54 protein-coding genes and 3 pseudogenes are annotated in these 49311 nt (G+C 64.1%); 30 read left to right on the top strand and 27 right to left on the bottom strand.

The window, feature by feature from the left end:
• Nucleotides 1-343: 343 nt before the first annotated feature.
• Nucleotides 344-553 (bottom strand): annotated as a pseudogene (locus CHB90_RS17665) (glycine/betaine ABC transporter substrate-binding protein); the annotation flags it as partial.
• 239 nt (nt 554-792) lie between these two features.
• Here CHB90_RS17665 and ade point away from each other — a divergent pair.
• Nucleotides 793-2487, top strand: a complete 1695-nt coding sequence (gene ade, locus CHB90_RS17660) for an adenine deaminase (RefSeq protein ID WP_089279178.1) — start codon at nt 793-795, stop codon at nt 2485-2487.
• A gap of 73 nt (nt 2488-2560) precedes the next feature.
• Here the strand turns inward: ade and CHB90_RS17655 are convergent, their stop codons facing one another.
• On the bottom strand, nt 2561-3736 hold the full coding sequence (locus tag CHB90_RS17655; protein WP_089279177.1) for a lytic murein transglycosylase: 1176 nt from the start codon (nt 3734-3736) through the stop codon (nt 2561-2563).
• A gap of 233 nt (nt 3737-3969) precedes the next feature.
• Here CHB90_RS17655 and CHB90_RS17650 point away from each other — a divergent pair, with 233 nt between their 5' ends.
• Complete coding sequence (locus tag CHB90_RS17650) at nt 3970-4332, top strand: response regulator transcription factor (protein ID WP_089279180.1); 363 nt, start codon at nt 3970-3972, stop codon at nt 4330-4332.
• Nucleotides 4333-4346: 14 nt separating this feature from the next.
• Here the strand turns inward: CHB90_RS17650 and CHB90_RS17645 are convergent, their stop codons facing one another.
• The 7 genes from CHB90_RS17645 to def (CHB90_RS17615) all read right to left on the bottom strand — a co-directional run bounded on the left by CHB90_RS17645 (nt 4347) and on the right by def (CHB90_RS17615) (nt 8799).
• Complete coding sequence (locus CHB90_RS17645) at nt 4347-5336, bottom strand: glutathione S-transferase family protein (protein ID WP_089279176.1); 990 nt, start codon at nt 5334-5336, stop codon at nt 4347-4349.
• Between the two features lie 97 nt (nt 5337-5433).
• The gene (locus tag CHB90_RS17640; protein ID WP_089279175.1) at nt 5434-5667 is read right to left on the bottom strand and encodes a GlsB/YeaQ/YmgE family stress response membrane protein; all 234 of its coding nucleotides are present in this window, start codon (nt 5665-5667) and stop codon (nt 5434-5436) included.
• 252 nt (nt 5668-5919) lie between these two features.
• A complete protein-coding gene (locus CHB90_RS17635; protein ID WP_089279174.1) occupies nt 5920-6159 on the bottom strand; it encodes a hypothetical protein in 240 nt (79 codons plus the stop codon).
• 56 nt (nt 6160-6215) lie between these two features.
• Complete coding sequence (gene fmt, locus CHB90_RS17630) at nt 6216-7127, bottom strand: methionyl-tRNA formyltransferase (protein WP_089279173.1); 912 nt, start codon at nt 7125-7127, stop codon at nt 6216-6218.
• A gap of 153 nt (nt 7128-7280) precedes the next feature.
• Nucleotides 7281-7775: a peptide deformylase gene (def, locus tag CHB90_RS17625; RefSeq protein ID WP_089279172.1), complete on the bottom strand. Its 495-nt coding sequence runs from the start codon at nt 7773-7775 to the stop codon at nt 7281-7283.
• A complete protein-coding gene (gene def, locus CHB90_RS17620; protein ID WP_089279171.1) occupies nt 7772-8275 on the bottom strand; it encodes a peptide deformylase in 504 nt (167 codons plus the stop codon). Before def (CHB90_RS17620) ends, def (CHB90_RS17625) begins: the two co-directional genes overlap by 4 nt.
• Complete coding sequence (gene def / locus CHB90_RS17615) at nt 8272-8799, bottom strand: peptide deformylase (RefSeq protein WP_089279170.1); 528 nt, start codon at nt 8797-8799, stop codon at nt 8272-8274. The genes def (CHB90_RS17620) and def (CHB90_RS17615) overlap by 4 nt, the downstream gene beginning before the upstream one ends.
• Before the next feature lie 104 nt (nt 8800-8903).
• On the opposite strand from def (CHB90_RS17615), the gene CHB90_RS17610 reads away from it, so the two are divergent.
• Entirely contained in the window at nt 8904-10079 is a 1176-nt protein-coding gene (locus CHB90_RS17610) for a MalY/PatB family protein (protein WP_089279169.1), read from the top strand.
• A 95-nt stretch (nt 10080-10174) separates the two neighbouring features.
• Here the strand turns inward: CHB90_RS17610 and CHB90_RS17605 are convergent, their stop codons facing one another.
• The 6 genes from CHB90_RS17605 to CHB90_RS17580 form a co-directional block, all read right to left on the bottom strand.
• Nucleotides 10175-10795 carry a trimeric intracellular cation channel family protein gene (locus CHB90_RS17605; RefSeq protein ID WP_089279168.1) on the bottom strand — a complete coding sequence of 207 codons (621 nt, stop codon included), beginning with the start codon at nt 10793-10795 and terminating at the stop codon, nt 10175-10177.
• The gene (gene rnhA, locus CHB90_RS17600) at nt 10792-11244 is read right to left on the bottom strand and encodes a ribonuclease HI (protein ID WP_089279167.1); all 453 of its coding nucleotides are present in this window, start codon (nt 11242-11244) and stop codon (nt 10792-10794) included. The genes CHB90_RS17605 and rnhA overlap by 4 nt, the downstream gene beginning before the upstream one ends.
• On the bottom strand, nt 11237-11827 hold the full coding sequence (locus tag CHB90_RS17595; RefSeq protein WP_089279166.1) for a class I SAM-dependent methyltransferase: 591 nt from the start codon (nt 11825-11827) through the stop codon (nt 11237-11239). Before CHB90_RS17595 ends, rnhA begins: the two co-directional genes overlap by 8 nt.
• Nucleotides 11828-11877: 50 nt before the next feature.
• Complete coding sequence (locus CHB90_RS17590; protein WP_089279165.1) at nt 11878-12330, bottom strand: DUF3429 domain-containing protein; 453 nt, start codon at nt 12328-12330, stop codon at nt 11878-11880.
• Nucleotides 12331-12393: 63 nt separating this feature from the next.
• On the bottom strand, nt 12394-13350 hold the full coding sequence (ispH, locus tag CHB90_RS17585; protein WP_089279164.1) for a 4-hydroxy-3-methylbut-2-enyl diphosphate reductase: 957 nt from the start codon (nt 13348-13350) through the stop codon (nt 12394-12396).
• A 170-nt stretch (nt 13351-13520) separates the two neighbouring features.
• A complete protein-coding gene (locus tag CHB90_RS17580) occupies nt 13521-14096 on the bottom strand; it encodes a LabA-like NYN domain-containing protein (RefSeq protein ID WP_089279163.1) in 576 nt (191 codons plus the stop codon).
• Between the two features lie 136 nt (nt 14097-14232).
• On the opposite strand from CHB90_RS17580, the gene folK reads away from it, so the two are divergent.
• The 8 genes from folK (at nt 14233) to CHB90_RS17540 (ending at nt 21043) form a co-directional block, all read left to right on the top strand.
• Entirely contained in the window at nt 14233-14793 is a 561-nt protein-coding gene (gene folK, locus CHB90_RS17575) for a 2-amino-4-hydroxy-6-hydroxymethyldihydropteridine diphosphokinase (protein ID WP_089279162.1), read from the top strand.
• 94 nt (nt 14794-14887) lie between these two features.
• The gene (rpoZ, locus tag CHB90_RS17570) at nt 14888-15241 is read left to right on the top strand and encodes a DNA-directed RNA polymerase subunit omega (protein WP_089279161.1); all 354 of its coding nucleotides are present in this window, start codon (nt 14888-14890) and stop codon (nt 15239-15241) included.
• Nucleotides 15242-15267: 26 nt separating this feature from the next.
• Nucleotides 15268-17418 carry a RelA/SpoT family protein gene (locus tag CHB90_RS17565; RefSeq protein ID WP_089279160.1) on the top strand — a complete coding sequence of 717 codons (2151 nt, stop codon included), beginning with the start codon at nt 15268-15270 and terminating at the stop codon, nt 17416-17418.
• Between the two features lie 15 nt (nt 17419-17433).
• Complete coding sequence (locus tag CHB90_RS17560; RefSeq protein WP_089279159.1) at nt 17434-18075, top strand: DUF2062 domain-containing protein; 642 nt, start codon at nt 17434-17436, stop codon at nt 18073-18075.
• Nucleotides 18076-18308: 233 nt separating this feature from the next.
• Nucleotides 18309-18773 (top strand): RidA family protein, encoded by a 465-nt coding sequence (locus CHB90_RS17555; protein WP_089279158.1) that lies wholly within the window; start codon nt 18309-18311, stop codon nt 18771-18773.
• On the top strand, nt 18773-19522 hold the full coding sequence (locus CHB90_RS17550) for a glycerophosphodiester phosphodiesterase family protein (protein ID WP_089279157.1): 750 nt from the start codon (nt 18773-18775) through the stop codon (nt 19520-19522). Before CHB90_RS17555 ends, CHB90_RS17550 begins: the two co-directional genes overlap by 1 nt.
• A 34-nt stretch (nt 19523-19556) precedes the next feature.
• On the top strand, nt 19557-20756 hold the full coding sequence (locus CHB90_RS17545; RefSeq protein ID WP_089279156.1) for a GNAT family N-acetyltransferase: 1200 nt from the start codon (nt 19557-19559) through the stop codon (nt 20754-20756).
• Complete coding sequence (locus tag CHB90_RS17540) at nt 20753-21043, top strand: 4a-hydroxytetrahydrobiopterin dehydratase (protein WP_089279155.1); 291 nt, start codon at nt 20753-20755, stop codon at nt 21041-21043. The genes CHB90_RS17545 and CHB90_RS17540 overlap by 4 nt, the downstream gene beginning before the upstream one ends.
• Before the next feature lie 124 nt (nt 21044-21167).
• Here the strand turns inward: CHB90_RS17540 and CHB90_RS17535 are convergent, their stop codons facing one another.
• Nucleotides 21168-21656, bottom strand: coding sequence for a peroxiredoxin (locus CHB90_RS17535; RefSeq protein WP_089279154.1), 489 nt, complete (start codon nt 21654-21656; stop codon nt 21168-21170).
• An 81-nt stretch (nt 21657-21737) separates the two neighbouring features.
• Here CHB90_RS17535 and CHB90_RS17530 point away from each other — a divergent pair, with 81 nt between their 5' ends.
• Together CHB90_RS17530 and rsmD are read left to right on the top strand one after the other, a co-directional pair.
• On the top strand, nt 21738-22943 hold the full coding sequence (locus CHB90_RS17530) for an NAD(P)/FAD-dependent oxidoreductase (protein WP_089279153.1): 1206 nt from the start codon (nt 21738-21740) through the stop codon (nt 22941-22943).
• Nucleotides 22940-23500 carry a 16S rRNA (guanine(966)-N(2))-methyltransferase RsmD gene (gene rsmD / locus CHB90_RS17525; protein WP_089279152.1) on the top strand — a complete coding sequence of 187 codons (561 nt, stop codon included), beginning with the start codon at nt 22940-22942 and terminating at the stop codon, nt 23498-23500. Before CHB90_RS17530 ends, rsmD begins: the two co-directional genes overlap by 4 nt.
• Before the next feature lie 40 nt (nt 23501-23540).
• On the opposite strand, the gene CHB90_RS17520 is transcribed toward rsmD, so the two are convergent.
• The gene (locus CHB90_RS17520) at nt 23541-24584 is read right to left on the bottom strand and encodes a TRAP transporter substrate-binding protein (RefSeq protein WP_089279151.1); all 1044 of its coding nucleotides are present in this window, start codon (nt 24582-24584) and stop codon (nt 23541-23543) included.
• A gap of 251 nt (nt 24585-24835) precedes the next feature.
• On the opposite strand from CHB90_RS17520, the gene CHB90_RS17515 reads away from it, so the two are divergent.
• Together CHB90_RS17515 and CHB90_RS17510 are read left to right on the top strand one after the other, a co-directional pair.
• Nucleotides 24836-25816: an MBL fold metallo-hydrolase gene (locus CHB90_RS17515; protein ID WP_089279150.1), complete on the top strand. Its 981-nt coding sequence runs from the start codon at nt 24836-24838 to the stop codon at nt 25814-25816.
• A gap of 156 nt (nt 25817-25972) precedes the next feature.
• Nucleotides 25973-27124 carry an HPP family protein gene (locus CHB90_RS17510; protein WP_245823286.1) on the top strand — a complete coding sequence of 384 codons (1152 nt, stop codon included), beginning with the start codon at nt 25973-25975 and terminating at the stop codon, nt 27122-27124.
• 51 nt (nt 27125-27175) lie between these two features.
• Here CHB90_RS17510 and map read toward each other — a convergent pair whose 3' ends face one another.
• Nucleotides 27176-27985, bottom strand: a complete 810-nt coding sequence (gene map, locus CHB90_RS17505; RefSeq protein WP_089279149.1) for a type I methionyl aminopeptidase — start codon at nt 27983-27985, stop codon at nt 27176-27178.
• A gap of 159 nt (nt 27986-28144) precedes the next feature.
• On the opposite strand from map, the gene CHB90_RS17500 reads away from it, so the two are divergent.
• The 5 genes from CHB90_RS17500 (at nt 28145) to CHB90_RS17480 (ending at nt 32259) form a co-directional block, all read left to right on the top strand.
• Complete coding sequence (locus CHB90_RS17500; protein ID WP_089279148.1) at nt 28145-28810, top strand: hypothetical protein; 666 nt, start codon at nt 28145-28147, stop codon at nt 28808-28810.
• Between the two features lie 58 nt (nt 28811-28868).
• A complete protein-coding gene (locus tag CHB90_RS17495) occupies nt 28869-29528 on the top strand; it encodes a histidine phosphatase family protein (protein WP_089279147.1) in 660 nt (219 codons plus the stop codon).
• A 105-nt stretch (nt 29529-29633) separates the two neighbouring features.
• Nucleotides 29634-30689, top strand: coding sequence for a saccharopine dehydrogenase (locus CHB90_RS17490; protein WP_089279146.1), 1056 nt, complete (start codon nt 29634-29636; stop codon nt 30687-30689).
• A complete protein-coding gene (locus CHB90_RS17485) occupies nt 30686-31816 on the top strand; it encodes a saccharopine dehydrogenase family protein (protein WP_089279145.1) in 1131 nt (376 codons plus the stop codon). Before CHB90_RS17490 ends, CHB90_RS17485 begins: the two co-directional genes overlap by 4 nt.
• Nucleotides 31813-32259 carry a hypothetical protein gene (locus tag CHB90_RS17480; protein ID WP_089279144.1) on the top strand — a complete coding sequence of 149 codons (447 nt, stop codon included), beginning with the start codon at nt 31813-31815 and terminating at the stop codon, nt 32257-32259. Before CHB90_RS17485 ends, CHB90_RS17480 begins: the two co-directional genes overlap by 4 nt.
• A gap of 153 nt (nt 32260-32412) precedes the next feature.
• Here the strand turns inward: CHB90_RS17480 and CHB90_RS17475 are convergent, their stop codons facing one another.
• From CHB90_RS17475 to CHB90_RS17465, 3 genes are read right to left on the bottom strand one after another with little or no spacing between them, the layout of a single operon-like run.
• Complete coding sequence (locus CHB90_RS17475) at nt 32413-33540, bottom strand: CaiB/BaiF CoA transferase family protein (RefSeq protein WP_089279143.1); 1128 nt, start codon at nt 33538-33540, stop codon at nt 32413-32415.
• Entirely contained in the window at nt 33540-34211 is a 672-nt protein-coding gene (locus CHB90_RS17470; protein ID WP_089279142.1) for a DsbA family protein, read from the bottom strand. Before CHB90_RS17470 ends, CHB90_RS17475 begins: the two co-directional genes overlap by 1 nt.
• Before the next feature lie 37 nt (nt 34212-34248).
• A complete protein-coding gene (locus CHB90_RS17465; protein WP_089279141.1) occupies nt 34249-34761 on the bottom strand; it encodes a DUF721 domain-containing protein in 513 nt (170 codons plus the stop codon).
• A gap of 79 nt (nt 34762-34840) precedes the next feature.
• Here CHB90_RS17465 and mutY point away from each other — a divergent pair, with 79 nt between their 5' ends.
• The 3 genes from mutY (at nt 34841) to CHB90_RS17450 (ending at nt 38298) form a co-directional block, all read left to right on the top strand.
• The gene (gene mutY / locus CHB90_RS17460) at nt 34841-35902 is read left to right on the top strand and encodes an A/G-specific adenine glycosylase (RefSeq protein WP_089279140.1); all 1062 of its coding nucleotides are present in this window, start codon (nt 34841-34843) and stop codon (nt 35900-35902) included.
• 63 nt (nt 35903-35965) lie between these two features.
• Nucleotides 35966-37099 (top strand): alkane 1-monooxygenase, encoded by a 1134-nt coding sequence (locus CHB90_RS17455; protein WP_089279139.1) that lies wholly within the window; start codon nt 35966-35968, stop codon nt 37097-37099.
• A gap of 278 nt (nt 37100-37377) precedes the next feature.
• Nucleotides 37378-38298 carry a manganese-dependent inorganic pyrophosphatase gene (locus CHB90_RS17450; protein WP_089279138.1) on the top strand — a complete coding sequence of 307 codons (921 nt, stop codon included), beginning with the start codon at nt 37378-37380 and terminating at the stop codon, nt 38296-38298.
• A 130-nt stretch (nt 38299-38428) separates the two neighbouring features.
• On the opposite strand, the gene sfsA is transcribed toward CHB90_RS17450, so the two are convergent.
• Nucleotides 38429-39136, bottom strand: coding sequence for a DNA/RNA nuclease SfsA (gene sfsA, locus CHB90_RS17445; protein ID WP_089279137.1), 708 nt, complete (start codon nt 39134-39136; stop codon nt 38429-38431).
• Nucleotides 39137-39185: 49 nt separating this feature from the next.
• On the opposite strand from sfsA, the gene CHB90_RS17440 reads away from it, so the two are divergent.
• From CHB90_RS17440 to CHB90_RS17425, 4 genes are all read left to right on the top strand, one after another.
• Complete coding sequence (locus CHB90_RS17440) at nt 39186-39920, top strand: competence/damage-inducible protein A (protein WP_089279136.1); 735 nt, start codon at nt 39186-39188, stop codon at nt 39918-39920.
• Between the two features lie 88 nt (nt 39921-40008).
• Nucleotides 40009-40746, top strand: coding sequence for a GNAT family N-acetyltransferase (locus CHB90_RS17435; protein ID WP_089279135.1), 738 nt, complete (start codon nt 40009-40011; stop codon nt 40744-40746).
• Nucleotides 40743-41312, top strand: a complete 570-nt coding sequence (locus tag CHB90_RS17430) for a peroxidase-related enzyme (protein WP_089279134.1) — start codon at nt 40743-40745, stop codon at nt 41310-41312. The genes CHB90_RS17435 and CHB90_RS17430 overlap by 4 nt, the downstream gene beginning before the upstream one ends.
• The gene (locus CHB90_RS17425; RefSeq protein WP_089279133.1) at nt 41284-42237 is read left to right on the top strand and encodes an OmpA family protein; all 954 of its coding nucleotides are present in this window, start codon (nt 41284-41286) and stop codon (nt 42235-42237) included. Before CHB90_RS17430 ends, CHB90_RS17425 begins: the two co-directional genes overlap by 29 nt.
• 20 nt (nt 42238-42257) lie before the next feature.
• Here the strand turns inward: CHB90_RS17425 and CHB90_RS17420 are convergent, their stop codons facing one another.
• Nucleotides 42258-43163 carry a LysR family transcriptional regulator gene (locus CHB90_RS17420; protein ID WP_089279132.1) on the bottom strand — a complete coding sequence of 302 codons (906 nt, stop codon included), beginning with the start codon at nt 43161-43163 and terminating at the stop codon, nt 42258-42260.
• Nucleotides 43164-43371: 208 nt separating this feature from the next.
• Here CHB90_RS17420 and CHB90_RS17415 point away from each other — a divergent pair, with 208 nt between their 5' ends.
• Nucleotides 43372-43815, top strand: a complete 444-nt coding sequence (locus CHB90_RS17415; RefSeq protein WP_089279131.1) for a DUF4399 domain-containing protein — start codon at nt 43372-43374, stop codon at nt 43813-43815.
• A gap of 83 nt (nt 43816-43898) precedes the next feature.
• Here CHB90_RS17415 and CHB90_RS17410 read toward each other — a convergent pair whose 3' ends face one another.
• Nucleotides 43899-44699 carry a c-type cytochrome gene (locus CHB90_RS17410; RefSeq protein WP_089279130.1) on the bottom strand — a complete coding sequence of 267 codons (801 nt, stop codon included), beginning with the start codon at nt 44697-44699 and terminating at the stop codon, nt 43899-43901.
• Nucleotides 44700-44866: 167 nt separating this feature from the next.
• On the opposite strand from CHB90_RS17410, the pseudogene CHB90_RS27580 reads away from it, so the two are divergent.
• Nucleotides 44867-45049 (top strand): annotated as a pseudogene (locus CHB90_RS27580) (DUF4399 domain-containing protein); the annotation flags it as partial.
• A 96-nt stretch (nt 45050-45145) separates the two neighbouring features.
• Here the strand turns inward: CHB90_RS27580 and CHB90_RS17405 are convergent.
• A complete protein-coding gene (locus CHB90_RS17405) occupies nt 45146-45706 on the bottom strand; it encodes a type 1 glutamine amidotransferase domain-containing protein (protein WP_089279129.1) in 561 nt (186 codons plus the stop codon).
• Nucleotides 45707-45811: 105 nt separating this feature from the next.
• Nucleotides 45812-47836, bottom strand: a complete 2025-nt coding sequence (locus CHB90_RS17400) for an NADPH-dependent 2,4-dienoyl-CoA reductase (protein ID WP_089279128.1) — start codon at nt 47834-47836, stop codon at nt 45812-45814.
• A gap of 157 nt (nt 47837-47993) precedes the next feature.
• Here CHB90_RS17400 and CHB90_RS17395 point away from each other — a divergent pair, with 157 nt between their 5' ends.
• A complete protein-coding gene (locus CHB90_RS17395) occupies nt 47994-49070 on the top strand; it encodes a hypothetical protein (RefSeq protein WP_089279127.1) in 1077 nt (358 codons plus the stop codon).
• Here CHB90_RS17395 and CHB90_RS17390 read toward each other — a convergent pair.
• A pseudogene (locus CHB90_RS17390) lies at nt 49028-49311 on the bottom strand (IS5/IS1182 family transposase); the annotation flags it as partial. The gene CHB90_RS17395 and the pseudogene CHB90_RS17390 sit on opposite strands and share 43 nt — an antisense overlap.

Raw genomic sequence — 49311 nt, 5'->3', positions numbered from 1 at the left:
TCCTCCGTGCCGGCGCCCGGATCATTCTCTCCGGCCGCCGGATGACGCTCGCGCTTGCAAGCAGCGCCGCGCCTTTCTGGTCTATGCTATGGCCGACAATCATCAGGATGCATTGGGCCGGCCCCTGATCCGAACCGCCTGTATGACCGCGCTTCCCGACCGTCGCCACCGATCCCGGTGGCGTTCAACGCCGTGTGCGGATGCATCACCGCGTTCGCCCGAAAGCGCCGCGAACACATCCACCCACACGTATGACGCGAACGTCGGCAGCGTGATCGCCCTTCCTGCCACACGCAAGGTCAAGAAACCCGACCGCGCCCCGAAATCACACCGCACACGGACCGCCGGTGAATATTGCGGGATAAGTCACCGGCACCGACAGCACTTTGATGTCGGTCTCATAGCCCAGCGCATCCAGTACAACGGTTGTGGCGGCAGTCGTGGCGGTAATGTCGGTCCAGCCCACATCCGAAAAGGTGACGCTGTCGCAATTGGCCAGCGCGGCCCCGGACACAAGGCTAAGCGCGAGGGCAGAGGTAAGGGTCTTTATCATGATCGTCTCCCTGGTTGATTTTGCGCAGAGTAGATCGTGCCCCGCGCGTCTTTGCAACCGGCCTGCCAAGGCGTTCGGGTCTTCGCGGTTTCTTCTGTCCAAAAATATCCCGGGGGAGTCGACCGCAGGGAGACGGGGGCAGCGCCCCCATTCCGCGTGCCGATGCGAGCGCTGCGCCATCTCGCACCCCGCGACCACCTGTGCCATCATCGCGCGCAAGTCCATTCGGAGGCAGCAACATGGCGGAACTGGAACAGCGGATCGCACAGGGGCGCGGCGATGAGGCCGCAGATCTCGTGCTGCGCGGCGGGCAGGTGTTTGACCTGATCACGGGCGCGCTTCTGACGGGCGACGTAGCGATTTGCGGCGACACGATCATCGGCGTCTTCGACCAGTATGAGGCGCGGCAGGTGATCGACGTCTCGGGCCTGACCCTGGTGCCCGGGTTCATCGACACGCATCTGCACATCGAATCCTCGCTGGTCACGCCGTTCGAATTTGACCGCTGCGTCGCCCCGCGCGGGGTGACGACGGCCATCTGCGATCCGCATGAGATTGCCAATGTGATCGGCGCCGCCGGTGTGCGCTATTTCCAGGAGGCGAGCCGCCACACGCTGATGGACATCAAGGTCCAACTCAGCTCCTGCGTGCCCTCAACCCACATGGAAACCGCGGGCGCGGATCTGGACGCAGAGGCGATTGCTGCGCTGATGGGCCACCCATCCGGCCTTGGACTGGCGGAGTTCATGAACTTTCCGGGTGTGATCCACCGCGATCCGGGCTGCATGGACAAACTGCGCCTGTTCGAGGACGGGCATGTGGACGGCCATTGCCCGCTCCTGTCGGGCAAGGATCTGAACGCCTATATCGCCGCTGGTATCCGCACCGAACATGAGGCGACAAATCCCGAAGAGGCGCTGGAAAAGCTGCGCAAGGGAATGCGGGTGCTGATCCGCGAAGGCTCTGTCTCCAAGGACTTGCACGCATTGCAGCCGCTGCTGAATGAGCGGACAGCGCCTTACATGTGCTTGTGTACCGACGACCGGAACCCGCTGGATATCGGCGAATACGGGCATCTGGACTACATGATCCGCGAGCTGATCCGTCTGGGCTGCCCGCCTCTGGCGGTTTACCGCGCCGCAACGTTGTCGGCAGCAGAGGCCTTTGGCCTCAAGGATCGCGGCATGATCGCGCCTGGAAAGCGCGCCGATATCGTGGCCGTCAGGTCGCTGGAACACTGCGAGGCGCAATTGGTGCTGGCCGGCGGCGTGGTGGTGGGCGACGACGGCTTTGCCGGACGCGGGACGGTGGACCCGGTGGGACGCGGCTCCGTCAAGGCACCAACCGTCAGTGCGCAGGATTTCCGTACCCGCGCCAACCGGGTGGAAACCGATGTAATCGGCATCCGCGAGGGCCAGATCCTGACCGACCACCTGCATGAGGACATCCCGATCACAAATGGCGACAAACGCCCCGACGTAGCGCGCGATCTGGTGCGCATCGCGGTGGTCGAACGGCACGGGAAAAACGGCAATATCGCCACCGGCTTTGTGCGCGGGTTCGGCTTGCGGGCGGGGGCGATTGCCTCAACCGTCTGCCACGACCACCACAACATCGCATGCGTCGGCGTGGACTATGCCGACATGGCCGTGGCGGCCAACCGGCTGGGCCAGATCGAGGGCGGCTTTGTCGTCGTGCGCGACGGACAGGTTCTGGCCGAACTGGCCCTGCCGGTCGCCGGGCTGATGTCGCTGGAGCCTTTTGAGTCCGTGCGCGCGAGGCTGGTGGACCTGCGCGCGGCGGCAAAATCGCTGGGCGTCGGGCTGGAAGAGCCCTTCCTGCAACTGGCCTTTCTGGCGCTACCGGTGATCCCCGCGCTGAAAATCACCGACCGGGGCATGGTCGATGTGAACAAGTTCGAAATCATCGGGTGAGCCATACAAACAGGGAATTGAAAAAGGGCGGGTGCCGCCGCACCCGCCCCGAATGTCTTCTGTCCCTGCCCTGTCAGAGCCGGTTCAGCAGTTCCCGCGTTGGCCATGCGTCCGCCGGCATCCCCAATTCGCGCTGCACGTTGCGCACCGCGTCGCGCGTGCCCGCGCCAAGGATGCCGTCAATCTTGCCCACGTCATAGCCACGCGCGGCCAGCTTGGCTTGCAGGCGCTTCATCTGCTCGCCCTCCAGCCCCGGGTCCGGGTTGCCCGCATCGTAAACCGGCGCGCCTTGCAGCCGGGTGCCAAAGTAGGCGGCGGTCAGAACGTAGGTAAAGCTCTGGTTCCATTCAAAATAGACGCTGAAGTTGGGATAGGCGATAAAGGCCGGCCCCTTGCGCCCCTGCGGGATGATGATCGACGCTGGCAAGCGCCCGTCATCCAGCGCGCCGTTGGCGCCGCGCACGCCCAGTTGCTCCCATTCGGCAACGGTCTTGGTGGCGTGCATCCCGGTGTCGTACCAGTCCAGATCGGACGGCAGCACCACCTCTTGCAGCCACGGCTCATTCGGACGCCAGCCCAGGTGCGACAGCATCTTGGCACCAGACATCAACGCATCAGGGGCCGAGGTCTTGGGGGTCACATGGCCATCACCATCGCCATCGACACCGTTGATCAGGATGTCCTTGGGCAGCATCTGCACCATGCCGATCTCACCGGCCCATGCGCCTGTCGTGGTGCGAGGGTCCAGATCCCCCTGTTCATACAGCGACAGCGCGGCAAAGATCTGCGGGCGGAAAATCTCGGGGCGGCGGCAGTCATGCGCCAGCGTCACCAACGCGTTCACCGTGTTGAAATCGCCCTGAAAGGCTCCGAAATCCGTCTCGAACGCCCAAAAGGCCAGTAGCACGCCACGCGACAGGCCGAATTCGCTTTCGATGCGGTCAAACACGCCGTCATAGCGGTCTGCCATCTGTCGCCCCTTGTCGAGGCGGCTTTGGCTAATCAGCTTTCGCGAGAAGGTGATGAAGGGATCCTGAAAGATTCCCTGCCGTCCGTCGGCCCGCAACACGGCAGCGCTTTGCTGGGCGCTGGCGAAAAACCGCCGAACCGTGTCGGCGTCATGCCCCAGCGTGACCGCCTCTTGACGGAGGCCATCCACAAAAGCGCCAAAGCCGCCGCCGCAGGGAACGTCCTGTGCCTGCGCCGCGCCTGCCAGCATCAGCGCGCCGATAATAGCTGAAAACCGCATGAATTCCCTCGTTTGCTGTTTGATGGCGCACAGTATCAACACCGGCGCGCGGAGCAAGCACGCTTCGGCAGAGACGCTGGGCAGGACGGCGGCGAACCGCCCGGCGGAAACTCTGCGTTCACGCAAATATCAAGGGTGGGTTAACTCTTTCTTCATTCCTGTGAAGGATTGATAAACCTATACGAAAGTTTAGTCTAAATCCCGTTTCGGGACTTGGATCTGTGGAGGTTCGCGTGAATGTGCTGATTGTGGAAAGCAGCAAGCCGCTTGCTCAGCTCTGGCAGCGCCATTTGCAACGCAGCGGCGCCAACGTCTGGACAGCCTATACCCAGGACGCGGCGTTTGAGCTGCTGGAAACCCGGTCGTTCCAGGTGATCATCCTTGATGTGGTGGTCGAAAACGACAGCGCGCTGGCGATTTCTGATATCGCCCAGTTTCGCCAACCCGAAGCGCGGATCATCTTTGTCACCAACACCAGCTTTTTCTCGGATGGGTCAATCTTCAACCTGTGCGCCAATGCCTGCGCCTACCTGCCCAGTTCGACACCGCCTGACGACCTGACAAACATGGTACACCACTACGCACGCGCACCCTGACTTGTTGACCGGGTTCAGGCCGCCCGCAAACGCTCGCGTCCATGCGGCGCATTCAGGTCGAGGTCCGGACCCACAGGCACGATGCGATGCGGGTTCACCGTGTCATGGCTGTAGTAGTAGTGCCGCGTGATATGTGCGAAGTTCACTGTCTCGGCGACACCGGGCCACTGGTACAGCTCGCGGGTGTAGGCCCAGAGGTTGGGATAATCCACGATCCGCGCGCGGTTGCATTTGAAGTGGCCGTGGTAAACCATGTCGAACCGGATCAACGTCGTGAACAGCCGCCAATCGGCCTCTGTGACGCGATCACCCATCAAATAGCGGTTGCCTGCCAGCCTCTCTTCGATCCAGTCGAGCGTCTCGAACAGTGGGGTGACGGCTGCGTCATAGGCCTCTTGCGAGGTGGCAAAACCGGATTTGTAGACACCGTTGTTGACCGTGTCGTAGATGCGCGCGTTGACCGGGTCGATGGCGTCCCGCAGGTCTTTGGGCCAGTAATCGTCCGTATTGCCCGTCAGTCCGTCAAAGGCGCTGTTGAACATGCGGATGATCTCGGCGGATTCGTTGGAAACGATGGTTTCGCGCTGTTTGTCCCACAGGATCGGCACCGTGACGCGGGTTGTCGCCTTGGGGTCTGCCTTGATGTAGACATCGCGCAGGTAGGGCAGCCCATACAGAGTGTCGCCCGTCGCGCCGTCGCTGTCGCTCTCAAAGGTCCAGCCGTCGCCCAGCATGTCAGGGTGGACGACGCTGACGGTGATCAGATCCTCCAGCCCCTTGAGCTTGCGGAAAACCAGCGCGCGGTGCGCCCAGGGACAGGCAAGACTGACGTAGAGGTGATAGCGGTCTCGTTCGGCCTTGAACCCGCCTTCGCCTGAGGGGCCAGCGTTGCCGTCGGCCGTGATCCAGTTGCGCGACGCCGAATCCGAGCGCACAAATTTTCCGCCCGATTTCTTTGTGTCGTACCAACCCTCATGCCAGATGCCGTCAACCAGTTGTCCCATGTCTTGCGCCTCCTGTTGCCTGCTGAACAGATAGAGGCCGGAACGTACTGGGCAAAGGGCGCGCGGCGCGCAGAGGCTTTGCGCTGCTGCACAGTGTTCAGCGCAGGTAGGTCTTATACACCCAAATCAGCACCAGCGCGCCCAGGACAGCCCCGACGAGCCCCGCCAGCAACCCGGTGACCGCCAGCAGAAAGCGGATGATCAAACCGCCAATGAGCGCGCCGCCGATGCCGATGGCGATGGTGGGCAAGATGCCGGTGTCCATTCTCATCATACGGGTGGCAAGGAAGCCGGCAGCGGCGCCGACGATGATAAGCCAGACGATGGGCATGAGGGTCTCCTGACGGGACGGGTTTCGGCCTCAGGATAGTCGAGCGCAATGGCGAGGCCTAGGGGGAAGGTTGCACCGACAGGGTTGACCGCGGGAAAGGTGCGATGCAAGCGCATCGGCTTGACGGACAAGGGGTCACTCCAAACCGTCCCCAGCCCGGCAACGGCATGAGGGGGCGCTGCCCCCGTCTCCCTGCGGTCGACTCCCCCGGGATATTTTTGGACAGAAGAAACAGGGGCAGTTTGCTGGGCTTCAGCGTTTGCGCCAGTGCGTGGGGACTATGACCAGCGCGCCGATGGAGGCGGCGATGGCGTTGAGGCCCGGCGCGCGAAAGCCGATGCCAAACATGATCGTCACGAAATAGAACAAAAACGCCCCGCCAATGCAGATGATGATACTGGGCAGGATGCCGTTATGTGTGAACCGGGACTTCTCGGAGGCGTATCCGACGATGCCCGCGATCACCACGGTGCCGATCAGGGTTGGGAACATGAGCGTCTCCTGTGTGTGTGGTCACTTCAGCGGCCTTGTCGCGCGCTGGCGGCGGGTCAGTCGCCCAGGCGGGTGCCGGGCGGCAGTGGAAAACCGTTTAGAAAGGTTGCGGCGTCCTGTGCACCTTTGCCCGCCCGCTGGGCGCGGGTGACGCGCAGGGCGTTCTTGCCGCAGGCGACGGTGAACTTGTCGTCCAGCAGCGTGCCGGGCGCACCCTGTCCTGTCGCCGCATCCGCGCCCAGCAGCTTGATGCGGTCGCCCGAGTGCGTGGTCCAGGCACCGGGGAAAGGCGACAGTCCGCGGATCTGGCGCGAGACATCTGCCGCGGGATGGGTCCAGTCGATTGCGGCCTCGGATTTGTCGATCTTGGCGGCGTAGGTGACGCCGTCCTTGGGTTGCGTTTCCGGTGTGAGCGTGTCGATCCTGTCCAGCGCCGTGACGATCAGCTGCGCCCCCAGCGCGCTGAGGCGGTCGTGCAGGTCGCCGGTGGTTTCGGTTGCACCGATCGGCGTGGCCTCGCGCAGCAGGACCGGGCCGGTATCCAGACCGGCCTCCATCCGCATGATGCAGATGCCGGTTTCCGCATCCCCCGCCATGATCGCGCGGTGGATCGGAGCCGCCCCGCGCCAGCGCGGCAGGAGAGAGGCGTGGATGTTGAGGCAGCCCCGGGAGGGGGCGTCGAGGATGGCCTGGGGCAGGATCAGCCCGTAGGCGACGACGACGGCGATGTCGGCATCGAGGTCTGCGAAAGCCTGTTGTTCGGCAGGGGATTTGAGGCTGGTCGGATGGCGGACCGGCAGGCCCAGTGCCTCGGCCCAGGCCTGGACCGGCGTGGCCCGGTCCTTTTTGCCCCGGCCTGCCGGGCGCGGCGGTTGGCAGTAGACACAGGCGATATCGTGCCCTGCCGCGACCAGCGCGTTCAGCACGGGGACAGAGAAGTCGGGGGTGCCCATGAAGATGACGCGCATGTGAAAACTCCCTTGTCCTGATTGCCGGGGTCTTACCGCAGGTCGCAGCCGGGCAGAAGAGGCTTTGACTGGAACTGACCGGATGCCAGAGGTCCCGGGCCAAACCCCGGATGGCAGGCGGCGGGTGTGCGGACATCAGCAGCCAAGCCTGACTCAGCCCAGTTTTCGGGCCTTTCTGAGCAGCATGTCGCGTTTGATCTTGCTGAGTCTGTCGAAATACATCCGCCCTTGGAGATGGTCGATCTGGTGCTGGACCGAGGTCGCCCAGAGGCCGACCAGATCCTTGCGCACCTTCACGCCCTGATGATCCAGGTACGTGACCGTCACCGCACGCGGGCGCGAAATCTTTGCATGAACACCAGGCAGATTCGGACTGGCTTCTTCGTGATCGCGAAACTCGACCGAAGCATGCAGGATGACCGGGTTGGCCATCAGGATTGCCTTGCCCCGTTCGTCAGAGGCATCGACGACTGCGAGGCGCAGCATTACGCCGATCTGCGGCGCGGCAAGGCCGACGCCGGGCATCGCCTCCATCGTGTCGACCATGTCCTGCCAGATGGTGTGGATGTCATCGGTGATCTCGGGGACCGGCGCGGCGGCGGTGCGCAGGCGTTTGTCCGGCCAAGGGACAAAGGGCCGTTTGGTCATACGCCCTGCCCCTTTGCGTAATCCGCCAGCAGGGTGTCCCGCGCCGCCGGGTCAATCCGGTCGAAATGCATGATGCCGTCCAGATGATCCAGCTCGTGCTGGGCGATGGTCGCCGCAGCGCCGGTCAGGGTCACCTCCTGCGCCGTGCCGGTCAGGTCGGTAAAGGTCAGCGTGATCTCGGCGGGGCGGGTCACATCGGCGGTGACGCCCGGCACGGACAGGCACCCTTCGGTCGCTGTCGCGGTGGCATCGGTGGTCAGGGTGATCCTTGGATCGAGGCAGGCAAGCGGGGTCATGTCACCCTCTTTCCAGCCCGCATCCATGACAAACAGACGCGCCATCACGCCGATCTGCGGCGCGGCAAGACCCCGGCCCGGCGCGGCATACATGGTCTCGAACATATCGGTGACCAGTTGCTCAACCGCTGCCGGGTCGACCACCGGAGTGCAGACCTGCGCCAGGCGCGGGTCGGGCCATTTCAGGATCGGCAGCAGGCTCATGCCCGTTCCCGCGCGCGTTCTTTTTTCAGTTTGACCATCTTGCGGGTGATCAACTGCCGCCGCAGCGGTTTGAGGTAGTCGATGAACAGCGTCCCTTCGAGGTGGTCGATCTCATGCTGCACACAGGTCGCCCAGAGACCGTCAAAGGTCTCTGACTGCAGCTTGCCGTCGCGGTCAATCCATTCCACGTCGACGATCTTGGGGCGTTCGACATCGGCGTATTGATCGGGGATCGACAGGCAGCCCTCTTCGTAGACGTTGCGTTCATCCGAACTGGCCAGAACCCTGGGGTTGAACATGACCAGCGGGCGCGACGCCTCTTCGCTGTCGGATTTCACGCAATCCAGCACGATCAGCCGCGACATCACCCCGACCTGCGGGGCCGCAAGGCCGATGCCGGGCGCGGCATACATGGTTTCCAGCATGTCGTCCGCAAGCACGCGCAAATCGTCCGACAAATCGTCGACGGGATCACAGTGCTTCTTCAGGCGAGGATCGGGGTGGATGAGGATGGGCCGTTTCATGGCGCTGATTTAAGCGCCGCGCGCGGTTTAGGCAAGCATGTGCCCTTGCCCTTGGCGGCCAGACCAGTAGCGTGCCGCTTCGAAAACCAGATAGAGGTCAGGAAATGAGCCGTTTTGACGAAGTGATCGACCGCGTCGGCACCCATGCCATGAAGTGGGACATGATGGAGGCGCGCTATGACGTGTCACCCGAGGACGGGCTGGCCATGTGGGTGGCTGACATGGATTTCCGCGCGCCCGACTGTATATCGCAGGCGTTGCAGGGCATGGTCGATCACGGGATCTATGGCTACTACGGCGATGATCGGTCCTATCTGGATGCGATCCGCTGGTGGGCGTCAGAACGGCACGGATGGCAGGTGGCGCCGGAGTGGATCTTTTCCACCCATGGTCTGGTGAACGGCATTTCCATGTGCCTGCAAGCCTACACCGAGCCGGAGGACAGCGTGGTCCTGTTCACGCCGGTCTATCACGCCTTTGCGCGGGTGATCCGCGCCATGGGCCGCAAGGTGGTGGAATGCCCGCTGGTGCTGGAGAACGGGCGCTACGTCATGGATGTGGACGAGTATGACGCGCTGATGACCGGCGACGAAAAGATGGTGATCCTGTGTTCCCCCCATAATCCCGGCGGACGTGTCTGGTCCAAGGCAGAATTGCAGGCGGTGGGCAGTTTTGCCGAACGCCATGACCTGCTGCTGATCTCGGACGAGATTCACAACGACCTGGTGATGCCGGGGCACACGCATGTGCCGATGGCGGTCGCCGCCCCCGACATCATGGACCGTCTGGTGATGATGTCGGCCACCACCAAGACCTTTAACATCGCGGGTGCCCATATCGGCAACGTGATCATCCCTGACGACGCGTTGCGGGCGCGCTTTGCCAAGGCGATGGCGGCCATGGGCATGTCGCCCAATTCATTCGGCCTTGTGATGGCAACCGCCGCCTGTTCGCCCGAAGGGGCGGCCTGGGTCGATGAATTGGTGCAGTATCTGGATGGCAACCGGCGGCTGTTCGACGAGGGGGTCAATGCCATTCCGGGTGTCCAGTCGATGCCGATGGAGGCGACCTATCTGGGCTGGGTGGATTTCGCCGGCACCGGGATGGAACGCGAGGAATTCACCCGCCGCGTCGAGCGCGAGGCGAAGATCGCGGTGAACCACGGGCCGACCTTTGGCTATGGTGGCGAGCGCTACCTGCGGTTCAATTTCGCCACTCCGCGCGCGCGGGTGGCGGAGGCCGTGGCGCGGATGCAGGCGGCGTTTGCCGACTTGCAGTAGCGGCGCGCCCTGAAGGACGGGTGCGAGGGGCCAGCCCCTCGCGCTCCCCGGGATATTTTCAGACAGAAGAAACAGGGGGCTCGGTGTGCCGGATGTCAGACGCGGGGAGGGCGGGGTTTGTAGACTGGCAGCCGCCAACCCAGCGCCAGTGATCCGGCGCGCAGTCCAATAGTGACAAGTGCCGTCAGCGCCGCGGCTATCGCCGGTGCTGCGCCCACCCCCACCGCCAGCACCGTGGTCAGCGAGCCCGCCAACGCGCAGGTGACATAGAGTTCGCCTTGTTTCAGCACCAGCGGCACCTCGTTGGCGACCACGTCGCGCGCCAGCCCCCCGGCGCAGCCGGTGGCGATGCCCATGACCAGAACCACTGCGGGCGGCTGGCCGAGCCTTTGCGCCAAGCCGGCCCCGGCCGCCACGGCGACGCCCAGTGCGAAGGCGTCCAGCCAGAGGATCGCCTTCATCCGGCTTTCCAGCAGGTGCGCGGTGAAAAAGACCAGCACCGCCGCACCGGTGACGACGCCGAGGTAGGTCTGGTCGGCGACCCAGATCGGCGGGCGGTCCAGCAGCACGTCGCGCAGGGTGCCGCCGCCGAGGCCTGTCACCCCGGCGAGAAAGGCAAAGCCCACGATATCCAGCTGGGCGCGGCTGGCCACCAGCGCGCCAGTCAGTGCAAAGACCAGCACCGCCGCATAGTCGAGCAGGACAAGCGGGGTCATTTCTTGAACGGGGCCATGCCGGCGCGGGCAAGTTCATCGGCGCGTTCGTTTTCCGGATGGCCAGCGTGGCCCTTGACCCATTCCCAGGTGACGGTGTGGCGCTTTTGCGCCTCTTCCAGGCGTTGCCAGAGGTCGACGTTCTTGACCGGCTTCTTGGCGGAGGTTTTCCAGCCGTTGCGCTTCCATCCATGGATCCAGCTGGTGACGCCGTTCTTGACGTAGGCGCTGTCGGTCACGACCGTGATGTGGGAGGCGCGGCTGAGCGATTCCAGCGCGTTGATCGCGGCCAGCAGTTCCATCCGGTTGTTGGTGGTCTGCGCCTCGCCGCCGCTGAGTTCGCGCGTCTTGACGATTTCGTCGCCGGTCTTGGCGTGCAGCAGCGCGCCCCAACCACCGGGGCCCGGATTGCCGGAACAGGCGCCGTCCGTATAGGCGAAAAGCTCAGGCATGGGCGGTCACCGAGATCCAGGGGGCCATGACCTTGTCGAGGCCCATGCCCTCTCCGTGCCGGAACGGGCCGGGGGTGAGGTCGGCCTGCGTGAGCAGCAAGGACAGTTCGGGTTCGGTGTAATAGGTGTAGAGGCGGCCTAGGGTATCGCGCTGGCTGCCCGTGCCTTCCTTGACGGCGACATGCGCCAATCCGCCGGGCTTCAGAGCGTGTCGGATCGCGGCCAGGTGCCGGGGCATGTCGGCGCGCGGGGCGTGCAGCAGGCTGAAGTTGGCCCAGATCGCATCATAGGCGGACTGGGCTGTAAGGGCGTTGAAATCCGCCAGTCGCGCGGTGACGCCGGGCTGTTTGGAGGCCAATGCCACCATCCCCTCGGAGGCATCCCATGCCTCGACCGTATGCCCGGCGGCGGCGAGGATCCCGGCAGAGCGGCCCGGCCCGCAGCCAAGGTCCAGCACGCGCGCGTTAGGCGGCAGGGCGGCGAGAAAGGCGCGCAATGTGGCGTCAGGCCCGTTGCCCTCGGTCACGCTGGCGTAATCCTTGGCGCGGGCATCATAGAGGCGGATGGTTTCAGGATCGGTCATGGCGCGTGGTCTCGCCTTTTCGCGGCGGTTTCGCAAGAGCGGTGTTGTCGTCAGACCAGTACGATGACCGCAAGGCAGGCAACCACCAGCCCGGTCAACAGCAACCGCAGGTACATCCACCAACGCGGCGCCAGCCCCCAGCGCGCAAAGGCATAATCCAACAAGAGCAGCGCCAGAAAGCCGACAATCAGGTTCATCGCGGCGCGCGCTTCGCCGCCGCCCGTGGTGAAAAAGGCCCAGAGCGCGGGCAGGGTCGACAGCGCATAGCCGGTCGCGGCCTGTCGGCCCTCTGCCTTGGTCGCAAACCCCCAGAGCACGCCGGACATGAACGACAGGATCACGGCCCCGTAGAAGAGTTGCACATAGGGGCCGACAAAGCGCGGGCCGAAGGTGGCCAGCCCCCAGTCGAACAGGCCGGGCAACAGGAGTGTCAGCGCGCCCCAGACAAAGGGCACCACGCCGGCAAGGCCGAGGATCAGGGCGGAACGGGGGATTTGGGTCATCTGGTGCGGGCCGGTTGTGTCAGGTCGCGGTTGAGGTAGGCCATCACACGATGGCGGCCAGCCCTATGCGGGGACGCGCAACACGCGCGGCACCTTGAACTCCACGTTTTCCCTTGCGGTTTCCACCACGTCAACCGTCACGTCATAGTGGGCGCGAAAGGCGTCGATCACCTCGTCGATCAAAACCTGCGGCGCAGAGGCCCCGGCGGTAATGGCAACCGAGGTGATGCCGTCCAGTGCCCGCCAGTCGATGTCCGTGGCGCGCTGCACCAGTTGCGCATAGGGACAGCCCGCGCGGCGACCGACCTCGACCAACCGTCTGGAGTTGGACGAATTGGGCGCGCCCACCACCAGCAGCGCATCGGCACGCGGGGCGATGACCTTGACCGCCTCTTGCCGGTTGGTGGTGGCGTAGCAGATGTCCTCTTTGTGGGGGCCGACGATGGCGGGAAACCGCGCCTGAAGCGCCGCGACAATCCCGGCGGTGTCGTCCACCGACAGCGTGGTCTGGGTCACAAAGGCCAGTTGCTCGGGGTCACGCACCTGCACATCGGCGACGTCATCGACCGTCTCGACCAACAGCACCTCACCCTCGGGCAATTGCCCCATGGTGCCAACCGTTTCAGGGTGCCCGGCGTGGCCGATCATGATCATCTGCAGGCCGTTTTCAGAGTGGCGCGCCGCCTCGATATGGACCTTGGACACCAGCGGGCAGGTGGCGTCGACATAGACCATCTCGCGCCGTGCCGCCTCTGCCGGGACGGCCTTGGGGACGCCATGGGCGGAAAAGATCACCGGGCGGTCGTCCGGGCAATCCTCCAGCTCTTCGACAAACACCGCGCCCTTGGCACGCAGATCGTCGACGACGTATTTGTTGTGCACAATCTCATGCCGGACGTAGACGGGCGCACCCCATTTATCGAGCGCCATCTCGACGATCTTGATCGCACGATCCACACCCGCACAAAATCCGCGCGGCGCGGCCAGCAGCAGGGTGAGTGGTGGAAGGGGGGAGGACATCAGGGCACCTTTCCTCAACTGTTCAACGCAGACCTAGTGGCCGTGCAGCGCGAGGTAAAGGGTGCAGCGCCTTTGTCCGAGGCGCCAAAGACGGTCGGTGCCCGACCCGAGTGAAGGTCGGGACACCAATCGCAAGACGCGCCCACCACCGAGGGCAGGCGCATCCGGGATCACTTGCCAGTGGCAGCGACTTCAAAGTTGCGCTCGACCTGAACGTCGCGCGGCGGGCGGCCAATGACCTCCCGCAGTTCATCCAGTTCGATGAAGTTGTCGGCCTGGCGGCGCAGTTCGTCCGCGATCATCGGCGGCTGCGACCGGATGGTCGACACAACCGATACGCGCACGCCCTGACGTTGCAGGCTTTCGACCAGAGGGCGGAAGTCGCCGTCGCCGGAGAACAGCACGATGTGATCGACGCGTGGCGCCAGTTCCATGGCATCGACCGTCAGTTCGATATCCATGTTCCCCTTCACCTTGCGGCGGCCCTGACTGTCGGTGTATTCCTTCGCGGGCTTTGTCACCATGGTGAAGCCGTTGTAGTGTAACCAGTCCACAAGCGGGCGGATCGGCGAATACTCGTCATTTTCCAGTAGCGCTGTATAGTAGAAGGCCCGGACCATTTTGCCGCGACGCGCAAACTCCTGCCGAAGCAGCTTGTAGTCGATATCGAAACCGAGAGCTTTGGCGGCGGCGTAAAGATTCGAGCCATCAATGAACAGCGCAAGCCGTTCGTCCTTGTAGAACATAAAATTTCCTTTCGTCCAATCGGTCCGCCTGATCCGTGAGTGTGAGTGTGGTGGCGAACGCGTCGAAGTAGATTATGTTTTTTCCCGCGCTTCGCAAGGCGCGGGCAAGTCTCAGAAGAATAGTACGTTGGGTCAAATGGAGCAAGAATTCCTTATCGCGCTGGGGTCCAACCTTGGCTCAGAGGCGGGCGGACGCGGAGAGACCCTGGCCTCTGCCGTGGCCGCGCTGAACGCCGCCGGGGTGCGTCTGCGTCGGCTTAGCCGCTTTTACGCGACACCGTGCTTTCCTGCCGGAGCGGGACCGGACTATGTCAATGCCTGCGCTGCCGTCACCGGGCCGGACAGCCCCGAATCCCTGCTGCCCGTCCTGCACCGGATCGAGGCGGATTTCGGCCGAGAACGGCTGCAACGCTGGGCCAGCCGGTCGCTCGACCTTGATCTGTTGGCGGCGGGCGATGCGGTGCGACCGGATCAGGGCACCCAGACCCGGTGGCGCACGCTGCCCCCTGAGGCACAAAGCCGCAACACCCCTGACCGTCTGATCCTGCCGCATCCAAGGATGCAGGACAGGGTGTTTGTCCTGGTGCCACTGGCCGATATCGCGGCGCACTGGCGTCACCCGCTGACCGGGGACACGGTGGCGCAAATGCTGGCCGCCCTGCCCCGGCAGGATCGCGCCGAAGTACGGCCAATCTGATCCGCACGGCCTGGGGTATTGCCCTTGTCAATCCTTGGGTCGCGCGTTATGTCAAGTCTTTCTGAGACCCTCAAGACAGGAAACGGAGCACTCTATGGCCCGCGTGACGGTAGAAGATTGCGTTGACAAGGTCCCGAACCGGTTCGAACTGGTGATGCTGGCCGCACATCGTGCGCGCGAGGTTGCAGCCGGTGCCGCCATCACGGTGGATCGTGACAACGACAAGAACCCGGTTGTCGCCCTGCGCGAGATTGCCGAAGAGACCCAGTCCGCCGATGAACTGCGCGAACGCCTGATCGAGTCGAACCAGACCCAGATCGAGGTGGACGAGCCCGAAGAGGATGCCATGGCGTTGCTCATGGGCACCGAGGCGGACAAGCCCCAAGAGGACGACATGTCCGAAGAAAAGCTGCTGCGCGCGCTGATGGAGGCGCAGGGCCAGGGCTGATCCCGGTTCGGCGGCGGTGAGGTGACATGATCTCGGCAGAAGACCTCGTTGACCTCGTTCGCACCTACAACCCCAAGACCAACGCGAAGTTGATCCTCGCGGCCTATGAGTATGGCCGCGAGATGCATGACGGGCAGTCCCGCAAGTCGGGCGAGCCCTATTTCAGCCACCCGGTGGCGGTGGCGGCGATCCTGACCGAGCAACAGCTTGACGACGCCACCATCGTGACTGCGCTGCTGCACGACACCATCGAAGACACGCGGTCGACCTACGCCGAGGTCAAAGAGCGATTCGGGCGCGAGGTTGCCGACCTGGTCGATGGCGTCACCAAGCTGACCAACCTCCAGCTTTCCAGTTCCGAGACCAAGCAGGCGGAAAACTTTCGCAAGCTGTTCATGGCCATGTCCAAGGACCTGCGCGTGATCCTTGTGAAGCTGGCCGACCGGCTGCACAACATGCGCACGATCCGCGCCATGAAGCCTGAAAAGCAGGTGCAAAAGGCGCGCGAGACGATGGATATCTTTGCGCCGCTGGCCGGACGTATGGGTATGCAGTGGATGCGCGAGGAACTGGAGGATCACGCCTTTCGCGTGCTCAACCCCAAGGGCCGCGACAGCATCATCCGTCGTTTCATCACCCTGCAACGCGAAACCGGCGACGTTGTGCAGCGGATCACCTCTGACATGCGGCACGAGCTGGAAAAGGCCGGGGTCGAGGCCGAGGTCTTTGGCCGCGCAAAAAAGCCCTATTCGATCTGGCGCAAGATGCAGGAAAAGAAGATCGGCTTTTCCCGGCTGTCCGATATCTATGGCTTTCGCGTGATCACCCGGTCCGAATCCGACTGTTACGGCGCGCTGGGCGCCATCCACCAGCGCTGGCGCGCGGTGCCGGGCCGGTTCAAGGACTACATCAGCCAGCCCAAGACCAACGGTTATCGCTCGATCCACACCACCGTGTCGGGCCGCGATGGCAAACGGGTCGAGGTGCAGATCCGCACCCGCGAAATGCACGAGGTCGCAGAGACCGGCGTGGCCGCGCATTGGTCCTATCGCGACGGGGTGCGGGCGGAAAACCGCTTTGCTGTGGACCCCGCCAAGTGGATCACATCGGTCACCGAACAGCTGGACGCCGAAGAAGATCACGACGCCTTCATGGAGGCGGTCAAGCTGGAGATGTATTCCGACAAGGTGTTCTGCTTCACGCCGCAGGGCGACGTGGTCAAATTGCCGCGCGGGGCGACACCGATCGACTATGCCTATGCGATACACACGCGGATCGGGTCCAAATGCGTCGGCGCCAAGGTTGACGGCATCCGGGTGCCGCTGTGGACCCGGCTGAAGAACGGCCAGTCGGTCGAGATCATCATCGCCGAGGGGCAGGCCCCGCAGGCCACATGGCTGGACATGGCCACAACCGGCAAGGCCAAGGCCGCGATCCGGCGCGCCCTGCGTGAGGCCAACAAGGAACGCTATGCCAAGCTGGGCCATGAACTGGCCCGCGCCGCGTTCGAGGCACGCGGCAAGAAAGCCACCGACAAGGTGCTGGAAAAGGCGGCGGCGACCTTGCGGCTGGAAGATACCGAAACCCTGCTGGCCCGGCTGGGCAGCGCCGAGCTGACCTCTTCCGAGGTGGTCGAGGCGGTCTATCCCAACCTCGCGATCCGCGACGGCGGCGAGATCGAGCTGAAAAAGGCGGTTGTCGGCCTGGAACACGGGCAGGGCTTTGAGCGCGCGCGCTGCTGTCAGCCGCTGCCGGGCGAACGCATTGTCGGCCTGGCCCATCGCGGCAAGGGGGTCGCGGTTCACGCCATCGACTGCGCCGCCATGGCCCGCCACGAGGACCAGCCCGACCGCTGGCTTGACCTGCATTGGGCCGAGGGCAAACACCCGGCGGTCTACACCGTGTCGCTGGACCTGACGATTGGCAACGATGCCGGGGTCCTGGGACGCATTTGCACATTGATTGGTGAAACGCGGGCCAATATCTCTGATCTGAACTTCATAGACCGTAAACCGGATTATTACCGTTTGATGATGGATGTAGACCTCAGGGATGCGGAACACCTGCACTCACTGATTTCCAACCTTGAGGCAGAAAGCAATGTCGCCTCGGTCGAACGGCGGCGGGATCCGGCGCTGGAAACGGCACCTGGGGCCGCAGCCGAAGCGGCAGAATAGGCAGAAAGGCACAGTTTGGTCTTCAAGCGACGCGACAGACGGCCATTGGGCCGGATCGTGCTCGAAGTGCTCTGGCCGCGTGGCGGCTGGGGACGGGCTGCGCGCTATGTCCAGTTGCGCCTGAACCGCCTGCCAGACCCGCCCGAAAGAATTGCCCGCGGCATTTTTGCCGGGGTCTTTACCACCTTCACGCCGTTCTACGGGTTTCACTTTGTGTTTGCGGCCATTCTGGCCTGGATCATGCGCGGCAACATTCTGGCCGCGATCCTGTCCACCTTCTTTGGCAATCCTTTGACCTATGTGCCGATCGGTGTCGTCGCGATGAAGTCCGGCTATGCCTTGCTCGGACTGAGGGGGAGCGAGGACCACGGCAGCATCGGCAAGAAATTCGTCAAGGCGGGCGAAGATCTGTGGGACAATTTCTATGCGCTTTTCACCCCGGACAGGGCCGATTGGAACCACTTGAGCATCTTCTACGATGAGGTGTTCTTTCCCTACATGATCGGCGGCATCATTCCCGGCATCGTGGCCGGAACCATTGCCTATTATGTGTCCCTGCCACTGATCACCGCCTTTCAGAACCGCCGCAAGGGGGCGATCAAGGCAAAGCTGGCCGAGCTGAAGAAAAAGAAAAAGCTGGGCAAACAGGCGGATTGACGCGCTGGGCGCTGGCAGGCGGCACGTCCCGTTTTGCGGCGCGGATAGCCCCGGACCAGATCGGGTGCCCCCGTGCTCCGATGCGCGTCGATCGGCCCCAGCAACATGGGTATTTGGCCAGAGAAGAAACGCAAGGACCCGGCGGCCAAAACCGCGGTCCTCCGTAGGGCCGAGGGCGCTTGCACGTCTGCCTGCCCGCCGTTAGCGTGACGCCAAATCCAAGGGAGCACACCATGTCCAACGCCATTGACGCCCGCCTCGCCGAACTCGGCCTCACCCTGCCGGACGCCCCGGCGCCCGCAGCGAATTATGTGCCGTATGTCATTGTCGGCAATCTTGTCTTCGTGTCGGGGCAGATCAGCATGAACGCCGACGGTCTCATCACCGGCAAGATCGGCGCCGACCTGACCGTCGAAGAAGGCGCTGCCGCCGCCAAGACCTGCGCGTTGAGCCTGCTGACGCAGGCCAAGGCTGCGTGCGGCGGGGATCTCAGCCGCCTCAAACGCGTGGTCAAACTGACCGGCTTCGTCAACTCCACCCCCGATTTCGCAGACCAGCCCAAGGTGGTGAACGGCGCCAGCGACACGCTGGTCGAGGTTCTGGGCGATGCGGGGCGGCATTCACGCTCTGCCGTGTCGGCAGGCGCGCTGCCGCTGGGCGTCGCGGTCGAGATCGAAGGCATCTTCGAGATCGCCTGATGACACCGCTGCCGCCGGTTTTTCTGGACCGCCCGATTGCGCACCGCGCCCTGCACGGCGCGGGCCGCCCTGAAAACTCGCGCGCCGCCATCCGGGCCGCGGTCGATGCCGGGTACGGCATCGAGATTGACGTCCAGCGCTCAAAGGACGATCAGGCGATGGTCTTTCACGACTATGCGCTGGGCCGTCTGACCGGGTCCAACGGCCCGATACAGCAGCGCGATGCCGCCGATCTTGCGCAACTGACCCTGATCGGCGGCGACGAGGGCGTGCCGACATTGGCCGAGGTGCTGGAGACTGTCGGCGGTGCCGTCCCCGTGCTGGTCGAACTGAAGGATCAGGACGGGCGCATGGGGCCGAATATCGGCCCGCTCGAACAGGCGGTGGCCGGGGCCGTGGCAGGGTATGGCGGGCCTGTCGCCTTCATGTCCTTCAACCCGCATTCGGCAGCGGAAATGGCCCGGCTCTGCCCGGACCGCCCGCGCGGTTTGACCACCTGCGCCTCTACTGCCGACGATTACCCGACCGTGCCCGCCGAAATCCGCGACCATCTGCGCACCATGCCGGGATTGGCCGAAATGGGGGCCAGCTTTATTTCCCACGACCACCACGATCTGGACAGCCCGCATGTGGCCACCCAAAAGGCGCGCGGATTGCATGTGTTGTGCTGGACGATCCGCTCGCCCGCGGAAGAGGCAAAGGCGCGGCGCATCGCCGAGAATGTCACCTTTGAAGGGTACACCGCTTGATCGCCGCGCGCGCGATGCCAGATTGACAGGTGCCATGACGGATCAGCGCCCGACCCCCACAGTCACCATCGACGTCCTGACCTCGCTGTCGCAAATCGCGCCCGAGGTCTGGGATGCCTGCGCCTGCCCCGAGGCGGCGGACGGCGGACGCCCGGACGATCCCTTTACCACGCACCGCTTTCTCAAGGCGCTGGAGGACAGCGGTTCCGTGGGCCCCGGCACCGGCTGGGATCCGCGCTACTTGCGGGTCGAGGCAGACGGCGAAACCATCGCCGTCGCGCCCCTCTATGTGAAATCGCACAGTCAGGGCGAATATATCTTTGACCACAACTGGGCACATGCCCTGGAACAGGCAGGCGGCGACTACTACCCCAAACTACAGATCGCGGTGCCCTTCACGCCCGCCACCGGGCGGCGCTTTCTCACCAAACCGGGGTTTGAGGTGACAGGCCTGTCGGCGCTCATTCAGGGCGCGGTGCAGATCGCCTCCGACAATGACCTGTCCTCGGTTCACGCCACCTTCTGCACCGAAGGTGAGGCCATCGCGGGCGAACAGATCGGCCTGATGCGGCGCACCACGCAACAGTTCCACTGGCAAAACCACGGCTACGCCGATTTCGACGCTTTCCTTGCCAGCCTCAGCTCCCGCAAACGCAAGTCCATCCGCAAGGAACGCGCCCGCGCGCAGGCCTTTGGCGGCACCATCGAAGTCCTGACCGGGGATCAGATCCGCCCCGAACACTGGCAGGCCTTCTGGGTCTTCTATCAGGACACCGGCAGCCGCAAATGGGGCACGCCCTACCTGACACGGGCCTTTTTCGACCTCGCGCAGGACCATCTGCGGGACGACATTGCACTGGTCATGTGCGCGCGCGATGGACACTACGTTGCGGGCGCGTTGAACTTCATCGGCCGCGACGCGCTGTTCGGCCGCTACTGGGGCTGCACCGAGGATCACCCCTGCTTGCACTTCGAGGCATGCTATTATCAGGCCATCGACTTTGCCATCGCGCAGGGGCTGGCCTCGGTCGAGGCGGGCGCGCAAGGCGAACACAAACTGGCGCGCGGCTACCTGCCGCGCCCGACACATTCGCTGCACTGGATCGGCAATCCCGGCTTTGCCGATGCCGTCGCCAAGTATCTGCAAGCCGAACGTCGGGCGGTGGATGAGGACATCGAAATACTCACCGCCTACGGCCCTTTCCGCAAGGACAGACAGGAGGAACAAGAATGACCGAGAAACTGTCAGACACCGCCCGCAAGACGGTACTCGCCCCGCTGCTGGACAATGGCTGGTCCATGGTCGAGGGCCGCGATGCGATTGCCAAGACCTTTGAGTTCGAGGACTTCACCCAGGCCTTTGCATGGATGACCCGCGCCGCCCTCTGGGCCGAGAAATGGGACCACCACCCGGAATGGTTCAACGTCTACAAGACGGTAGAGGTCACCCTCAGCACCCATGACGTCGGCGGCCTGTCTGCATTGGACGCCAAACTGGCGCGCAAGCTGGACAGCCTCTGAACCGCACACGGCGTCTTCTGGCCAAAAATATCCCGGGGGTGAGGCCGCAGGCCGAGGGGGTGATGCTGCAAGCATGCCTTTGGCATGACGGTCCCCCCCCTCTCCTGCCTTTCCGCGATGCGCCTCAGATCGCGGCCAGCAGCGCCTCACCGCCCGAGGTCTCACACACGCCTGGGCTTTCCTCCAGATGCAGCACCCGCACGGTGCCGTCGTCGACCATCATCGCATACCGCTTGGACCGGTCATAAAACCCGGCCGGCGGCGCGGTGAACGCAAGGCCTATCGCCTTCGTGAACTCCGACGCCGGGTCGCCCAGCATGGTGATCCCCGCGTCCGTGGCCCCCGTCGCATCGCCCCATGCGGCCATCACAAACGGGTCGTTGACCGACAGGCAAATGACCTCATCGACGCCTTTGTCGGCAAACCCCGCGCGCGTGCGGATAAAACTCGGCACATGGGCACTGGTGCAGGTGCCGGTATAGGCGCCCGGTAGGCCAAAGATCACCACCTTGCGGCCCTTGGTCAGATCGCTCAATGCCACCTGTTCGGGGCCGTTGTCGCCCATACGCGCCAGAGTGGCCTCTGGCAGGCTGTCGCCTTCTGAAATCGTCATGTTCCTGTCGCTCCTTGGAATTGCGTTCCCAAGGACAGACTGTAGTTTGTCCGCGAAGAATGAAAACCGGGTGAGGGCGAAATGAGCGACGTTGTTGTGATCGGCGCGGGACAGGCGGCGGCCTCTTTGGTGGCGCGGCTGCGGTCCAAGGGGCACGAGGGCAAGATCACCCTGATCGGCGAAGAACCGTCCGTCCCCTACCAGCGCCCGCCGCTGTCCAAGGCCTACCTGCTGGGCGAGATGGAGCTGGAGCGCCTCTACCTGCGCCCCGAGGCTTATTATGCCGAAAACGGGATTGACCTGCATCTCTCGGAGACCGTCACCGCCATCGACCGGGGGGCCAAACAGGTCATCGCCGGGGGCGCGTCCATTCCCTATGACCATTGCGTGCTGTGTACCGGATCGGTGCCGCGCCGCCTGCCCGCCGCCATCGGCGGCGCATTGGACGGCGTGCATGTTGTCCGCACGTTGAAGGACGTCGATGACATGGTCCCCGCCTGCACCTCGGGCAAGCGCGTGCTGATCGTCGGCGGCGGCTACATCGGGCTCGAGGCGGCGGCGGTCTGCGCCAAGCTGGGCCTGACCGTGACCCTGGTCGAGGCGGCAGAGCGCATCCTGCAACGGGTCGCAGCGCCGGAAACCTCCGCCTGGTTCCGTGACCTGCACAAATCGCACGGCGTCGACCTGCGCGAAGGCACCGGGCTGACACGCCTGATCGGCGACAGCCATGTGACCGGCGCGGAACTGGCGGATGGCACCACGCTGGCGGTCGACATGGTGATCGTCGGCGTCGGCATCACCCCCGCCACCGCCTTGGCCGAGGGCTGCGGGCTGGAAATCGACAATGGCATCGCGGTCAACGCGCACGGGCAGACCAGCGACCCGGCAATCTGGGCGGCGGGCGACTGCGCCAGCTTTCCGCAACGCGCCGCCCGCATGCGGCTGGAATCCGTCGGCAACGCCATCGACATGGGGGAACTGGTGGCCGACAACATCATGGGCGCGAACCGCGACTATACCGCCACCCCTTGGTTCTGGTCGGATCAATACGACGTGAAACTGCAAATCGCCGGGCTGAACGCGGGTCATGACCGGGTTGTGGTGCGCGAGGACGGCACCGCCCGCTCCCATTGGTACTATGGCGGCGACCGCCTGCTGGCGGTGGACGCGATCAACGACGCCCGCGCCTACATGGTCGGCAAACGCCTGATCGAAGCGGGCAAAAGCCCGGCACCAGAGGCCGTGGCCAACCCGGACATGGACCTCAAAGCCTTGCTCAAGGCGTGAGGATCATCGCGGGGGATTGGCGCGGGCGGCGGCTGGCGGCGGTTGGCAAGGGCGACGCGGGCGCGCATCTGCGCCCAACCACGGACCGCGTGCGCGAGGCCCTGTTCAACATGCTGGCGGGCGGGCGCTTTGGTGATCCGTTTGACGGCGTGCAGGGGCTGGACCTGTTTGCAGGCACCGGCGCATTGGGGTTGGAGGCGCTGTCGCGTGGCGCGGCACATATGACCTTTGTCGATGACGGGCGCGTTGCGGGCAAGCTGATCCGGGACAACATCCGCACGCTGGGCTGTGGCGACCGGACGAAACTCATCTCCCTTACCGCCACCCGCCTGCCTGCTGCGGACACCCCCTGCGGGCTGATCTTTCTCGACCCGCCCTATGGCAAGGGTCTGGGCGGCCACGCCCTGACCTCGGCGCGGGCCTCGGGCTGGATCGCACCAGAGGCGCTGGTGGTCTGGGAAGAACAAAGCCCGCAGGAGGCACCTGCGGGTTTCAATGTGTTGGAAACGCGCCGCTACGGCGACACGCATGTGACCTTGCTGCGCGCGCAGGGCTAACGGCGGGAGGCCCCGGCGCAAGGCCGGGGCGCGGGTGCGCTCAGGAACCGTCAGCCTTTGCGGCGGCGGCCATCATCGCGCGGGCATCCTCGACCAACTCAGCGGCGGGCAGGCCCTTGTCCGTCTTCTCGGCGATCCACTCGGCAATCACCTCCTCGCCCAGCGCCTTGATCCGGTCGGTTTCCACATCGGACAGCGTGGCGATCTGGTTGCCTGCGGCCTCCATCACCAATTTGCCCTCGGCGTCGCCGGTGTCATGCGCGCGCCCCGCCCATGCCGAGGCCATCAGGCCAGAGTTCGCGTCAATCACCGCGCGCAGGTCGTCGGGCAGACCCTCATAAACGTCCTTGTTCATTGCCCAGATGAAATAGAGGTTGTAGAGCGAATGGTCGCCCGCAACATCCGTGTGGCTGTCCGTCAGCTCATCCAGCTTGAGCGAGGGCGACATTTCCCATGTGATCACACCGCCATCGACCACGCCCTTGGCCAAGGCGTCCGGGAAGGCGGGCACCGGCAGTCCGACCGGCTCTGCCCCCAGCTTCTCCAGCAACAGCGTGGCAGGCCGCGACGGGCCGCGCAGCTTGAGCCCGCCAAAATCCTCAACCGTCTCCACCGCCGGTCCCGTCTTGTGAACCAACCCGCGCCCGTGCATGTGCGCCGCGATCAGGTGCACATTCGCAAAATCATCGGCGAGGTATTTCTGCGTGAAATGCCACGCGGCAATCGACGCCTCTTCGGCGGATTTTGTCACCATGAACGGCAATTCCAGCACCTCTGCCTCGGGAAAGCGGCCCGCTTGGTAGCCGGGGATCACCCAGCCACCGTCAATCACCCCGTCCTGGATCAGGTCGAACTGATCCGGCGCGCTGCCTCCCAACTGCATGAACGGATAGATCTCGACCTTGATGCGGCCATCCGACTCCGCCTCGACCTTTTCGGCCCAGGGTTCGATGAAATGCTTGGGGTTGGCCGAGTTCGGCGAGACGAAATGCTGAAAGCGCAGGGTCACGTCCTGAGCGATGGCGGTGCTGCCCAACAGGCTGGCGGTCAGCACCAGCGCGGCAGTGCGAAAGGGATGTGTCATAGCGATCTCCTTTACGGATCGGGTCATGCCGCAATGCGGCGACGGCCCTGACATACGGGGCGGATCGGCGGCCTGCAACGGCACGACAGCGAGAAAATGCCGCAGATCACGATTTAACCATATGGTAAAAAACAATTTTCCAGAACCGCGCGGAATTTCGGTCCGGGTTTTCCTCTGGACGTATTGCACTGGAATTTTCGCCTTTGGGTGATATCTTCCTATTCAAATCCATGAATGACTGGGAGGTTACCATGTCCATCTTTCGCCCCTCGCGCCGCGAAATCCTGAGCCTTGCGGCCACCGCCCCGGCGCTGGCCCTGCCCGCGCTGGCCGCCACAAAGGCCCGCGCGCAGACGTTGGGCGGTCCCGCTGCGGCCAATCCGGCGCATTTCCGGTTCCAACTGGGAGACGTGGTGCTGACCGTGGTCTCTGACGGCCATCTGGAGGTGCCCGCCAACGGGCTGGGCGTGAACGCCGACCCGGCAGAGGTCACCGCCTTTCTGGAAAGCTATTTCCTGTCGACCGAGGTCAACTATTCCCACACCAACCATCTAGTGATCGAAACCGGCGACGCGACCGTTCTGGTTGATGTCGGCTCTGGCAATCGGTTCCAACCGACCTCTGGCCGCCTGCTGGACAACCTCGACAGTGCGGGCATCGACGCGGGCGCGATCACCCATGTGGTCATCACCCACGCCCACCCGGATCACATCTGGGGCATCCGCGATGATTTCGATGAGGCGATCTTTCCCGACGCGGCCTATTACATCGGCGGAACAGAGCGCGATTTCTGGCTACAGGACGACCTGGTGAACCAGGTTTCGACCGACATGCAGCAGTTTGTCGTCGGCGCGGTGAATTCGTTGAACGTGGACGGGGCCGAGTGGTCGCTGATGAACGACGGCACAGAGATCGTGCCCGGCGTCCGGGTGATCGACACCCCCGGTCACACCCTGGGCCACATGTCGGTGGTGATCGAGTCCGGCGGCAAGCAGTTGATCGCCCTCGGCGACAGCATGAACCACGCCTGGATGAGCACCGCCCGCCCCGAGTGGGTCAGCGGCTTTGACATGGACGCGGACCAGACGGTGGCCACCCGCAAACGCCTGCTGGACATGGCGGCAGCGGACCGGATGGCGGTGCTGGGCTACCACTTCCCCTTCCCCGGCGTCGGCCATATTGCCCGCGATGGCGACGCCTATCGCTTTGTCCCGGCGCTGTGGCAGTGGTGACACCCGGACGCTGACCAATGCAGGGCGGCGCGCTGGCCTGACCACGCGCGCCGCCCCGAAACCGCCACCGTCAGGCAGGACGCATTGGACCGTCGGCAGGTTGCACTTTTCACAAACCGATGAAAGTTTGCGCGAATCCGGCACGGAGGCGCGCAATTGCTCATTCTGAAATCACTCGGCCCCGCCGTTGCCCGCGTTTCGGGCATCGAGGCCATGCGGGCCGGGCTTGGCGCCCTGATCGGACTGGGGCTGACGGGCCTGTTTGTGCTGTCGCCGCAGGTCGATCCACAATTGGGGCTTTACCTTGTGGCGCCGTTCGGGGCGACTTCTGTCCTGCTATTCGCCGTGCCGAACAGCCCATTGGCACAACCCTGGTCCGCGATAGTCGGCAATACGGTTGCGGCGCTCGTGGGGGTGGCCGTGTGCCTTGTGGTGACAGACCCCGCCTTGCGGATCGCGCTGGCCGTCGGCCTCGCCATCACCGCAACGATCCAGTGCCGTGCCATCCATCCTCCGGCGGGTGCGGTTGCCATGACGGCGGCCATGTCCCCCGATGCCGTGGCGCAACTGGGTTTCTGGTACGCCCTGGCGCCCATTGCCACCGGGACCATCACCCTTGTCCTGCTAGCCACGGTTTATGCGCGGCTCACCGGGCGGCATTATCCGTTCCGGCAGTTCGACGATCCCAGCAAACACGGGACAGAAGACCGCAACCCAACGGAACGTCTGGGCCTGTCCGAAGCAGAACTGACAAACATCCTCGAGCGCTACAGCCAGTCCTTCAACCTGGGTGTCGAGGATCTGGCCCGGCTGATCGGCGCGGCAGAACTTCAGGCCGCCACCCATGCCTCTGGGCCGCTGACCGCACAGGACATCATGTCCCATAACCTCATCACAGTCAGGCCAGAGACGGCGCTGAATGAGATCGCGGATCTGATCCGGAGGCATCGGTTCACGTCCCTGCCTGTCGTCGGTTCGGATTCAAGGTTTCTGGGCGTCATCTTTCAGATCCACCTCATCGGCATGGCACGGGACGACGCGCAGCGTCTGGATCGGCGGTTTGGGGCCGCGCTTCGTCGGCTGCTGGATCGCGACCGCGAAAAACCGATGAACGCCGCCAATATCATGAGCGTTGCCGGTCCCCGCGCCACGACCCACACCCCCATCGGGGCCTTGCTGCCGATGATGGCGGACGGGGATACCGATGCCGTGCCCGTCCTCGAACACGGAAAAATCGTTGGCATCGTCACACGGACGGACCTTATCGCAGCGCTGTCGCGCAGCGCGGCGCGCACCGCCAGCGCTTGACGCGAACCCGACTAGCACCGGCGCGCATGCCCGCACACAGCGCCGCCTGTCTCAATACGTCGGGTGGAACGTCCCCGCAGGCGACAGGGTAAAGATCTCGGCCCCGTCCGCCGTCACGCCGACGGAATGCTCGAACTGCGCCGACAGCGATTTGTCCCGCGTCACCGCTGTCCAGTCATCGGCAAGCACCTTGGTTTCCGGGCGGCCCAGATTCACCATCGGCTCAATGGTAAAGAACATGCCCTCTTCCAGCACTGGCCCGGTGCCTTGGCGGCCATAGTGCAGCACGTTCGGCGGCGCGTGGAACACCGTGCCCAGCCCGTGACCGCAGAAATCGCGCACCACCGACATGCGGTTGGCCTCGACAAAGCTTTGGATCGCATAGCCGATGTCGCCAAAGGTATTGCCCGGCTTGACCGCCTCGATCCCCTTCATCAGCGAATCGTGGGTGACCTGCAGCAGGCGCTCTGTCTTGCGGCTCAGCTTGCCCGCGACATACATCCGGCTGGTGTCGCCAAACCATCCGTCGACAATGACGGTCACATCGATATTCAGAATGTCGCCATCCTTCAGCGTCTTGTCGCCGGGGATGCCGTGGCACACGACGTGATTGACGCTGATGCAGGTGGCGTGCTTGTAACCCTTGTAGCCGATGGTGGCCGATGTGGCCCCCTCTTCGGTCACGCGGCGTTCGACATAGGCGTCGATTGCGCCCGTGGTCTGGCCCGGCGAGACAAGCTCTGCCACCTCGTCCAACAGTTGCGCGGCAAGGCGGCCCGCCTTGTGCATACCCGCAAAATCTGCGGGCGTGTGGATGCGGATGCCGTCGCGGGTCACTCGATGTCCAGCCTTGTCTTTCACGTCTTTTCCTCTGGTCTTTGGCCCTATTTAGCGGCCTGCGGCGGGATTTGCCAGTAGTGGGCAACAGCTTTGCAGGGGCCGCCGTGGCGCTCCGGCATTTGCCCACGCCGCCCCGTTGCCGCTAGGATCGGTTCAAACCCGCCGTACAGGAGTCCCCCCATGTCCCCGCTTGCCACCCGCACCGCCGCTTGCCTGATGATTTTGCCCCTTGCCCTGTCCGCTCAGGCACAGGCGCAGGATGCCGCTTGCCACGACCGCATCGCGGCGATGATGCAGGAGGGCGGCGCACTGGACGCGTTCCAGCGCCCGCCACACCGGCTTGTCAACACGGTGACAGCCCCCGACGGCACGGTGCGCTACGTCTTTGACACCATCTGGGACACCCCGGCGCGCAGCGTCTCCGGCATCAAGGGCGGCGGCACCTATACACTGGTCATCGACAGCGACAGCTGGATCGGTCCCGACCTGACAGGCCCGTGGACCAAGGCCCCCAACCAGTTGCCGCCCGACCGCGAGGCATTCCAGCGCAAGCAGATGGCGCAGATGGTCGCCAATCTGACCGACACGGCCTGTCCCGGCGCCCTCGATCTGGACGGCAACACCTATGAGGTCGTTTCCTATTTCACCAAGACCGATCCGGACGACAGCATGGGCGGCGCGTGGTTCGGCGCGCTCAACACCGTCTACATCGACCCGGACACCGATCAGGTCATGCGCTGGGACATGACCGATTTCGTCAGCTCCTTTGCCCCCGAGATCAGCAAGGACTTGCACACCCAGGTCTTTACCTACGATCCGTCAATATCCCTCGAACGACCCGACTGACCCTTTTCCTCTGCCCGGCCCCGGCGTATCAGCGCCGGGCACAGCAGCGGAGACCGGCATGTCATTCATCACTCTCGTCCGCCACGGACAGGCCAATTCCAGCGCCCGCGACGAAGACAGCTATGACCGGCTCAGCGATCTGGGCTGGCAGCAGGCGCGCTGGCTGGGCGGGTACTTTCAGCAGACGGGTGAGAAATTCGCCCGCGCCTATTGCGGCACCCTGCGCAGGCACGTCGAGACGCTTGAAGGCATCGCCCCGGACAGCCTTGCCGCGCCGGTGCAGGACGCGCGGCTGAACGAACTGGCCTATTTCGACATGGCGCAACTGATGCAGGCGCAGCACGGCATCGCCATCCCCGGCGACCGTGAGGAATTCATCCAGCACCTGCCGCAACTGCTGGCCCACTGGCGCGATGGCGACATCCAGAACGCGCCGGAAAGCTGGACCAGCTTCGAGAGCCGCGTGACCGACGCCCTGACCGAAATCGCCGCCGGCGAGGGCCGCGCCATTGTCGTCACCTCGGGCGGTCTGATCGGCATGGCGATGCGGGTGATTCTGGAGCTGGAGGTAAAGGCCATGGCGCATCTCTGCCTTGCCATCGAGAACAGCTCCCTGCACCGGATACAGCCGCTGTCCACCGGGTTGGCCATGACCCAGTTCAACTCACTGCCCCACCTCGACACCCCCGAACGGCAACACGCCCGCAGCCACCTGTAACCCGGCCCCATTAACCCGGCCCTCTCGGAAAACTGCTTGCACCCCCGCCCGCGCGCAGGTTCTCTGCCCCGCAAGGATCAGGCCCGCAAAGATCAGGAAGCGACAATGACCCATCTGTGGATCCGGGCGGAAAGCCGCCTCAATGAGGAACGCACCGGCATCACGCCCGACGGCGTGGCCGCCCTTGTCAAACACGGCTTTCGCGTCACGGTCGAGGATTGCCCGAAACGCATCCTGCTCCCGCAGCCCTTTGCCGATGCGGGCGCCGAAATTGCACCCAAGGGGTCATGGCCCGACGCGCCCCGCGACGCCATCATCCTTGGCCTCAAGGAACTGCCCGAGGCGGACACCCCGCTGATCCACCGCCACATCATGTTCGGCCACGCCTACAAGGGCCAGACCGCAGGCGCGCGGCTGCTCAAACGCTTCGCCGCGGGGGGCGGATCGCTCTATGATCTGGAATACCTCGTGGATGACAAAGGCCGCCGCGTTGCTGCCTTTGGCTATTGGGCGGGCTATGCCGGGGCGGCGGTGTCGCTGCTGGCCTGGGCCGCGCAGGGTGACGGCAAGATCTGCCCGCCGGTCTCCACATGGGACGACGCGGATGAACTGAAGGACGCCCTGCGCGCCGCGCTGGACACGGTGCCGCGCGCCTCTGTCATCGTGATCGGCGCCAAGGGCCGCGTCGGCACCGGCGCCCGCGATCTGTGCACCGAACTGGACCTGCCGGTCACCGCCTGGGACATGGCAGAAACCGCGCGCGGCGCGCCTTTCCCGGAAATCCTCGACCACGGGATCTTTCTCAACTGTATCCTCGCCACCGAAGGCGTGCCGATCTTTGTCCCGCCAGAGGCCTGTCTGGCAGAGCGCGCCCTGCGGGTGATCGGTGACATCGCCTGCGACCCGGACAGCCCGTTCAACCCGATCCCGCTGTACCATGCGGCCACCACATGGTCCGCGCCGGTGGCCCGCGTCAACGACGCGCCGCCGCTGGACATCATGGCCATCGACAACCTGCCCTCGCTGCTGCCGCGCGAATCCTCGCAGGATTTCGCACAGCAACTGCTGCCCCACCTGCTAAAGCTGGATGATCTTGAGACCGGCGTCTGGGGACGGGCGCATGAAACCTACCTGAAACACAAACCAAAGGACGCGATATGACCATCCATTGGTGCGGCACCGGCCTGTCGGCGGTGCCCGGCCTGCGACGGCTGATCGAAAACGGCCACCCCGTCACGGTCTGGAACCGGACAGAGGCCAAGGCCCGTGAGGCCGTCGGCGATCTGACCGACGACATCCATCCCTTTGACCGCGACGCGCTGGCCGCAGTGCTGAAACCGGGCGATGTGATCGTCTCGATGCTGCCGGGCGACTGGCACGTCCCGCTGGCGGAACTGGCGCTGGACAAGGGCGCGCAGTTTGTCTCGTCCAGCTATATCTCGCCGGAGATGCGCGCGCTGGACGCCCGCGCCAAACAGTCCGACGCGCGCCTGATCAACGAGGTCGGCCTTGATCCCGGCATCGACCACCTGATGGCCCATTGGCTGGTGGCGGACTACCGCGCCTCAAACGGTTTTGACGCAGACAACGCGCTGTCGTTCACCTCATACTGCGGCGGCGTGCCGAAAATCCCCAACGCCTTTCGCTATAAATTCAGCTGGGCGCCGGTCGGCGTGCTCAAGGCGCTGAAATCCCCCTCACGGTCGATCCGCCACTTCAGCGAATTGAACGTGGACCGCCCATGGGATGCGCTGTCGCGCTACGACGCGCCGCTGCCCAGCGCCGAGAGCTTTGAGGTCTACCCGAACCGCGACAGCCTGCCCTTCATGGCGGATTACGGGTTTGAAGAGACATGGAAGGTCAAGAATTTCGTGCGCGGCACCCTGCGCCTGAACGGCTGGGCAGAGGCGTGGAAGGACATCTTTGCCGAGGCAGGCACCGCCACAGACGCCCGCCTGCAAGAGATCGCCGACAAACTGCTGGAAGAGAACGCCTATGACACCGATGAACCGGACCGCGTTGTCCTGTGCGTCGCGCTGGAGGCGGAAAAGGACGGCACCCCGGTCTATCACAAGACCTATATGATGGACGCATGGGGCGATGCGCGCAGCAGCGCCATGGCCCGGCTGGTGTCGATCCCGGTGTCGCTGGCGGTCGAGGCAGTGCTGGACCGCGCCGTCCCTGCCGGTGTCAGCGCCGCACCTTCGGACCCGAAACTGGTGGCGCGCTGGTTGGATGAGGTCCAGACCCTTGCCCAGCATCTGAACGTGGTGGACCATCTGGCATGAGGGCGCTGGCGCTGACCGCCCTGCTGGCCAGCCCGGCCCTGGCCGCCGATGTCTGCCATGACATCAACGCGGGCGCGGGCTGGCAGGTGATGACCGTCCCGGCGGGGCAGGTTCAGGGCGTGCGCAGCAGCGGCTTTTGGTCGGTGGACCCCGCCCTGACGCCCGCTGGCACCCAAGGCCACGGCGGCCCTGACGCCACAGTCCTTGCCACCCGGACCGATCCCCGCCCCTTTTCCGACGCCCGGTTCGGTGCGCTGCTGGTCCGGTTTGAGGCCGCAGGGCAGGCGCAGGTCATGGACTGGACACGCTTTCACGGTGCCGTCAGCCAGTCCGGCGTGTTCAACATGAACGTCGGCCAGATCGCGTTCCGCATCAACGAGGGCGACGCGGAGTTGGCGGACAATGACGGCACCCTGACCGTCTGTTTTGAGTACCTGGACTGAAGCAAAGTGAATCGGCGCGCCTGCGGCCCGCCGATCCGCCGGGGGCTTTGCCCCCGGACCCCCAAGGGTATTTGACCAGAGAAGAAACGCAGGGAAGGCTTGGGCTGTCTGCCGTGGCCATCACCTGCCGCATGGTCGCGCCTGGCCGGATTGTCAGCCGCCTGCTTCGCCCAGCTTTGGCGCAGGGCGTGCCAGCACCAGGTCCGCGTCGGAAAACCGGAAAGGGGCGCGCACGCCCGGCACGCCGTCGGGCGCGATTTGCAAGCCGCGCGCAATCACTTGCGGGTCGGCAAACACCGCCGCCATGTCGTTGATCGGCCCTGCGGGCACGCCAGCCGCCTCGCAGTCCGCCAACAGCTTAACCTTGGTCCGGGTTTGTGTCGCCTCGGTCAGCCGCGCGATCATGGCCTCGCGGTTGGCGACCCGGTCTGCGTTGCTGGCAAACTCTGGCGCTGTGGCCATGTCGTCCAGCCCCAGCAGGCGGCACAACCTCTGGTATTGCGCGTCGTTGCCGGTGGCGATGATGATATGCCCGTCCGAACAGTCAAACACCTGATAGGGCGTCAGGTTCGGGTGATAATTGCCGGTGCGCCCCGGCGGCGTGCCGGTGCTGAGATAGTTCAGCGCCTGATTGGCCATGGCCGAGACCGCGCAATCCATCAGCGCCATGTCGATATGCTGGCCCTTGCCGGTCCGGTGCCGCTGGTGCAGTGCCGCGAGGATGCCACTGACCGAATAGAGCCCGGTGAACAGGTCGGTGATCGCCACGCCCGCGCGCTGCGGTTGGCCGTCCGGGTCGCCGGTGATCGACATGAAACCGGACATGCCCTGAATGATGTAGTCATAGCCTGCGCGATGCGCATAGGGGCCGTCCTGCCCGAACCCGGTGATGGAGCAATAGATCAGGGCGGGGTTCACCGCGCTGAGTGAGGCGTAATCCAGCCCGTATTTCGCCAGCCCGCCGACCTTGAAGTTCTCGATCAGGATGTCCGCACCTGCGACCAGTTCGCGCATACGCGCCTGCCCTGCGTCAGAGGTCAGATCCACCACCTCGGACGCCTTGCCCCGGTTGCACGAGTGGAAATAGGAGGCCGAGGTATCGCCCTCCCGTTCGATGAATGGCGGCCCCCAACGGCGGGTGTCATCGCCCTGCGGCGCCTCGATCTTGATGACCTCGGCCCCCAGATCGGCCAGCGTCTGACCGGCCCATGGGCCGGCCAGGATGCGCGCCAGTTCAATGACCTTGACCCCTTCGAGGGGGCCGCGCGGTGCCGATGTCATCAATCCAGCTTGGCGTCCAGGATCGCCGAGAATTCCTCGTAGCTCATGTTCGAATGGGTCTTGCCGTCGATCACAAAGCTGGGGGTCGAGGTGATGCCATGTTCCGCCGCGTTGGCCTGAAACCAGCCCACCAGCGTCGCGATCTGGTCGCCGTCGTTCAGGCAGGCCTCGATCTGGTCGCCGTCCATCCCGGCCAAGCGGCCGATCTTGCGCAATTCGTCGATCACCGCGGCCTCGGACCCGGCGCGCGCCCAGTCCTGCTGACCCTTGTAGATCAGGTCGGTGATGCCAAAGAACTTTTCCTCACCGCCGCAGCGCGCAATCAGCGACGCCCAGACACCGACCTTGTCAAAGTAAACCTCACGGTAGGTGAATTTCACCTTGCCGGTGTCGATATAATTCTGCTCCAGCTTGGGGATCAGGTTGGCATGGGCGCTGGCACAATGCGGGCAGGTATACGACGCGTATTCGATCACCTCGATCGGCGCATCCTCGGCCCCTTTGACCATTTCCGTCACGGACGAGATGTCGATGTCAGCGGTCTGCGCCTGTGCCGCGCCGACCAGACGCACGTCAGCCGCCCCTGTCTGGCCCGCGCCCTGCGTCAGATACCATGCGCCGCCACCAAAAAGCGCCAGCGCAACCGCGCCCGCCGGGAGGATCCATTTCATGTTGTTCGCCTCTTTCCTGTCGGTCCTTGGGCCAGGATCACTCCCGGCCCGCCTTCGATATGACGTTTGCCGCCAGACGTTCAAGCGCCGCGCGCAAATCCGCGTCGCCGACACCCATGGCCACCGCCCGCGCCTGTGACTGCACCTCTGGCGTCGCGGCCTTGGCCCCGGCGTCCTTGGGACGGTGCTGAAAATCCACCTGCCCCTCGGCAAAGCCGGTCGGGGCGGTCTGCGTCACCCGCACCCGCGAAATGGCGTTGTAGCCATAAACCGCGTTGATCCGCGCGCGGATTTCCTCGCGCCGCATCTCGACCATCGGGGCCATCGCGCCCGTGGTCAGCAGCGTCAGCGTCCCGCCAAAGCCGCCCTTGGCATAGCTCACCTCAACCGGGCGCGAGATCGCCGCCACATCGGCACCGGCAATTTCGTCCCAATGGGTCAGCACGCGGGTCTGGGCGAATCCCCGCCCCTCCGCCGCCTTGCGGATGCGCCCCTGCAACAGCTTGGACGCACTGGAAAACCCGTATGTTGTCGGCTTGCGATCCGCCACGTTTGACTCCCCGTTCCCAAGGCTATTCTAGTGACCACGCGGGGCGGCACCAGCCCCCTTCCGACACGGAGTTTCACCCTTGCGTGATGAGCCACTGCACAGCCCTGACCCGCAGGCGCTGCTCGACTGGTACGACCGCCATGCCCGCGCCCTGCCGTGGCGCATCGGTCCGGCGGCGCGCGCGCGCGGCGAATTGCCCGATCCCTACCGGATCTGGCTGTCCGAAATCATGTTGCAACAGACCACCGTCGCGGCGGTCAAGGAGTATTTCCTGGCCTTCACAACCCGTTGGCCAACCGTTCAGGCACTGGCCGGGGCCAAGGACGCCGATGTCATGGCCGCATGGGCGGGGCTGGGCTACTACGCCCGCGCCCGCAACCTGCTGAAATGCGCCCGCGCCGTGACGCTGGATCACAATGGCCAGTTTCCGCGCGATTTTGCCACGCTGCTGACCCTGCCCGGCATAGGGCCCTATACCGCCGCCGCCATCGCCTCGATCGCGTTTGACCAGCCGGAAACCGTGGTGGACGGCAATGTGGAACGGGTCATGGCGCGCCTGTTCGATGAACACACGCCGCTGCCCGCCGCCAAGCCGATCCTGACAGACCACGCCGCCCGCCTGACCCCGCAGGACCGCCCCGGCTGTTATGCGCAGGGGGTGATGGACCTTGGCGCCACCATCTGCACGCCCAAACGCCCCGCCTGCGGGTTGTGCCCGTGGCGTAGCGCCTGCACCGCATGGGTGCGCGGCACCACTGCTGAGCTGCCCAAGAAATCGCCCAAGAAACGCAAACCCACCCGGTTTGGCATTGCCTATCTGGCGCGCCGCGTCGATGGCGCGATGTTGCTGGAAACCCGCCCTGACAAGGGATTGCTGGGCGGTATGCTGGGTTGGCCCGGCTCTGACTGGACCGAAGACCAACCCGCCGAGGCCCCCCCCATCCGCGCCGAATGGAAAACCATAGCCGGTGAAGCCCGCCACACCTTTACCCATTTCCACCTGCGCCTGACGGTCAAAACCGCGCTGGTGCCGATGGAACGGCCCCCGGATCGCGGAGACTTCATCGAATTGCCTGAATTCAGCCCCGGTGATCTGCCAACAGTCATGCGCAAGGCCTTTGACCTTGCGCAAAGCGGCTGATCGCCGCTTGGGACAGGCTGACCCCTGCCCTATCATGACCCCGTCACAGATCAGAGACCGCCGATGACCACCGCCGCCCAAATCGCCAAACCCAGCGCCGCCTTGCCGTTCTACATGTCCTACCTGCTGATCCCGCTGGTCTGGATCGCGGCGACGCAGGGCGGCTATTGGGTGCTGCTGCCCATTCTGGCCACATGGTATCTGTTCACCGCGCTGGACGCGGTGCTGGGTCTGAACACGGAAAACGCCGATCCGGACACCTCCGACGCCGATCTGCGCTGGTACAAGATCCTCACCGCCCTCTGGGTGCCGCTGCAATTCCTCAGCCTGTTTGCGCTGATCTGGTACGTCAGCCGCGCCGCGCATCTGAGCGGGCTGGAAAAGTTCATGGTCTTCTTTGGTGTCGGCGTGATGACCGGCACCATCGGCATCAACTACAGCCATGAGCTGATGCACCAGAAAAACCGGGTAGAGCGTTTTCTGGGCGATCTGCTGCTGGCGATGGTGCTGTATTCGCATTTCCGCTCCGAACACCTGCTGGTGCATCACCGCTATGTCGGCACGCCGCGCGACCCGGTGACCGCGCGCTACAATGAGGGCTTTCACCGCTTCTACCCCCGCGTCTTGCGCGACAGTCTGCGCTCCAGCTTTGCCGCTGAACGGGCGATGTTGGCGCGTAAACGCCTGCCGTGGCACGATTTGTCCAATCCGTTCTGGCGCTACTGGGGGTTGCAACTGATCATGCTGGCGCTGGCCTTTGCCTTGGGGGGCTTGGGCGGCGTGGCGCTGTTTCTGGTGCAGGCCGGGGTGGCGATCTGGCAGCTTGAGCTGGTGAATTACGTCGAACACTACGGATTGACTCGCAAGCATCTGGGCGACGGCAAATACGAACACGTCCTGCCGCGCCATTCGTGGAACGCGGCGCACAAGGCGTCAAACTGGCTGCTGATCAACCTGCAACGGCACTCGGACCACCACTACAAACCCGACCGCCGCTTTCCATTGTTGCAAAACCACTCGGACGCGGACGCGCCGCAACTGCCCTATGGCTATCCGGTGATGACCATGGCCGCGATGGTGCCGCCTTTGTGGAAACGGGTGATGAACCCGCGGGTAAAGGCATGGCGCGCGCAATATTACCCCGAGATCAAGGACTGGTCGGCCTACAACAAGGCGAAAACCCCGCTGCCGCGATAAGGTTGGCGGACTTGCAGGCCGGACCGTAGGCCGGGCTTCAGCCTGGCGACTCCCCGGCCACCCACGCCTTCCGTGGAACCGACCAAACCCTAACCAAAAGTGAATTCGTCTCTGTAACCCATTGATTTTCCATACCCACACCTCTGTCCACGCGCGGACACCCTGTCCCGCGCCCTGATCGGTCCCAAGGTCGCACCCCCTCGCTGCGGGGTGACAACACCCCAAAGCGGAGCTATCAGGCGCGCAAATTCGATGTATCCAGCGAAAGAGGATTCCCCATGACCACGCAGGTTTTCGGCCACAAATCCCCCGACACCGACAGCACCGGCAGCCCGATCATCTGGGCCTGGTATCTCTCCGAAATCAAAGGTGAGGCCGCCACGCCCGCCCTGCTGGGCGAACCCAACACCGAGGCCGCCTTCATGCTGTCCCACTGGAACCTCGACAAGCCCGAGATCATCGCAGACGTGGCCGAAGGCGCGCCGGTTGTCATCGTCGACACCAACAACCCGGCTGAGCTGCCCGCCTCGATCAATACCGCCGACATCCGCGCCATCATCGACCACCACAAGCTGGTCGGCGGGCTGGAAACCAAAGGCCCGATCGACATCACCGTGCGCCCGCTGGCCTGCACCGCCACGATCATGGTCGACCTGATGGGCGACGACGCCGCCCGGATGCCCGACGCCATCAAGGGCGCGGCACTGACCTGCATTCTCAGCGACACGCTGGAATTCCGCTCGCCCACCACCACAGCACACGACAAGGCCGTGGCGGAGAAACTGGCCGCCGATCTGGGTGTGAACATCGCCGAGTTCGCCGGGCAGATGTTTGCCGCCAAATCCGACGTCTCCAGCTTTTCCGACGCCGAACTGATCCGCATGGACAGCAAGGAATACGAAGTCGACGGCACCAAGTTCCGGGTCTCGGTCCTTGAAACCACTGCGCCGGAAATCCCGCTGGGCCGCAAGGACAGCCTGATGGAAACCTACAAGACCGTGCAGGCCGAGGACGGCGTGGACGAGGTTCTGCTGTTTGTCGTGGACATCCTGAAAGAAGAAGCCACGCTGCTGGTCCCCAACGACCTGGTCAAAGGCGTGGCCGAAAAGAGCTTTGGCGCGACGGTCACGGGCGACACCGTGGTCCTGCCCGGCATCATGAGCCGCAAGAAGCAGATCATCCCGAACCTCAAAGTGTGATTGGTCCGGCCCTTTGCGGATCTCAGGGCCAATCCAACTGAAACAATTGTACGGGGGCCGGTTGGCCCCCGTTCTTTTTTGTGCGGGTGGGGGCGTTGCCCCCGTCGGCTGCGCCTCCCCCAGGATATTTTCAGACAGAAGAAACGGGGAGAGGCGTGCCCAGACTGATCCCCTCCGGCGAGATCTGACAGCCAAGCGCCATTGCTTCGACGCCGGCGGCCTGCGCCTTTTCAAACCCGGCACCGTAGGCCGGATCGATGTCGGAGGCCAAGGTCACGCGCGTGCAGTCGGTCCGCTGCACGAGATAGAGCATGACGGCGCGGCGCCCCTGTCGGGCCATCTCTGACAGTTCGGCCAGGTGTTTCGTGCCACGCGCGGTCACGCTGTCTGGAAATTCCGCCAATCCGGGCTGGCGCGACAGAGTGACGGATTTCACCTCGACATAGCAATCTGCCCGGCTTTCGCCGGTCAGCAGGAAATCGATCCGACTGTTGGTGCCGTATTTCACCTCTGGCCGCACAAGATCATAGCCGTCCAGCCCCGCCACCTGTCCGGCCATCAACTCGGCCTTGAGGACCCGGTTCGGCACGCTGGTGTCGACGCCAGTGAAATGGCCATTGCCGTGGTCCACCAGCCGCCAGGCCCATTTGAGTTTTCTCTTGGGGTCGTCGTTCGGTTCCAGCCAGATGCGCAGGCCTTCGTCCTTCATTCCCAGCATGCTGCCGGGGTTGGCCACATGGGCCGTCACCTCGCGCCCGTCCTCGAGCAGACAGTCGGCGAGAAAGCGTTTGTACCGGCGGAGCAGCGTCGCGGGGACGAGAGGGGTTTGAAAGCGCATGAGCGGGGCCTATACCGTAGCGCGACGCACGCGCCAAGGAGCCGCACACATGTCCAATCCCACCGCCGCCATGCTGGTCATCGGGGACGAGATCCTGTCAGGACGGACCCGGGACGCAAACATGCACTACCTGGCCCAGGAATTTACCAAACACGGCATCGACCTGTGCGAAGTGCGTATCGTCTCGGATGAGACCTCTGCCATTGTCGCCGCAGTCAAGGCGCTTAGCGAGGCGTTTGACTATGTCGTGACCTCCGGCGGGATCGGGCCGACCCATGACGACATCACCGCGCCCTGCGTGGCCGACGCCTTTGGCGTCGCGATCACGGTACGCGACGATGCGCGCGCCATCCTGCAAGCGCACTATGACCGGCAGGGAACGGAGTTGAACGAGGCGCGCTTGCGCATGGCGCGAATCCCGGACGGTGCGGCGCTGATCGACAATCCGGTGTCCGCTGCGCCGGGGTTCTCATTGGGCAATGTGCACGTCATGGCGGGCGTGCCGTCGGTGTTTCAGGCCATGGTGTCCAGCGTCCTGCCGGGTCTGACCGGTGGTCAGCCGCTCTTGTCGCAAACCCTGCGCATCGAACGTGGCGAGGGCGATATCGCCGGGCCGCTAAGCGATCTTGCCACACGTTTCGACGACCTGTCCATCGGGTCCTACCCGTACCAGCGCAATGGCGTCTACGGCGCCAACGTCGTGATCAGGGGCACTGACGGTGGCCGGATCGACGCCGCCATGGCCGAACTTTCGGCGCTGTTTCCCGAGGCCGTCGCGCCGTGAGCCGCCGTGCGGCACGCGGGCCGCATGGACAGCCCCGGCGGCAGCGGCCATAACGTGACAGACCCTGTTTCAACCTTTGGCCGCTGTCATGTCCGATGACCTAAACCCGTTCTTCGACGCGCTCGACGCCACCTGGCCTGCGGCGGCCAGGGTGGCCGCCGGTCCGTGGGTGCTGCGCGAGGGGCGCGGCGGTGGCAAACGTGTCTCTGCAGCCACTGCGCGCGGAGACTGGCGTGAAGACGATCTCGCCGCGGCAGAAAAGTCCATGAAAATGATGGGACAGGTTCCGCTGTTCATGATCCGCCCCGGCGAAGAAGCCCTGGATGCTGCGCTGTCGGAACGTGGCTATGCCCTCATCGACCCGGTACAGCTGTGGGTTGCGCCGATTGACCGGCTGACCGACCTGAGACTGCCGCGCGTCACGGCCTTTGCCATCTGGGAACCCCTGGCCATCATGCGCGAGATCTGGGAGGCAGGCGGCATCGGAGCCGCGCGCCAGCGGATCATGGACCGGGCCGCGCCGCCCAAGACCGGCATCCTGGGTCGGGTCTCGGACAAGCCCGCAGGCGCCGGCTTCTGTGCAGTCCATGGCGAAACCGCCATGGTCCACGCGCTGGAAATCGCGCACGACCATCGGCAAAAGGGGCTGGGCGGCTGGATGATGCGCTGTGCCGCGCTGTGGGCGGCCGATCAGGGCGCATCACGCATCGCCGTTGCCGCCACCCGGGAAAATACCGGGGCCAACGCGCTTTATGCCACCTTGAAGATGGAGGTGGCCGGGCATTACCATTACCGGATTCTCAACGCCGAAAGCGAGGACTTGTGACCGACGCCCTTCCCACCGCGCTGAACCTGCCCATGGCAGATCCGCTGCCGGACGCCACGCAGAAATACTTCGACATCTGTCAGGACAAGCTGGGCATGGTGCCCAACGTGCTCAAGGCCTACGCCTTTGACATCGCCAAGCTGGACAGCTTTACCGCGATGTACAATGAGCTGATGCTGGCCGACAGCGGCCTGTCCAAGTTGGAGCGCGAGATGATCGCCGTGGTGGTGTCCGCCGTGAACCGCTGCTTTTACTGCCTGACCGCGCATGGCGCGGCGGTGCGCGAATTGTCGGGCGACCCCAAGCTGGGGGAGATGCTGGTGATGAACTGGCGCGTCGCGGACCTGAGCCACCGGCACCGCGCGATGCTGAAATTCGCCGAGAAGATGACCGTGGCCTCTTCCGAGGTTGCCGAGTTCGACCGCGAGGCGCTGCGCGACGCAGGGTTCTCGGAGCGCGACATCTGGGACATCGCCAACGTCACCGGATTTTTCAACATGACGAACCGCGTCGCGAGCGCCACAGACATGCGTCCGAATGACGAGTACCACGCGCAAGCGCGCTGAGGCGCTTGGTCTGACGCTGTGTCTGGCGCTATCTCTGGCGCTGGCTGCGGGGGGGGCCTGTGCGGCGGAGCTGTCGCTGCCACCCGGGGCCCAGCAAAGCTTTGGCACTTTGCAATCGCCCGGCGCCTACGCCATGCCAGTCGGCCCGTGGCAGAACGGCACCCTGCCGGTTGAACGCGTCGAAGGGCGGGTCGAGGTCGCCGCCTGGCATATTCCGGGCAATGCCGACACGCCGTTCCAACTGGCCAAACCCATGCGCGACGCATTGGTAGCTGACGGTTTTGACATCCTGCTGGATTGCCGGGCGCGGGCCTGCGGCGGGTTTGATTTCCGCTTTGCCACTCTGGTCCTGCCGGCACCGGAGATGTTCGTCGATCTGACCGATTTCCATTTCGTCTCTGCGATATCTGACGATCAGGGAGCGGTCTCGATCCTGACAAGCCGCGACGCGCGGTCTGGCTATGTTCAGATTATCCGCGCGGGCGGCAGCGTCGCAAGCATCCGGCCTAGCGCCAAACCCGCGTCGGTGGCTCCGACGGCCGAAGTGCAGGGTGTCAGTGAACAGTTGGACACTCGCGGCCATGTAATTCTGGACGATCTCGTGTTCCGGACCGGATCGACGGCCTTGGGCGACGGGCGTTTTGCGTCGCTGGATGCCATCGCGGCCTATCTTGCGCAGAACCCCTCACGGACCATTCTGTTCGTGGGTCACACGGATGCAACCGGATCGCTGGAGGCCAACCGCGGCGTGTCCTTGCGCCGCGCGCAGGCAGCCGTGACCTATCTACGAGAGCGGCACGACACACCAGCACGCCAGATTGGCGCGCAGGGGGCAGGATACCTTGCCCCGGTGGCGTCAAACCTCACGCCCGAAGGGCGCGAGGCAAACCGCCGTGTCGAGGCAGTCTTGATCTCGACGGAATAAGACAGGCTATGTCAGCCGGATCACCAGATCTGCGGGCCTTTTTCGGCAAAGGCATGGACCAGAAAATCAATGAAGGCGCGGACCTTGGGCTGGGTGAACCGGCCCGGCGGATAGACCGCGTAGATGCCCTGCGTTTCGATCGGCAGGTCGGGGATCGCATCCTCGACCAACCCGGCCTCCATCGCCTCATTGTAGAGGTATGAGGGCAGATAAGCGATGCCAAGACCTGCGATGCAGGCATTCAGCAGCGACTGGCCGTCGTTCACCGTCAGCCACCCCGCCGTGCGCACCTGCCGCTTTTCGCCCGACGGCGCGGTCAGTTTCCACACGTTGCCAGAGGATTGGTTGGAATAATGCAGCAGCTTGTGTTCGTTCAGATCGTCAATGCGCTGAGGGCGTCCGAATTTCTGAAAGTAGGACGGCGACGCGATCATCCGCTTGGTGGTTTCGGTCAGCTTGCGCGCGCGCAGTGTGCTGTCCTCCAGCTCTCCGATCCGCACCGCCATGTCGAACCCTTCAGAGATCAGTTCGACGTAGCGGTTGTTCAACACCATGTTCACGGTGATGTCCGGAAATTCGGCCAGAAACTCGCCCAGCACCGGGCTGAGGTGGTTCACGCCAAAATCCGTGGCCACGCTGATCCGCAACAGTCCAGAGGGGGCCGATTGCATCGAGGTCACAAGCGCATCCGCCTCACCCGCATCGTTCAAAACCCGGCGGGCGCGGTCGTAATAGGCCAGCCCGATTTCTGTCGGCGACACACGGCGCGTTGTACGGTTCAGCAACCGCGCGCCCAGCCGCGCCTCAAGGCTTGAGACATGTTTGGAGACAGCGGATTTTGAAATCCCCATCTTCTTGGCGGCGTCGGTAAAACCGCCCTGGTCCACGACCGTGGCAAAGGCCTCCATTTCGGTCAGACGATCCATCCAGGTCTCCGTTCAACACTACATTTCCTCCAACACCTATGCTTTTGAACTGGGGCGCGATTGGGGCGCAGAGGAGACAATTGAGGGGTATTGCTGTTCTCTGTCGGCGAGGAAGAAACGGAAAACACCTGACCGAAAGGCCGCGACCGTGTAAGCTGTGATGTGATTTCTGCTGCTCAAGACCTTATTTTCAGGGAGACCCAGAACCATGTTCAGAACCATCGCCTACGCCACAGCGCTTGTCCTTGCGCCCCTTGCCGTTTTGGCAGAATCCACACCCTCCCCGGACGGTGCCTCTGTCTATTTCATCAACATCGCCGACGGGGATACCGTGGCAAGCCCCGTTGCGATCCAGTTTGGGCTGTCGGGCATGGGCGTCGCTCCGGCTGGCACCGAGAAGGAATTCACCGGTCATCACCATATCTTCATCGACCGCCCGCCTTTTGGCGAAGGTGCCGAGGATGCGGAATTCGCGGACTACGGCATTCCGGGTGACGACAACCACCGGCATTTCGGCGGCGGTCAGACCGAGGTCATGCTGGGCCTCGACCCGGGCACGCATACCTTGCAACTGGTGCTGGGCGACATGAACCACCTGCCGCATGAACCGTCGGTGGTATCAGATTACATCACGATCACCGTGTCGGAATAGAGCGCCAATCGACCCTGTCAAAAGACGGGCGCCCCGGCCATTGGCCGGGGCGCCGCGCCAGATCTTGCGGGCGTAATGGCGACTTAATCCTGCGGAAGAGTCGAGATATAAGTCAGCACGTCACCGGCGAAATCTGCCCCAAAGGCCCGCAAATTGATCATCTCGACCCCGGGATGGGCGTTGAGGATCTTGTTCATCACCTCGTCCGGGGCCGCGACAGCCTCTGTACCGACATAGGCCGGGCTATCGGCATCCCCCCAGTCCAGATTGCGACCGTCAAAGCCATGGCAAGCCGCGCAGGTGGTCTGAAAAACGGCGCGCCCCCGGTCGATATCGCCCGGTATGACGGTGCGCGTCTCCAGGTTGATATACGCGCTCAAGTCGACCTGCCCCCGGGCGACAAAGGCCGCAACCCGGGCAAGTTCGTCATCAGAGATCATCTGAGGCGTATAGCCATGCGGCTCGGCACGCAGCGCCGCAGCGATCCCGGCCTCATCGCCACCCGACGCCCCCCGGATTCCCATGATACCAGTATGGTGGCTGCCTTCCCGATAGATGCCCTCGACCCCTAGGTAGTCCCAGCCATGGCACTCCTTGCAACGCCAGGTCGTCTCGCCCGATTGTTTGCCACCAGCCGGATAGGCAGGATGGGTTCCCTCCGGCGCGTCACGGTCCAATGCCTCCATCCAGTTGTCATAGATACGGCCCCCGGCGGCCAGCACCCAGGCATCGGACGGGTGGCTGGGTGCGCCATGAATGAACACCGCCGCCATGTCGTCATGGTCGTAATCATGGTCGTCGCCATCCGCGACCGCCGGGACGGACAACCCGGCAACCAGCCCCACACACAAGACACAGGATTTCAATGAATAGAAAACACGCATAATTTCTCCCCCCCACGGAGTTTTCAAGTTTTTTGCGCGTTTCCAAAGGCACACTAGCATGAAATATCGAATTAGCAGCATATTATACCGTCAGCCTAAAAAATCGGCCCTTGCCGTGGTGACCCGTCAAGTCGGCGGCGTGCCCTGATCCATGGCGCGCCGCTTCGGTGAAGGCGACGAGGACGCCGACATTGTGGAATTCGGCATCCCGCCGAAAGCTGGCCGTTTTCATTTTCAGAGGAGGCCAGACGGCGGTTGTTCTGAGGTTCGAACCCGGCGATTTCTGGCTACAATTGATGCTTGGCGACATGAACCACCTCGCGAATGCGAGGCCGTTGGTCTCAGATCACGTCACGATCAACGCTACCGAACACGCGACAGGCCTGAAAAAGCGGGGCGCGCCGATAACACGGCACACCCCTTCTTTTTTCGGAAGGCCGGATTGTTCAGGCCGCTTTCTGGTTGTGGCGCCCTTCTTCGACCTCTTCGACGATCTTGGCCACGAAATCCTTGAGGTCATCGGGGTTGCGGCTGGTGACGATGCCGCTGTCGGCGATCACAGGTTCATCCATCACCCGCGCGCCTGCGTTCTTGAGGTCGGTTCGGATCGACGGATAGGCGGTCATCTCGCGACCCGCGACAATATCCGCCTCGATCAGCACCCAAGGTGCGTGGCAGACCGCTGCGATCACCTTGCCCTGCTTGGCAAAGCTCCGCACCAACGCGATGACCGGCGCCTCTACCCGTAGCAAATCAGGGTTGATCTGGCCGCCGGGGATGACCAGCGCGTCATACTGGGTGGGGTCGGCGTCGGCGATCTTTAGATCAGCCTCGGCCTCACGGCCCCAATCGCTGCCTTCCCAGCCCTTTGCGGGTGCGCCGTCCAACGTCGCCACATGGACCTCTGCCCCCTTGGCGCGCAACTGATCGCGCGGGAATTCCAGCTCGGATTGCTCAAAGCCATGAGTCGTGATCACGAGGATTTTCGAATTGCCGATATTTGGCATGGAAAGCCTCCTTTCGTTGCTGTGTCTGAGACTGCAACGCCCCGGCCGGCGGCCTGTTCCATTCAGGTCAGGGTTTCCGGCCAGCGGTGCACTGGCCGGAAAAGGTCACAGCGCGGCAGCCAGCCGCGTGCCCTGATCAATTGCGCGCTTGGCGTCCAGTTCGGACGCCACGTCGGCACCGCCGATCACATGAACCTCCACGCCCTTGTCGCCCAGCGCATCCGCCAACGACCGTTCGCTGACCTGACCGGCGCACAGCACGATCGTGTCGCAGGCGATGACCTCGGGGCGTTCGCGGGCCTCGCCATAGCTGACGTGCAGCCCGGCATCGTCGATCCGTTCATAGTTGACGCCGCTGCGCATATCGACGCCCTTCATCTTGAGCGTGGCACGGTGAATCCAGCCGGTTGTCTTGCCCAGCCGTTTGCCCGGTCGCTCTGCCTTGCGCTGCAACAGCACCACGTCGCGTTCCGGCGCGTCGGGCTGCGGCCCCTCGGGGGCCAGCCCAGCGCGGGCCTCGGATGGGTCGGTCACGCCCCATTCGCGCATCCAGTCGGGCAGGCTTTCGGTCGGGCTGTCGTCGGTCACAAGGAATTCGGCCACGTCAAAGCCGATGCCGCCCGCACCGATGACGGCCACCCGTTTGCCCACATCGGCGTGGTCGCGCAGCACATCGACATAGCTTTTGACCGACGGATGATCCTGACCGGGGATCTGCGGATCACGCGGCAGGACGCCGGTTGCCACGATCACCGCATCAAACCCCGCCAGCGCGTCGGGCGTCGCCTCTGCCCCAAGGCGCAGGGTGACGCCGGTTTCCTGCACCATCGCAGCGAACCAGTCGACGAGGCCAAAGAACTCTTCCTTGCCCGGGATCTGCTTGGCCATGTTCAACTGACCGCCAAGGGTGTCGGCCTTGTCGAACAACACCACCTCATGGCCGCGCTGCGTAGCCGTGATCGCCGCCGACAGGCCCGCCGGGCCCGCACCCACAACGGCCACCCGGCGCGGCGCGTTGGTCCGTTCGACCACCAGTTCGGTTTCGAACGCGGCCTTGGGGTTCACAAGGCAGGTCGACACCTTGCCCGCAAAGGTGTGGTCCAGACAGGCCTGATTGCAGGCAATACAGGGCGCGATCAGATGTGACTGGCCACCTGCCGCCTTGGCGACGAAATCCGGGTCCGCAAGGAATGGCCGTGCAAGGCTGACCATATCGGCGCAGCCCTCGGCCAGCACCTGTTCCGCCACCTGTGGCGTGTTGATCCGGTTCGAGGTGATCAGCGGAATGCCCACCTGCCCCATCAGCTTTTGCGTCACCCAGGCAAAGGCGCGTCGCGGTACGCTGGTGGCGATGGTGGGAATACGCGCCTCGTGCCAGCCGATGCCGGTGTTGAGGATCGTGGCCCCCGCCGCCTCAACCGCCTGCGCCAGCATCACAACCTCCTCAAAGGTCGAGCCATTGGGGATCAAGTCGATCATCGACAGCCGGTAGATGACGATGAAATCGTCGCCCACGGCGGCCCGCACCCGGCGCACCACCTCAACCGGCAGGCGCATCCGGTTCTCATAGCTGCCGCCCCAGCCATCGGTCCGCTTGTTGGTGTGGGTCACAAGGAACTGGTTGAGGAAATAGCCCTCAGAGCCCATGACCTCGACCCCGTCATAGCCTGCCTCGCGTGCCCGCACGGCAGAGGTGACGATATCCGCGATCTGCTTTTTGATCCCCTCTTCGTCCAGTTCCTTGGGCGGAAACGGAGAGATCGGCGATTTCACCGGAGAGGGTGCCACACATTCCGGCCCGTAAGCATACCGCCCCGCGTGCAGAATCTGCATCGCGATCTTGCCGCCCGCCTCATGTACCCGGCCCGTCACCATCTGGTGATTGGCGATGTCCTGCGGCGTGAACAGCCCTGCCGCCCCCGGAAAGACCCCGCCTTCGCGGTTGGGGGCCATGCCGCCCGTCACCATCAGACCGACATCGCCGCGCGCGCGCGTGGCGTAGAACTCGGCCACCCGGTTCCAATCCCCCCGCTCTTCGAGATTGGTGTGCATCGACCCCATCAGCACGCGGTTCTTCAACGTGGTAAAGCCGAGGTCGAGCGGGCGCAAAAGATGCGGATAATCGGTCATGGTGTCCTCCCGGTTCCTTGCCGCGCACCTCACATCATGCCAGTTACGCTGTCACGATCTACGTCACGTCATGGCCCGGAGGATCGACGCTTTACGCCAAGGCTTTGGTGGTCTAGCGATTCTGCCGCATGGTCCGGGACACCAACGGGACACCAAGATGAGCGATTTTGCCACCCTCAGCCTGAACGGCAGCGGCCTGATGCGCGCCCCGCGCGTGCGACCGGCCAAACGGGCCGAGGGGTATCTTGACCGCTTCGACGCAACAACGCTCTGGCTGGATGCGATCTGGCAAGACGGCTCCGTGATACTGATCTGCCCGCGCCTGAACAACCTCAAGCGTGCCGTTGCGGCGGCACGGTTTACGGTGGACGGCGCAGCGGTGCGCCCTCGTTTGGCGCAGTATTGCCGGCATACGCTGATCCGGCTGCCCGCCCCGTCGCACCCCGAAAACGTCGCGGTCCGGATCGGCGACTGGCAAGGGACAACAGTGGTCCACGACCGCGACACCCGGCTGGACGGATGCAACGTCCTGATGACCCTGTCCAAGGACAATCACCCCGACTGGATCGAGGATTGGGGACGCTTTCACATTGCCCATCACGGCGCGGACGCGGTGCTGTTTGTCGACAACGGATCAGCGACCTGGGGCCCGGACCAGATCCGCCCCGCGTTGGAGCGGGCCGGGTTCCGCCAGATCGTGCTATTGTCCACCCCGCTGCGCTATGGCCCGCGCGGGCTGCCGCCTTTTCTGAATGCCGAATTGTTCCTGCAAACCGGCGTGCTGAACGCGCTGCAATTCCGGTTCCTGCACGGCGCGCGCGCCGTGCTGAACTGCGATGTCGACGAATTGGTCATGACGCCGGGGCGGACAGTTTTCGACGCGGCCGTGAACAGCAGGTTCGGATTTGTGAGCTTTCCCGGTCGCTGGGTCCACCCCGCCCCCGAAACCGATGGCTGGCCAGCTCACGCGGGCCATACCCACCACGACGCTCCACGCAAAACCTGCCCGCCGAAATGGTGCATTGTTCCGGGCGGGCCGCTGCGCGGCTTTCAGTGGCGTGCCCACGGATTGGAACGCCTGCCCCTGCGCCGGATGTTCCAATCTCCCAACGCATGGTTCTATCACTGCCGCAACATGGCTTTGTTGCGCAAAGTCGGTAACGTCCGGAGTTCCCCTTTCCCCGGACGCAATTATCCCACAGGCTCTGTGACGGGTATGCCGAGCGCGGTGTAGCCGTTGAGCACGGCGGCGCGGATCTGAAGTTCGGCGACCTGACGATCGAAGTCGCGCGCCATGAGGCTCTGCCCCAGCAGCTTCACGCAATGCATCTTCGTCTCGGCGCGGCTTCGTCGGTGGTATCCGCTCCATTTTCTCCAGATGGCGCGGCCAAGGTATTTCGAAGCGCGCAGCGCCTCGTTCCGAGCGATAGCCCCTGCAGTCGATGGCTTCCACGGCTTGGCATTCTTGCGCGGCG

The sequence above is a fragment of the Antarctobacter heliothermus genome (assembly GCF_900188425.1).
GTDB lineage: Bacteria > Pseudomonadota > Alphaproteobacteria > Rhodobacterales > Rhodobacteraceae > Antarctobacter > Antarctobacter heliothermus.
This window is presented reverse-complemented; position numbering and strand designations above follow the sequence as displayed.

What these genes read in the sequence shown, in the direction of transcription:
- ade (WP_089279178.1), top strand. Translation starts at nt 793, where the DNA reads ATGGCGGAACTGGAACAGCGGATCGCACAGGGGCGCGGCGATGAGGCC.
- CHB90_RS17655 (WP_089279177.1), bottom strand. Translation starts at nt 3,736, where the DNA reads ATGCGGTTTTCAGCTATTATCGGCGCGCTGATGCTGGCAGGCGCGGCG.
- CHB90_RS17645 (WP_089279176.1), bottom strand. Translation starts at nt 5,336, where the DNA reads ATGGGACAACTGGTTGACGGCATCTGGCATGAGGGTTGGTACGACACA.
- CHB90_RS17640 (WP_089279175.1), bottom strand. Translation starts at nt 5,667, where the DNA reads ATGCCCATCGTCTGGCTTATCATCGTCGGCGCCGCTGCCGGCTTCCTT.
- CHB90_RS17635 (WP_089279174.1), bottom strand. Translation starts at nt 6,159, where the DNA reads ATGTTCCCAACCCTGATCGGCACCGTGGTGATCGCGGGCATCGTCGGA.
- fmt (WP_089279173.1), bottom strand. Translation starts at nt 7,127, where the DNA reads ATGCGCGTCATCTTCATGGGCACCCCCGACTTCTCTGTCCCCGTGCTG.
- def (WP_089279172.1), bottom strand. Translation starts at nt 7,775, where the DNA reads ATGACCAAACGGCCCTTTGTCCCTTGGCCGGACAAACGCCTGCGCACC.
- def (WP_089279171.1), bottom strand. Translation starts at nt 8,275, where the DNA reads ATGAGCCTGCTGCCGATCCTGAAATGGCCCGACCCGCGCCTGGCGCAG.
- def (WP_089279170.1), bottom strand. Translation starts at nt 8,799, where the DNA reads ATGAAACGGCCCATCCTCATCCACCCCGATCCTCGCCTGAAGAAGCAC.
- CHB90_RS17610 (WP_089279169.1), top strand. Translation starts at nt 8,904, where the DNA reads ATGAGCCGTTTTGACGAAGTGATCGACCGCGTCGGCACCCATGCCATG.
- CHB90_RS17605 (WP_089279168.1), bottom strand. Translation starts at nt 10,795, where the DNA reads ATGACCCCGCTTGTCCTGCTCGACTATGCGGCGGTGCTGGTCTTTGCA.
- rnhA (WP_089279167.1), bottom strand. Translation starts at nt 11,244, where the DNA reads ATGCCTGAGCTTTTCGCCTATACGGACGGCGCCTGTTCCGGCAATCCG.
- CHB90_RS17595 (WP_089279166.1), bottom strand. Translation starts at nt 11,827, where the DNA reads ATGACCGATCCTGAAACCATCCGCCTCTATGATGCCCGCGCCAAGGAT.
- CHB90_RS17590 (WP_089279165.1), bottom strand. Translation starts at nt 12,330, where the DNA reads ATGACCCAAATCCCCCGTTCCGCCCTGATCCTCGGCCTTGCCGGCGTG.
- ispH (WP_089279164.1), bottom strand. Translation starts at nt 13,350, where the DNA reads ATGTCCTCCCCCCTTCCACCACTCACCCTGCTGCTGGCCGCGCCGCGC.
- CHB90_RS17580 (WP_089279163.1), bottom strand. Translation starts at nt 14,096, where the DNA reads ATGTTCTACAAGGACGAACGGCTTGCGCTGTTCATTGATGGCTCGAAT.
- folK (WP_089279162.1), top strand. Translation starts at nt 14,233, where the DNA reads ATGGAGCAAGAATTCCTTATCGCGCTGGGGTCCAACCTTGGCTCAGAG.
- rpoZ (WP_089279161.1), top strand. Translation starts at nt 14,888, where the DNA reads ATGGCCCGCGTGACGGTAGAAGATTGCGTTGACAAGGTCCCGAACCGG.
- CHB90_RS17565 (WP_089279160.1), top strand. Translation starts at nt 15,268, where the DNA reads ATGATCTCGGCAGAAGACCTCGTTGACCTCGTTCGCACCTACAACCCC.
- CHB90_RS17555 (WP_089279158.1), top strand. Translation starts at nt 18,309, where the DNA reads ATGTCCAACGCCATTGACGCCCGCCTCGCCGAACTCGGCCTCACCCTG.
- CHB90_RS17550 (WP_089279157.1), top strand. Translation starts at nt 18,773, where the DNA reads ATGACACCGCTGCCGCCGGTTTTTCTGGACCGCCCGATTGCGCACCGC.
- CHB90_RS17545 (WP_089279156.1), top strand. Translation starts at nt 19,557, where the DNA reads ATGACGGATCAGCGCCCGACCCCCACAGTCACCATCGACGTCCTGACC.
- CHB90_RS17540 (WP_089279155.1), top strand. Translation starts at nt 20,753, where the DNA reads ATGACCGAGAAACTGTCAGACACCGCCCGCAAGACGGTACTCGCCCCG.
- CHB90_RS17535 (WP_089279154.1), bottom strand. Translation starts at nt 21,656, where the DNA reads ATGACGATTTCAGAAGGCGACAGCCTGCCAGAGGCCACTCTGGCGCGT.
- CHB90_RS17530 (WP_089279153.1), top strand. Translation starts at nt 21,738, where the DNA reads ATGAGCGACGTTGTTGTGATCGGCGCGGGACAGGCGGCGGCCTCTTTG.
- CHB90_RS17520 (WP_089279151.1), bottom strand. Translation starts at nt 24,584, where the DNA reads ATGACACATCCCTTTCGCACTGCCGCGCTGGTGCTGACCGCCAGCCTG.
- CHB90_RS17515 (WP_089279150.1), top strand. Translation starts at nt 24,836, where the DNA reads ATGTCCATCTTTCGCCCCTCGCGCCGCGAAATCCTGAGCCTTGCGGCC.
- CHB90_RS17500 (WP_089279148.1), top strand. Translation starts at nt 28,145, where the DNA reads ATGTCCCCGCTTGCCACCCGCACCGCCGCTTGCCTGATGATTTTGCCC.
- CHB90_RS17495 (WP_089279147.1), top strand. Translation starts at nt 28,869, where the DNA reads ATGTCATTCATCACTCTCGTCCGCCACGGACAGGCCAATTCCAGCGCC.
- CHB90_RS17490 (WP_089279146.1), top strand. Translation starts at nt 29,634, where the DNA reads ATGACCCATCTGTGGATCCGGGCGGAAAGCCGCCTCAATGAGGAACGC.
- CHB90_RS17485 (WP_089279145.1), top strand. Translation starts at nt 30,686, where the DNA reads ATGACCATCCATTGGTGCGGCACCGGCCTGTCGGCGGTGCCCGGCCTG.
- CHB90_RS17480 (WP_089279144.1), top strand. Translation starts at nt 31,813, where the DNA reads ATGAGGGCGCTGGCGCTGACCGCCCTGCTGGCCAGCCCGGCCCTGGCC.
- CHB90_RS17475 (WP_089279143.1), bottom strand. Translation starts at nt 33,540, where the DNA reads ATGACATCGGCACCGCGCGGCCCCCTCGAAGGGGTCAAGGTCATTGAA.
- CHB90_RS17470 (WP_089279142.1), bottom strand. Translation starts at nt 34,211, where the DNA reads ATGAAATGGATCCTCCCGGCGGGCGCGGTTGCGCTGGCGCTTTTTGGT.
- CHB90_RS17455 (WP_089279139.1), top strand. Translation starts at nt 35,966, where the DNA reads ATGACCACCGCCGCCCAAATCGCCAAACCCAGCGCCGCCTTGCCGTTC.
- CHB90_RS17450 (WP_089279138.1), top strand. Translation starts at nt 37,378, where the DNA reads ATGACCACGCAGGTTTTCGGCCACAAATCCCCCGACACCGACAGCACC.
- sfsA (WP_089279137.1), bottom strand. Translation starts at nt 39,136, where the DNA reads ATGCGCTTTCAAACCCCTCTCGTCCCCGCGACGCTGCTCCGCCGGTAC.
- CHB90_RS17440 (WP_089279136.1), top strand. Translation starts at nt 39,186, where the DNA reads ATGTCCAATCCCACCGCCGCCATGCTGGTCATCGGGGACGAGATCCTG.
- CHB90_RS17435 (WP_089279135.1), top strand. Translation starts at nt 40,009, where the DNA reads ATGTCCGATGACCTAAACCCGTTCTTCGACGCGCTCGACGCCACCTGG.
- CHB90_RS17425 (WP_089279133.1), top strand. Translation starts at nt 41,284, where the DNA reads ATGACGAGTACCACGCGCAAGCGCGCTGAGGCGCTTGGTCTGACGCTG.
- CHB90_RS17420 (WP_089279132.1), bottom strand. Translation starts at nt 43,163, where the DNA reads ATGGATCGTCTGACCGAAATGGAGGCCTTTGCCACGGTCGTGGACCAG.
- CHB90_RS17415 (WP_089279131.1), top strand. Translation starts at nt 43,372, where the DNA reads ATGTTCAGAACCATCGCCTACGCCACAGCGCTTGTCCTTGCGCCCCTT.
- CHB90_RS17410 (WP_089279130.1), bottom strand. Translation starts at nt 44,699, where the DNA reads ATGCGTGTTTTCTATTCATTGAAATCCTGTGTCTTGTGTGTGGGGCTG.
- CHB90_RS17405 (WP_089279129.1), bottom strand. Translation starts at nt 45,706, where the DNA reads ATGCCAAATATCGGCAATTCGAAAATCCTCGTGATCACGACTCATGGC.
- CHB90_RS17400 (WP_089279128.1), bottom strand. Translation starts at nt 47,836, where the DNA reads ATGACCGATTATCCGCATCTTTTGCGCCCGCTCGACCTCGGCTTTACC.
- CHB90_RS17395 (WP_089279127.1), top strand. Translation starts at nt 47,994, where the DNA reads ATGAGCGATTTTGCCACCCTCAGCCTGAACGGCAGCGGCCTGATGCGC.